Origin of the sequence: Parablautia muri, from assembly GCF_009917485.1 — a bacterium.
Taxonomy (GTDB): domain Bacteria; phylum Bacillota; class Clostridia; order Lachnospirales; family Lachnospiraceae; genus Suilimivivens; species Suilimivivens muri.
Genome location: NZ_QZDT01000016.1, coordinates 57,672 through 102,531, shown reverse-complemented (window position 1 = coordinate 102,531; position 44,860 = coordinate 57,672). Strand labels below are relative to the sequence as shown.

Below are 44,860 nucleotides of genomic sequence, written 5' to 3'. Positions count from 1 at the left end.
TGATAATTGAATCATTGCCAGATATTGAGTTTTCAAGGTGCATAGCTAAAATCTATGTGCGAAGTTTGAGTATGTAAAAAGAATACTATATTGTTACTTGTGTTATGTTTTTGAAGGAGGTGCTTATAATGTCCACATTACACAATCAGGTAGTTCAATCAATAGAAGGTTTGTCTGACGATAGCCTCGAATTTATACTTGATATGATACAGCGTTTTGTGAAACCGGCTGAAAACCAATTGATGGAGGCCACAGCACAAAGAAAAAAACGTAAATTGGGCATCCTAAAGGGGAAAAAACTTATTGCAGATGGATATGATTTGGATGAGTGTAATAATGAAATTGCTGAAATGTTTGGAGTAGATAAATGAAAGTTTTGATTGATACACATATTGCTATTTGGGCAATATAGGACGATCCTAAGCTACCAAAAGCAGCAAAGGACATTCTTGTTGATGAAAACAATGAAATATATTACAGCACTGCATCAATATGGGAAATTATTATTAAACATATGTCACATCCTGAAAAAGTAATTATTGATGGGTACACTCTGGCGCAAAGTTGTGAAAATACAGGATTTAAAGTTCTGCCAATTTTAAATCAACACACCTTTGCTTTAAAAGATTTGAAATATCCAGACAATGCCCCACGGCATAATGATCCATTTGACAGAATAATGATTGCTCAGGCGAAAGCAGAAGAAATGAAGTTCCTGACACATGACTCTCTAATTCCATATTATTATGAGTCGTTTATTCTCTCGGTATAGTCGTATAAGGGAACTTCTTTAAATTTTAAAAGTTTACAATGAGAAATATTCTTAATCACAAGGAATTAATTGCAACTTAGACGATATAGTCTTATTACAAGGGCTATACCGTCTTTTCTTGTTGATATGCACCTTACCGATTTAGTTACCTATCAGAAAGCAAATTGGTTACCGCAACAAAATAGAAAATAATATCATATCTGCTTTCTACATCCACTTTTCTATCTATCTTTTTCGGTACATGTACTATGGTTTCATACTCCCATCTCTGAAAATAGCATTCTAATGCATAACCTGATAGCCATATTTACTATTTATCTGTCATATTAGCCATTTTTAGGAATAGAGTTGACTAAAGCTTGTAGTTGTTCCGGGATAATAATACTTTGTTCTACTTCACGTAAAGTTTCACATATATACATAAATTCAGTATTAAAAATAGCATTTTGCTTAACAAAAAAATAATTCTTTTGCAAGTTGCGAAGTAATTCTTGTTGTTCTTGAATACATAATATATATTGATAGAATTTATTACCCAATAGAAGCCACATCTATCAAAGTAAATTTGTCGTGTGCATTCTCAAGACTGGTCACCAGAGCCCGGGCCGTATCCATTGCCGTAATGCAGTTAACGCCGGTCTCAATGGCAGTTCTCCGAATCAGAAAACCATCCCTTGACTTATCCCTTCCCTGGGTAGGGGTATCGATGACCAAATCAATCCTGTGCCCTAAAATAAGGTCCATGACCGTAGGCGACTCCTGGGAAATCTTATTGACCTTGCGGGCCTTTACCCCCGCCTCATTTAACGCCGCCGCCGTGCTCCTTGTGGCATAAATGATATAGCCAAGCTTTTCGAATCTACGCCCAATCTCCACCGCCTCGCCTTTGTCCGCGTCCTTTACGGTTATAATCATTTGTTTATGTCTGGGAAGGTCTACCCCTGCCCCGAGGAACGCTTTGTAGAGGGCTTCATGAAAGGTTTTCCCGATTCCAAGACACTCTCCCGTGGACTTCATCTCAGGACCCAGGCTAATTTCCGCGCCTCGTATTTTTTCAAAAGAAAACACCGGCATCTTGATGGCAAAATAATCCGCCTCCGGATAAAGCCCCGGCTCGTAGCCCAGCTCCCGGATGGTTTTGCCAATCATAACTTCCGTTGCAAGGTCAACAATGGGAATACCTGTCACCTTGCTGATATAAGGCACGGTGCGGGAGGAGCGGGGATTCACCTCTATGACATACACTTCTTCCCCAATGGCGATAAACTGAATATTGATAAGCCCCTTCACATGCAGCGCCCTTGCAAGCCTCCTTGTATATTCCGTAAGCTTTTCCTTTACTTTATCCGAAATGGTGAAGGCCGGGTAGACGGAAATGCTGTCGCCGGAATGGACTCCTGTCCTTTCAATATGCTCCATGATACCAGGTATCAGAATATCGATTCCGTCACAGACCGCGTCCACCTCGATTTCCTTACCCTCCAGATATTTGTCTATCAAAATCGGGTGGTCCTGGGCAATCCGGTTGATAATGTTCATAAATTCTTCTATTTCTTCATCGGAAATGGCAATCTGCATCCCCTGCCCCCCAAGCACATAGGAAGGCCTTACCAGCACAGGATATCCAAGCTTATTTGCAACCGCCTTGGCTTCTTTGGCTGTATAAACGGTTCCGCCTGCCGCCCTGGGAATTTCAGTCTGTTCCAGAATTTTGTCAAACAGTTCCCTGTCCTCGGCGGCATCCACATCCTCGGCCTTTGTCCCAAGGATGGAAACTCCCATTTTCATCAGGCTCTCCGTAAGCTTGATGGCTGTCTGACCTCCAAACTGCACCACAGCCCCGTCCGGCTTTTCTATATTTACGATGCTCTCCACATCCTCCGGTGTAAGGGGTTCAAAATAAAGCTTATCTGCAATATCAAAATCCGTGCTCACCGTCTCCGGGTTATTGTTGATGATAATCGTCTCGTATCCTGCCTTTGAAAAAGCCCAGGTAGCGTGGACGGAGCAGTAGTCAAACTCAATTCCCTGTCCGATTCGGATAGGCCCGGAACCAAGCACCAAGACCTTTTTAGGCGGGTTGGTCAAAGCGGCCTCATTTTCACTGCCGTAAACCGAATAATAATAGGGCGTGCTTGCCTCAAACTCGGCCGCACAGGTATCCACCATCTTATAAGCTGCCACAATACCATTGTCATAGCGCATCTTTTTGATTTCTCCTTCGGGAATCCCCGTAAGAGAGCTGATGACATTGTCGGGAAACGCTATGCGCTTTGCTTCTTTAAGAAGCTCCACCGTAAGAGGCCCTTCTTTAAGCGCTTTTTCCATCTCCACCAAAACAGCAATCTTGTCAATAAACCAGTGATCAATCATGGTAATATGGTGTATGGTGTCATAATCCATTCCCTTGCGAAGGGCCTCCCCTATCACATAAATCCGCTGGTCGTCCACAATTTTTAACCTGTCCTTTAACTCCTCTATGGAAAGCGCGCTGAAGTCATAGCTGAAAAGACAGTCCACATGCTGCTCCAGAGAGCGAATCGCCTTCATCAGGGCCCCCTCAAAGTTATCACAAATGCTCATAACTTCTCCGGTGGCTTTCATCTGTGTGGTCAGCGTTCTCTTGGCAGTGATAAATTTATCAAAAGGAAGTCTCGGGAGCTTCACCACGCAATAGTCTAAGGCAGGTTCAAAGCTTGCATAGGTTTTTCCTGTGACAGCGTTTTTGATTTCATCCAACGTATAGCCCAGCGCAATTTTGGCCGCCACCTTTGCAATCGGATACCCTGTGGCCTTACTGGCCAGCGCGGAGGAACGGCTCACACGGGGGTTTACTTCTATCACACAGTATTCAAAGCTGGCAGGGTGAAGGGCAAACTGCACATTACATCCTCCTGTAATCTCCAATTCATTGATGATATTTAAAGCAGAGCTGCGCAGCATCTGATATTCCTTGTCCCCCAAGGTCTGGGAAGGCGCCACCACAATACTGTCCCCTGTGTGCACCCCCACCGGGTCAATGTTTTCCATGTTACACACGGTGATACAATTCCCGGCTCCATCCCGCATTACCTCGTACTCAATCTCCTTCCACCCGGCAATGCACCGCTCCACCAAAACCTGCCCTACACGGGAAAGGCGCAGGCCGTTCTCCAAAATACTCTCAAGCTGTTCCTGGTTGTAGGCAATGCCGCCGCCGGAACCGCCCAGCGTATAGGCTGGCCGCAGCACCACCGGATATCCGATGAGTTTCGAGAAAGCCACTCCGTCCTCCACCGTCTCCACCACTTTGGATGCGGCACAGGGCTCACCGATTTTTTCCATGGTGTCCTTAAATTCCTGTCTGTCCTCCGCCTTTTTAATGGTAGCGGCCGTAGTCCCAAGAAGCTTGACCCCATGGGATGCAAGAAAGCCTGATTCCTCTAGCTCCATACCAAGGTTAAGCCCAGCCTGTCCCCCTAAAGTGGGCAAAATACTGTCCGGTTTCTCCTTTTCGATAATCTGCTCTAGCACCTTGGCATTTAGCGGTTCAATATATACTTTATCTGCAATATTCTTATCCGTCATAATGGTAGCAGGATTGGAGTTCACCAGTATAACTTCCACCCCTTCTTCTTTCAGGGAACGGCACGCCTGGGTACCTGCATAGTCGAACTCCGCTGCCTGTCCGATTACAATGGGACCGGAGCCAATCACCATGACTCTTTTTACATTTGGATTCTTAGGCATTTTTCCCCACCTCCATCATTTTGATAAATCTGTCAAACAAGTATCCTGAATCCTGCGGCCCCGGACAGGCCTCAGGATGAAACTGGACGGTAAAAATGTTTTTATCCCGATAGGCAAGTCCCTCATTGGTACCGTCATTTACATTGATAAAGGCCGGATAAGCAATCTTTTCATCCAGCTTGTCCATATCCACCACATAACCGTGGTTCTGAGAAGAAATATAAACCCGCCCTGTTTCCAAATCTTTCACCGGATGATTGCCGCCCCGGTGCCCATATTTCATCTTAAAGGTATCCGCTCCTGTAGCAAGGGCCATCAGCTGGTGCCCCAGACAGATGGCAAAAATCGGCACATCCGATTCATAAAGCTTTTTGATTTCTTTTATAATGCTCACACATTCCTTGGGGTCTCCCGGGCCGTTGCTTAACATAATGCCATCTGGCTTATTGGAAAGAAGATCCTCCGCTTTTGTAAGGGCCGGATATACCGTCACATCACATCCTCTCTGGGCAAGAGACCTCGCAATATTGTCCTTTGCGCCTAAATCAAGCAGCGACACCCTTTTCCCCAGGCCGTTTAATGCCTTTGTCATGCTGGGACGCATTTCCCGCACCCCGTTTTCGTAGTCCTCCCTCACAAATTTTGCCTGACCGGAGAGCGGCCCGTTTTCGGATAGTGCTTTGGCTCCTTTAATTTCATATTTCCGGGAACAAGTTACTTTTTCGACCACCTTGCCTGTGGTGTATGACTTTAGCCTGGGGAGAATTGAAGGAAGATCGTAGCTGCCATTGGTGGTAATCATACCGTTCATGGTGCCCTTTTCACGGAGAATTTTAGTAAGCGCGCGGGTGTCAATGCCTGCAATACCGGGAATCTCATAGTGTTCCAAAAATTCCTGGATACGAATATCTTTTCTGAAATTGCTGGCCATACGGGACAGCTCCCTTACGATAAAACCGTCCGGCCAGGGCTTACTCGATTCCATATCTTCCCTGCATACGCCATAGTTGCCAATCAGAGGATAGGTCATGCAGACCGCCTGTCCCGCGTAGGATGGGTCGGTGAGCACTTCTAAGTATCCAGCCATGGAGGTATTAAATACAATTTCACTGATTATTTCCCTGTGGGCGCCTATATGCGTCCCTGTAAAAACAGTTCCATCTTCCAGAATTAAATATGCTTTCATGTAGTCCCTGCTCCCTTTCTGTCATTTATTCCCGCCGGCAATCCGTCAAATGTGACCGGAACCGAAGGTTCCCTTAAGCCGGGCTGACAGTGTATATCTGCCCGGATGTAACCGTAATCGCTCTATTATAGCACAACAGATCTCCCGCTTCAATTGACAAATTAGATACCTGCGGCAGTTATTTATTGCTTTTCCCTATGCAAAATGCGGAAAGCCCCGGGCTCCCCGCATTTTTATTCTTCCTTACTTTTGCTCTGTCATCCAATCTTCCATATATTCCTCTATGATATAAAAGGGCGCCGGTCCTGTCCGCAGGACAAAATCATGGAACTGCTTTGCATCAAAGGCGTCCCCCAATTCTTCCTCAGCTCTCTCCCTTAAATCAAGAAATTCCAGATATCCGATAAAATAGCTGAGATAATTCCCCGGCTCCTCCACAATATAGTTAAAAATCTCATCTATTGCATCCTGGTCTGTGGTGCCAAAGCCCGCGATATACTCCGCCACATCTTCCCTGTCCCATCCATCATAATGAATCCCTATGTCTATATAAGCTGAAAGGGCAAGGAGCGTGGCCTCATTGCCTGCAAGCACATCCGCAAGGGTTTCATCCGCCCCCGCAAAATCATATCCATACTCAAACTCCACATAAGTCGCCCATCCTTCCGCATATCCTGTAAAAGAAAACAGGTTGCGGATCAAAGGAAGGTTCCCTGAAACCGTATAGGCATTTTGATACAGATGGCCCGGATATCCCTCATGGGCTAAGGTTGTGTATAGCTCCGTACCGCTCTCCGCATCCCCTCCGGTATGCTTTTGATTGATATAAATCAGATTGTTTTGAATATCGTCAACAGGGGTTGTCAGGTAAAAAGCCGGACTCATATTCTCCTGCATGGATGGATGAACATATTTAATAGTATACTCCACCTGGGGCGGATCCGGAAAATCTTCGCCTATTTTCCCCAATAAATCCTCCAAAATAGCCTCCGGTTCCATATCCGGGAACTGGTATTCCATGATTTCGTCATAAATATGCGGATTTTCGGACATTGCATCATATACGGTCTGAAAATAATCTCTTATATACTTTTCAATCCTTTTCTTTTGCTTATTCACAGAAACATCTGAACCCGTACCTGACCTTAGCAGATATTCATAATACTCTTTTCCATTTTCATAATAGCATAATCCCAACTCATTTTTTCCACTTCCCTTAAGATCCTTTAGGCCGTCAATCAATATCTGGTAAGCCTCCACCACATCACCTGTGATCAAATCATGGTTCCTTTTTTGATATTCTTCTTTCTCCTCCTGGGTAAGCCCCGCAAAGGCATCTATTTTATCATCGAAAACGTCTATCATGTAATTATCTTCCGGTTCCGAAATGAATTCCTCGCACTGGGCAATAATTGCATCCGCCGCATAATCAGACATAAAAAGCCCGGCCTGCGCCTTATCCTGCTCAAATTCTATGATTTGCCCGGCCATTTCCTTTACTTTTGAAAGCAAAGCCAGATAATCCTCTATATCCCGCTTTGTGCGGAAGGCATATTCCGCCAAAATTACAGGGAGCTGCGCCTGGTAACCGGTGGTAGGTCCTAGCACCTCACTATAAAGCGCCAGATCTTTCACAGAAAGCTCCGTATCCACATAATCCAATAAAATATCGTAAGTAAGCTGCTGCTCCTTAGACAGACTCTTTCTATTAAACTTAAGGAGCCTTGCTCTAATTTCCTCCAATTCTTTATAATTTTCCTCGAAATCTTTGGTGGTGAAAGAACCAAGGGAAATCTCGTAATCCGTAATCCCATAATTTTCAGGATGCGCAAGGGTGTAATGAAGATTGATGGTATTCTCCACAATATCTTCCTTAAACAGCGTATCCATATATCCATCAAAAGCAGAAGGACTATCGGCTTTAAGCAGCCACATTACCGTTCCCACTATTCCTATCAACAACACACCTGCAACTGCCGCGATTGCTGCAAGTAGCTTATACGAATGTTTTTTTGCTTCATTTTCCATTTGCACACATCTCCTTTTCAAACAGATTCCGGTTAAATGATTTTCTGTCTCTTATCCATTGTATCATTCTATTTCCCAAAGTCAAATATCCCATGAAAGTAACAAGTAACCAAGCATCCTCTGTCATTTTTATATCAGATATCAAGTTGCCAAAATCCGCCCGTTTTGCTATAATTGTCTTCACGCAAAACCTATCTATCATGCAGGTAGCTGCGGCGGGAGAGCCTTTGTCCGACCGATTTCTGCTTTACTGGGCTTGTTGGAATGCTTGGTGCAGCAGGATTTGAGTAGAATATATTGGCTAAATATTTTCACAGCTTATGGTTTCGCAACTACCTAATCTATAATGAAGCAAAAGGAGAGTCTTTAATGATGAATGAGTTAATCTGGAACGATCAGTTCAACATCGGTGTGGAGGTTATTGACAATGCCCATCAAAAATTATTTTCTATTGTGCGGCGCATCATGAGACTGGTGGATGAACATAAAAATAGCCAGCTGGCCTGCGCGGAAGGTATCAAATTTTTTAAAAATTATACCGCACAGCATTTTTCCGAGGAAGAAGCTTACATGCGTTCCATAAACTACCCAGGCTATGCCATGCACAAAAAGCTTCATGACAATTTACGGGAAAAAACTCTACCCATTCTTGCGCAAGACATGACAGACTCCAATTACTCTACCGAATCTGTCCAGCGTTTTCTGGGGATCTGCATAGGCTGGCTTACCGGACATATTATGGTGGAAGACAAAGCCATCACCGGCAAGGTTGTCAGCAAATGGGACATCACACAGGTGGAATCTGTAAATGCGGCCCTTAAAGATGGCTTTAAACAGGTAGTATGGGAAATTTTTGGTTTAAAGTCCAACATATTCAGCGAATATTACGATGGTGAAAGCTTTGGCCGCACCATTAACTATATTCTTTATTACATATCTCCTGAGGGAAAGCCCTTGTGGGTCATTTTGTCCTTGGAAGAAAAGATGATCCTCAAGACCATTGGCAAGGTACTTGGGTTTACGGTTGACAAAATAAACAATACCATCCTTTCCGCCACTAAATTAATGGACCAGCAGATGCTCCATCGCATTGGCGCTTACTTTCAATTTGAGGAAGGGGCCTATACGCTGAAAAAAGATCTTTTGATCGATGATGATGCCATGAAACAAATCTTTTTAAGGCACCACCCTCAGTACAGCCTTCTGCTCCATACCAATGTCGGCTGTATCGCCTTATGTGTCAGAGAACGATAACCATATCAAACGCCGCCATGCCTTGCAAGTAAACTTGCAAAACCTGGCGGCGTAAATCATTTAGCCAAAATTGAATCTTTCATGGCGTTTTTTATCTTATAATCTGATTCCAGCTTGTGATCCCTATAATATCCTTGGCAAAATCCGTATGTGCGGCATGCTCCGATGTATCAATATATTTAAATACATCGTATATTTGTTTATGTCTGCCTCCGGCATCTGACAGTCCAAAGGCCAGTCCCTGGGCCACTTCCTCTCCTGCGTCCGTCTGTCTGTTTAACAAAAATCCGTCAATTTCAGGATAAGCCGCCACTTTATAATAAGCGTATGCAAAGGCTGCCGCCTGCAAAGCCTCCCCCGCATGGGAGGTATAACCCTGCTCGCTGAGCAAAATACTGCGCACCTCTCCGTTTCTGTCCCGGAAATGCTCCTGCTTCATATAATTGATCAAAACCTCTATGTTGGCCATGGTAATCATGGAGGTGCCCGCACTGTGCTCCACATACCTGGATCCCTGCCAGGTTCTGGCCTCTGTCAGCGGAACATTGTAGGGATGCTGGGCCACACCCCAGTCAATATTTCCTTTTAAGGTTATATTTCTGTTAAATACATCCAAAATATCTCTGCCGTCATAATTGGTATTATTTTTAATATTCCTATCCCATTGCTGGTCGATAGAAATATAAACCCGAGCGCTGCTGCTCACACTCTTAATCGCCGTATAAAACACCCGAAACGCCTTGGCATACTCCTCCACATAGGTCTCGATATCCGTGTAGGCCATATGGTTCCACTCTTTCCGGGCATTGATTTCATTAGCAATGATCCAGTTGGATATCCTCCCGTGGGTATTATCCGAATACCGTTCCGCCAAAAAGGAGCCAACCGCCGCCATATACTCCACGCCGGATTCTTCCGCGCCGTTAAACATATAATAAGGAGCCGAACCCCCGCCTCTGGCCTGGGGATGAATCAGCTGGGAGTAGGCCGATGAATAATTGTTTAAAATAATGGCCGTAGTGCTAATCCCTTTGGCGGTCAATGTGCCAAACACAATGTCATATTCCGCCACCACCTGTCCGTTAAAAGAGTAAGTCTTTCCATTATAAGTATAATAAATCGTAGGATACGCTGCACTGGATGTGGGGCCAAGCAACCTTGCAACCGGTATATTATAAGCCGCCTGTTTTACACCCAAATCATCTAACTCACCGCCCCTTAATTTATTAGGGTCTACCAGAAGTCCCTTTTTAGATGCCGGCTGCTGGTACACGGAGCCAAACCTAGCTATGGCTTCAGGATTGGTAATATAGCTGGGCGTACTTACCGGCACATATTCTCCGTCCTTCTTAACCGCAATTACAAATTTTTTATATAAACGGCTGCCGGCAAGGTTATAATTAAGGCTGGTTTTCAGGTTGATAGAGCTGTTCTTATAATCCCTGTCCAGATAATCGGCTCCCTCTGCAATGCTGTTGTCATATGTATTCAGTGCAAAAAGGTAATAATATTTATCATCGCTTTTGGGAATGCCGTCTCCTTCTAAAGTTACGGAAATTCTTTTACTATCGTCAATCACACACTCTGTTATATCCGCAAAATCCGCCGCATTTTCCGGCAGTTCCATCATTGCCGGGCGCTTTTTAAAGGATTCCCATACGGCTCCTCCTGCCGTCACAATGTGGTCCGTCACATCGCTGCCTATTTCCTCCTCCACTTCCGGAACTTGGATTTCTTCCTTAATATCAGGCGCCTTTTGCACATTCTGCTGGGGTTCCTCCTTCCTGAAAAGAAACAGGTAAGATACTGCCGCTCCTCCGGCCAGCAATACCAGCCCCATCAATATTGTCATTCTTTTCACCAGCTTTTGTGTATCTTTCCGGTCTTTTTTGCCTGGTCTGCGTTTTTTTGCAAATAAGCCGGCCCCCGGGGCATGGCTGTCTTTGGTTTTCTTTTCCTCCACAGGTTTATCTTCCGCCGGCTTCTCATTTTTTCCGGTTCTAAAAATCATATCGTTTCGTTTCCTTCTTTTTTCCTGATTCGTTTCATGTGCTCTTTTATTTTTACCTCATACCCATTGCCTGAAGGGTGATAAAACTCCCTTCCTGTAAGTTCGTAAGGCAGATATTGCTGCTCCACATAATGATTGGGATAATCATGGGCATACAAATACCCTGCACCGTGGCCTAGCTTCGCCGCCCCTTTGTAGTGGGCGTCCTGTAAATGTGCCGGTATGGGCAGATTTCCTGTTTTTTCCACTGTTTCCATAGCCTCCCCGATTGCCTTGACACAAGCGTTGCTTTTGGGCGCGCTTGCCACATACAAAGCCGCCTGGGACAAAATAATCTGGGCCTCCGGCATTCCCACCCGCTCTGCGGCCAGCGATGCATTTACCGCTACCTGGATGGCCTGCGGGTCCGCATTTCCTACATCCTCCGATGCACAAATCATGATCCGCCTTGCCACAAAAGTTACACTTTCCCCTGCATAAAGCATCCTTGCCAGATAATAAACCGCCGCGTCCGGGTCGGATCCCCTCATGCTTTTGATAAAGGCTGAAATCGTGTCATAGTGGTTGTCCCCACTCTTGTCATAGCGCACCGCCCTTTTTTGGATGCATTCCTGGGCCACCTCCAATGTGATATGTATTTTCCCGTCCTCTGCCCGCTTTGTAGTCATAATGCCAAGCTCAATGGCATTTAAAGCATGTCTGGCGTCTCCTCCTGCCATGTCCGCCAAAAAATCCATAGCGTCCTCATGCAAAACCGCATCATAGGCACCCATGCCTTTTTCTTTGTCATAAACGGCTCTGCGAAGCAGCTCCTTTATATCCTCACATCCAAGGGGCTTTAGTTCAAAAATCACCGAGCGGGATAAGAGCGCCCCGTTCACTTCAAAATACGGATTCTCCGTGGTAGCCCCAATCAAGATGACCGTTCCATCCTCCACAAAGGGAAGCAAATAATCCTGCTGGCTTTTATTAAAGCGATGTATCTCGTCAATAAAAAGTATGGTCTTTTTGCCATACATACCCATGGTATCCTTGGCTGCCTTTACAACCTCCTCCATGTCCTTTTTCCCTGCAACGGTGGCATTGATCTGGGTAAACTCCGCGCTGGTGGTTTTGGCAATCACCTTGGCAAGGGTTGTCTTCCCCGTGCCCGGCGGCCCATAAAAAATAAGGGAGCTGAGCTTATCCGCCTTAATTGCCCGGTACAAAAGCCTGTCCCTGCCAATGATATGCTGCTGCCCCACCACTTCCTCTAAGGCCATCGGGCGCAACCGTGCGGCCAGCGGAGAATCCTTCTCCATGCTGGCCGTGCGCATATATTCAAATAAATCCATTTCCACTCCTGCCTATACTAATCCACATACTTTCAAATTTATTATACCGTAAATTCTCCCGCCCGCCAAGTTATTTTCATTCTTTTAAAACTAACGCACAGCATCCTTAAAATTGATTTCCGTGCGCAGTGCCAGGTTGTTTCTTTTATCCCAAAAACTGCTTATACAATCCTGAATGGTCATAAATACACCGCCACGGACTGTTTGCATTAACCGTCACACACACATATCCCTTTCCGTCCTTCCCCTGTGCATAGCTGGCCGCGCAGCTTCCCGACTGCTCCACATAACCGGTCTTTGCATAGACCACTTCTCCTCCGCTGTCCTTATCCTCAATCCTGCGCAAAAACCAGTTGGAAAGTTCAATCCCCTCCGGGTGCTGCTTCGTCTTTGAGGTGGTATAAATATGTGCTGACAAAAACTCCCTGCACAATTCATTATCCATTGCCGCCTCCAAAATCATAGCGATATCATAAACCGTGGAATAATGATCTTCATCAAAAACACCCACACAGTTTGTAAAATGGGAAGTCTCCGAGAGGCCAAGCTCCTTAAGCTTTTCATTCATCAACTCCACAAAAGCCTCCTGGCTTCCTGACACATAGGTTGCAAGCCCCACTGCTGCATCTGCCCCGGAAGGCAGTATCGTCCCATAAAACAAATCCCGCACTGTTACCGTTTCATCCCTGTCAAAGCCGGCGCTGCTGCACTTATGCCTGTATCCGTAATCCGTAATGTCAAGTGTAATCGTTAAAGTATCATCCAAATCCTCCACATGCTCCGCCGCCACTAAAACCGTCAGAATTTTAGTCATGGACGCCGGATTGATTCTTTCTTTATAATCCTTCTGGGCAAGAATACTTTTGCTGTCCAAATCAATCAGCACCGCATATGCGCTGAAAAATTCATCTCCCGATGCAAGCTTATCTTCCAATTCTAAGGTGTTTTCCGAAGGTTCCGCAGCGTAAGTCTTATGGCTGCCTATTTCCCTTAAAAGCTCCAGCGTATTATTTACCTCCGGCAGTGTTTTTGCCTTGATAAAGGCACTGGCCATATTTTCCGCCAACAAGGTATCTGCCTCTACTGCTTCTCCCCCTTCCATTTGTGCTTCAGACGGCTGTGAAGACATAGGCGTTTCATCGCCTTTTTCTTCCAGATCCGCCGTCTGGATCTGTCTGTGTATGTCCAATCTTTTTTCGCCATTTTCCACAGGTCTGCGGAAAATCCCTATCCCCCAAAATACCAAGAGAAACGCCGCAATCCCCCCGGTTACAGGCGGTCCGAATTTCCGAAAAAGCATTTGTCTGCGCTTACTGCGCCGCATTTGTTCAATCCGTTTTCTGTGCCGCTCCCTCGCCGTTTCTTCATTATTTAATTGCTCTATCACTTACATTTCCTCATCTTCCCACAAAAATATTTTTTTCTCTGCAATCCTCTCTTTTAGTCTGTCAACCAAAAACTGCTCCATCTCTTTCGTCAATTCCTTCGGATAATGATACACGCCCTTGTCATTGATAAAAGGGTACTGTACCACCATCGAACAAGGCTGTTGCCTGCGCATCTTTTTCAAATAATCCTGTGAAACCCGGAAGGTCCCTACGCTTACATCCTCAATTTTATCCATATCAATCTGTGAAAATACATCCTCCAGCATTTCACTATACCGTTGCTTCCACTCCTTACAATAAATCATAGGGTCAAAGCAAAGCCTCACCCTGTACCCCTCAGTCATTGCCTGTGTAGCCCAGGCAATTCTTTGCCTGAGGGCCGGAGTTTTATGTTCATAGGACTCAATCACTATCTGGGGTGACAAAGTCATCCCATAAATAACCCCGGGCACCGGAAAATGTCTCTCAAAAAAATGACTGTCCGCCGCCTTTGTGCGTATTTCAACAGTCAGTCTTTTCTTTCCTGAAAATAGATTTTCTTCTACAAATTGAAGCCATTCCTGCACATAGCCCATCAATCCCTCTAAGGCAGGCAAATCCGTATCATAGGAGATACAAAGGTAAAGCTCCTCTTTTAAAAGAAGCTTTTCTACCTCCTTAAAAATATCTTCCAGATTGACAAACACCACTAGATTGCCCGAAGGGTACATTCCTTTCAGATAACAATATTCACAGTCAAAAATACAATTCATCATACAGGAGGTGTAATAAAAATTTTGATTACCAAAGCTCTGACAGACCGGCGCCCCTTTATATAAAAGCGTTCCATGCTTTGCCCCAAGAATTAAATTCTGTGCCCTATGCTGCAAAACATAATCCTGCCCTTTCCGGCAGAATACATCTTTATAATGATCTATCTCAATGACATCCGCGTCTGGGAGCTTGGCTAAAATACGTTTCGTCCGTGGGTGCTCCCACACTTCTTTTTCCACATATACATGGGAAAAAGGGGAATTATAATACTCTCCTTTTAAATTCTTCAAAACAAAGCTTTCCCTCTCTTTTATCCTTACACGGCAGCTTCCCCTCGCGGTACATTTCTTTTCTCAGCTCTGCAATATCCACACCGGATAGAATACCATAACGAATACACTGACGCAGAGCCGCCGCCATTGTCTTGGAACAATGCATATCCCTGCAAAGCTTCTCCGTCTCACTTAGCAGCACATCTTCTAAAAAACTTATACCAGATTGCTCTTTGCGCCCTATCTCTTGTAGAAAGTTAACATATTCCGCAATCCTTTCCACATTGCCTTCCATCAGCTCCCTGACCTGCTCCGCTGTTACCTTTTCGGCATCCCCATAATCAGATACCACTTTCAAAAAACTCATCTGATGGGGACCAAAGTAATACAATCCCGCCTGATAAACCGCCGCGGCCTCCATATCATAAAGCCAAAAACCCTCTTTCTTTTTATCCTTTGTGTAGGCTGCTGCTCCCGTCAAAATCTGTGCTTCTTTCAATCCATGCGGATACAAAATATCCGGATAAAAAGTTCTGCCTGTAATCTGTTCTCTGATTTTATTGCATAAAAAAATTTCCCCTATCCTGCAAATTCTTTCATTTTCGCCTTGATTAGGTTCTCTACTTAGCAATGCCCCTTTTGCCAGACAGTCATTTCCCTTTTCTGATACCTTTTCCTCCTGTATACCGGCACAAATACCAACATTGACCAGAAAATCTCCTGCTTCCGCTGCCATGCAAGTATCTGCAATTGCCACCGCAGCCGAAATTGCACCTATCCCTGCCACAATCAGCCGAATGCCCACTTCCTGATTATCAAATACCTGAAAATGGATATGTGATATATCCTTTTTTAGATGAAAATGTGTAATGATAGCGCGTGCCTCAGCATACATCGCCGTCAAGATATAAATCATATTGATTACACCAATGTTTTCTTTCATACAACCTGTATTGATCTTTTGCTTATTGTAACACCAGCTTCGCCTTGCTAAAACTGTTACTCAATTATATACTCTCAAAAATAATTTTACAAGGCTTTCCAAAAGCCAAATTCTGTTGGTTGTGACAGTCCGGTTACTTTTCACGGGTCAGGAATACACATTCCTGACCCGTGAAAAGTAACGAACTGATACTATCTTATCAATCACAGAAATCTATTTAATTGACTTCACAACGCAGACTATGATAGTATAAATTATCAAAGCAAAAAAGGTTCTCACAAACATTTTTAATCAATAATCATATCTATATCCCTGCCACACTTTACACTTCTAAAGGTGGTCATCAGACACTTTCAAGCTTTGAGAGATAACTTACGTTCCAAAATACAAATTCATAATTTAAATGCTGCTATATCCTACCTTGATAATTGAATAGACTTTACACTTTTGCTATGCTAAAATCAAAATAATACATTTCATAATAATCCATTGACATAAAACAACAGTATTTTATACATATAGATTTGTGCTTTCCGCTTAAAATTAGCAGGCACGGAAAGGTAATAGGTATTCACATGACATTGACAGTTGATGATATTAAAGCAATAGGTGAACTATTAGATGAAAAGCTTATCGAAAATTTTGATAAAAGCTTTGATAAAAAATTTGCCGAAAATTTTGACAAAAGCTTTAAAAAAAGCTTTGCTGAAAGTTTCGATGAAAGCTTTGATAAAAAATTTGCCGAAAATTTTGACAAAAGTTTTAAAAAAAGCTTTGATAAAAGTTTCGATGAAAGCTTTGATAAAAAATTTACCGAAAGTTTTGACAAAAGTTTTAAAAAGAGTTTTGCTGAAAGTTTCGATAAAAGCTTCGATAAAAAATTTACCGAAAGTTTTGACAAAAGTTTTAAAAAGAGTTTTGCTGAAAGTTTCGATAAGAGCTTTGATAAAAAGTTTGACCCTAAAATCAAACCCATATATGGCCGCCTTGATATGATTGATATAAAGTTGGAGCGTGCTTCAAGAAAAATGGATGATTTGGAGCTTGATGTAAAAATTTCTGAAAGAAACATTCGAAAGGATATACACCTTCTCAAGGATCAGATGGAAACAGTTATTGAAGTATTAAAGCAGCATGAAATGCTTCCTCAATAAGCAAGGTCAGCCCCGCCTCAAAAGGCGGGGGTATTGTCTTTCACAGCATTCGCCAAATGTATATCATTTCATATAGCATTCTGAAATTTCTTATGCAAAAGTGTAAGGTCTATTGAGGAATTAAGATATTTACACTTTTCTACCAGCGTTCATACATACATCATCCTAGCGCCACATCTAAAATCATCATTATCAAAAAGCCTGCCATAACACCTATGGTACCAAGGTTTGAATGCTCACCCTGATTAGCTTCCGGTATCAGCTCCTCCACCACCACGTAAATCATTGCCCCCGCTGCAAAAGCCAAGAACCATGGCATATATGGCGTGATTTGTGCCGCAATCAGAGTAATTCCAATACCAAATATTAATTCCACCACCCCCGAAAGGCCACCAAACCAAAAAGCCTTCCACCTGCTCATACCTTCCTGACGCAGAGGAAGGGAGATTGCTGCGCCTTCAGGAAAATTTTGAATGCCTATACCGATAGCCAACGCGAAAGCTGCCGCATAAAGAGCCTGATCCTCCGGATGCTGTGCCGCCATAGCAAAGGCTAAACCTACTGCCATTCCCTCCGGAATGTTGTGCAGCGTTACTGCCAGCACCAGCAACGTTGTCCTGTGAAAGGAGGTTTTTATACCTTCCGGATTTTTCTCGCCCAAATGCAGGTGCGGCATCAAAAAATCCAGCAAATATAAAAATAAGCCCCCGAGCACAAAGCCTCCGGCTGCAGGAATCCACGCTATTTTTCCCATACTCTCTGTTTCCTCTATTGCAGGAATCAGCAAAGACCATACGGAGGCCGCCATCATTACTCCGGCCGCAAAGCCTAAAAATGCCCTTTGAATACTTTTCCCCATTTCCCTTTTAAAAATGAATACCACGCTGGCCCCAAGGGCGGTCATAAAAAATGTAAAACCGGTCCCCATAGCAGCCCAACCAATTGCCTGATTCATATTTACCTCTTTCCGCATCCAAAGAGCGGATGCTTATCTCTATTTTATTAGTATACACATGTTTCTCTCTTGTGCATGTCAATTCCAAATACCACATGACACAGTTGATGACATATAGCAGTTACATCTACCATCTAGGTAGTTACATTTTTCTCTTAAAAAGCCTGATGTAATGTCTAACAACACTAACATCAGGCCTAAAAGCAAATTCTTACAATAATACCTATCTATTCATCTTTCCAATTAAAAACCATAATCATACATACCAGCCATTTTTACAATTATTTACAAGCAAATCTAACATATTTGCTTATATATGACATTACTTTTCAAGCCATCCTTAACAGCAAAATGCGAAATACCGCCCCGAATGTTACTATGCTGGCCTCTTTTCTGCGAATAGCAGCTTTATTGCAAACTATATATCACTCAAAACTATTATAAACTATTATATACCTAAGAGGCCACTCAAAAGATGTTATAAGTAATAGTAACAAAATACAAATTATTTTTCAATCTATTTCACAGGAGGCATTATATGAAATCAATTCACCTCGAAAAGAAAAATTTCACCGCAGTACATACACTGATAGAAAATGCAATGTTTGAAGGCAAATCTATTTTGCGTATAATCAAAAAGGATAAAATGAATCTTTATGATGAAAATACTTATGCAAAACTAAATGATTTGCAATTCCATAACGGCATTATCGAAATAAAACTGTTAAGCCGTTTACTGCCCGATGCTCCTGAATTTGCAAGAGGATTTATTGGTATCGTATTCAGGGCTAATGCAGGTGATTCAAAATTTGAATCCTTTTACCTAAGGCCGACCAATGGCCGTACATGTACCGATGCTGTCAGAAAAGCTCATGGGTGCCAATATTTTTCCTATCCCGGCTATACATTCAGTTACTTCCGGGAATATGGCATTACCAAATATGAAGCCTGTGCTGATATAGATTTAAATGAATGGATTACCTTAAAGGCTGTCATTGAAAATGAACGTGCAGAATTCTATCTAAATCAATTCACAAATCCTATTTTAATTGTTGAACACCTGAAACATGGTACCGGTCAAAAAGATGCCATAGGCATTTTTGTGGATATTGGAACAGAGGCCTTTGTCTCAAAGCTGAAAATAACTAGTACAGACTAAGCAGTACATAAAAAAGAAGCCCCATTTAGGACTTCTTTCCGTGCAGGAAAAGAGACTTGAACTCTCATGGTATTGCTACCACACGGACCTGAACCGTGCGCGTCTGCCAATTCCGCCATTCCTGCGAACAAACAATATTGTATCTTTTTTTGTCGCTTCTGTCAACCGTTTTATCTATTTTTTTATAAAATCCTGTTTCCTGGCAATCCTGTTCCCGTTACTTATGGCAGTCACTTCATTTTACAAAAACAACTGCCATATTTTCACATTAAAACAGCTTTACTGACGGAATAATTCTACTTTCCAATATTATTTATGATACTTAGCATTCCGCTTATCATGAATCGGTCCCTTCCAGTTCATTCCAAATCCAAAATCGTAAACATTTCCATAACTGTCCTCATAAGGGCAATAATCCAAAGGGGTATCTTCCCCATGTTCTTCCACGGTATCCATATTAGTCGGAAGCTGAACTGGCAATAAGCCCACTGGTTCTGCCTTACCGCTTACCAAAGTAAGGATTGCCTTCTCCTGCACACCAAAATCTACCAAAATAGCATCCGCATAAGGCTCAAGCTCCTCCAAAACACAGGGATTGTGCATCCGTACCACTACAATCACAGGCTTATCCGGCATAGCCGCACGGGTATCCAATACTAAATCCAAATCTCCCTCGTTTGCTGCCTGATTACTTTTACCAAAGTAGCTGCGGTTTGAAAAATCTTCCCGAAAATCCCCGCCTGCTATGCTCTCTTTTCTTGCCTTCAACGCGGTGTATGGACGGTACTGGAGCATAATCGGTTTATAACCGGTTTCCTCGCTGTAACCATCGCTTAAAGGACTTTCTATAAAACACAACGCAAAGTCTGCCTCAGAAGGTGAATCCGTCCATTCAAAAAATTCCTCCACATTCCTGCGGTCTGCACCGGCAATGCATTGCTCCCCGATCAATCCGCGGAAGAAATTCTTTCTCTCACGGATCGTACGCCCGGGAATATATACTTTCTTACGGCCATTAACCGGCAGCGCTCCATTGTTTTTAACCATAACTACAGATTTCAACTGAGCCGCAAAGCCTGCCTCGCAAAACTCCTTACAACCTAATGTTTTAACGCTTTCTTCCGGGTCAAGATAAGGATTTTCAAACAACCCGCAGCGGAAGCTAGTAAGAAGCAGTCTGACCGCACTGCGCTCAAAGCGCTCTCTCATTGCCTTTTCGCCATATTTTTCGCATCCAAGCTTATATGCCTCCAGGATAGGCTTTATATCATTATTTCCACCGAACTGATCTACACCGTTTTCCAGAATGCGGAGATGGCGTTCCGCCTCTGTCATATTTTCGCATCCGTAGCATCTGCTTCCAAAGGAGTCAATCTTAGCATCCGGATCCTGGGTAATCCCCCAATCGGTACAGACAACGCCGTCATATTCATACTTTTCGCGAAGTAAATCATTTATAATATACTTGCTGTAACTGTTGCCCACATTCTGGCCGGAAGGATCCATTCTCCAGCTTACCGTATAATAAGGCATAACGGCTGCCGCCTTCCCAGTAGGACCATCCAACTGAAATGCGCCCTCGAGAAAAGGCTTTAAATGCTTGTCCAGATTTTGACCAGGGTATACCGCATATTTCCCGAAAGGATAATGGGCATCTCGCCCAGCCTCACAAGGGCCCCCTCCCGGCCAATGCTTCACCATTGCAGAAACACTGCTGCTACCCCATCCTTCGGCATTTTCAGGAGCAGAAGGATCTGTTTGCAAACCATCGCAATAAGCGCGCGCCATATCTGTCACCAGTTCTGGACAAGCTCCGTAAGTATCCTCTACCCGCATCCAACGTGGCTCTGTACCCACATCAATTTGAGGTCCTAAAGCGGTCGATATTCCCAGTGCACGGTACTCCTGCGCCACTACACGTCCAAAAGCCCTGCACAAATCCGGATCAAAGGTAGCAGCCATGGCCATGCCGTCCGGCCACTTGCTGGTATCTGCAGCTTCTGTTTTAAATTCAGCAGCCGTTTTAGCTGCGCCATGACGGGGGTCGCTGCTGATATTTACTGGTAACGCATGTGGAAGTGCCTCACAAAATGCCTGCATTTCATTGTTCCAGCGGGCTGCAATCTCACCATTTTGTATATACATAGCCAGCACATACCGTACATGGTCCTCAGAAAGAAACTTTCGCTGGGCATCCGTCATGTCCCAAGGTTTTGCGCCACTTTCCTCATAGCTTTTTCCATGATAGGTCGCAGAAAAAGGGCCGCCGGGAAGGCTGGGTACCATCTGATGCGCACTGTACATCATAAGACCTGCAATTTCTTCTACGCTAAGGCGTGAAGCCAAATCACGGGCCCGCTCCCTGGCAGGCAGCCGCCAATCCTCATATGGCAGTAAAGTACCTGTCCGTTCCATATCCTTAAAGTACAGCCCGTCTATTTTTAAGACAGGCACTTCTGCTACTCCCAGAGTAGGGCCTGACTGATTTTTGATAAATCTTGGTGTTACCATGCTGCAAAACTCCTTTCTATTTCAAATAATTGATATAATTGGTTCAATAAAAGGCCTTGTAAATGATGTTCCATCATTTGCAAGGCCTTATCCATCAGCAATTCACTATATAAAACTTAAATTATTAAATATTAAATTTGCCTACAAGGCTTTCCAAAGCCCCTGCCTGATTGTTCATTTCCTGGCTTGCAGCCGCACATTCCTGGGAAGTAGCAGCATTGGTCTGTACCACATCATTAATATTATCTACACCGGAATTAATCTGTGCAAAGGAATCTTCCTGTGCTTCCAGTGCATTTGCCACCTTGGAAACCTCTGCCGTGATAGTCTTTGAACCCGTCACTACATTTTCAAGCTGTTTTGCTGTTTCTTCAGCAATCACTACACCCTTCTTAACTGCACGCATAGAGGACTCAATCAGTACAGTTGACTCTTTAGCAGCATCGGAACTCTGGGATGCCAATGTGGAAACCTGATCTGCTACCACTGCAAAGCCTCTTCCTGCTTCACCTGCTCTTGCTGCTTCAATAGAAGCGTTCAGTGCAAGCAGATTTGTCTGGGATGCAATGTCATTAATTGTAGCAATGATTTTTCCAATTTCCTGAGAAGCGTTGCTGATTTCCTTCATGGACAGCACCATCTCCTGCATTTTCTCATTGCCTTGGAAGATTTCTTCTCCCATGTTTTCTACTTTCCTGCTGATTTCCTTAGCAGATTCCGCATTCTGAGATACCTGACCGGATACGCTTTCAATCGTAGCCGCCAATTCCTGAGCAATTCCGGCCTGCTCTGTTGCTGCCTGCGCCAAATCCGTAGAACTGTCGGAAACATTGTCAGATCCGCTCTTAACCTGCTCTGCAACTTCCTGTATGCCTCTGATGGTATCAGCCATTTTATCTTCGAACATCATAAAGGATTCATGGATTCCCTCAAAATCGCCCTTCCATTCCACTGCAGGCTGAACCACAAAATTTCCTTTAGAGAACTCACTCATGGTTCTTGATATATCATCCACATATGTACTCAATGTCTTAATAGAATCCCTGAGGTTATCAGCCAGACTTCCGATTTCATCCTCAGACTGATAGGTCAAATCATTATGAAGATTTCCCTGTGCAAGACCCTTAGCCACTGATTCGATTTCAACAAGGGGTGTTGTAACTGCAACAATGATTTTCCTTCCAATATAGAATGATAAAATGGTTGCTAGAATAATAAATGCAATCGTAACAGCTACTCCAATATAAAACGAATTCCTGCTGCTGATAAGTGCCTCATTTGTTATATCCCCTGCAATAACATCTATTTCCTGTGCTGCAGTAATCAGTTTATTCAGTAACGGTACACAATCATTAAAAATCAGTTGTGTAGCTTCTTCCCTGTTTCCTGCTTCAAGCTCACCAATGATCTCATAACCAACTTCAATCCACTCTTCTAATGAGTTGGAAAAGCTCTCCACAGTATCCGCATCAATCAGGCCCGTTGCCTTTAATGCTACAATTTCTTCTCTTGCTTTCTCTACCCGTTCTTCTATCTCCGCTTTATAAGTGCTGTAAGCGCTGGTATCGTCATTCAGGGCCATTTCTCGAATATCCCTCGCCGCCACATTGATATGAACCCGGCTCATCTGCGTAGCTGTTTCCACTACCTGAGCGCCATTTGTATAGCTGGTCAAATTCCCATACAATGTTCTCAATGAAATGATGCTAAAAAGACCGGATATAACCATCAGTACAATAACGATTATGTAACCAAAATTAAGCTTCTGCTGCATTTTCATTTTTTCCATTTTTTTTGTTAGCATTTCCTAGACCCTCTCTTACATATGTATATTTTTTATTCATATAACTTATAGTTACATAAACAATTTTATTTCTTTTCCCTTTGTCCGTCAATCCTTTTTTCAAATTTTATGATAATTGTCTTTTTTTGGCATAATAGAACCCTCATTTTTCAACCCAAAATCTGTAAAACAGAAACCTGGCATGAAAAAAGCGCCCTAGCACGCTCTGATCTGATGCGTAAATCTGTCCGCGAAAAAGAATTTTTCAGCCCATTCCTGCCAGCAACCCTCAAATTGGGGCACATGCACAAATTTATCTGTGAAAAATTTATTTATCACAGTACACTCTCCCTGAATTTTTTGATTTCTTCAAGATATTTCTGTCCAAGAGGGCTTAGGGCAACGCCTTTTCGTTTTAAGTAGCCAATGGTCATAATTTCCTCCGATTTTAGCTTAACGGCGCAAAAGTCCGAACCGTTCAGACTCTCACATATAATACCGGAGCAAAGTGTATAAGCGTTAAGGCCTACCATCAGATTAAGCAGGGTTGCTCTGTCATTGGCCTTGATGAGTCGCTTATAAGCATAGGTGCTGAGCACCTCCTCCGCGAAATAAAAAGAATTGTTATCTCCCTGTTCAAAAGAAAGGCAGGGATATTCATCCAACTCTTCTAAGCTAATTTCCTCCTTTTCAGCCAGCGGATGTCCTTTCCATATATATGCATAAATTCCACAATTTAGAAGTGCATGAAACTCTAATTCCGACTCCTGAAACAGCTTAGTAAGCACCGCCCGGTTAAAATCATTTAAATAAAGAATGCCTATTTCGCTTTTAAAATTTTTGACATTATCAATCACTTCATATGTCTTTGTCTCATGGACGGCAAACTCGTATTCATCCATGCCAAACTGTTTTACTAACTCCACAAAAGCTTTCACCGCAAAGGTATAATGCTGCATAGACACGCTAAATCGTTTTTTGCTGTTTTTCTTCTCAATATACCTGTCTTCAATCAAACGGTACTGCTCCGTTACCTGTCTGGCATAGCCTAAAAATTCCTCCCCTTCCGGCGTTACCTTAACGCCTCTGTTGCTTCTGTTAAAAAGGATAATTCCAATTTCATCCTCCAGCTCTTTTACTGCCTGTGAAAGACTGGGCTGGGCAATAAAGAGCATTCTGGCAGCTTCGTTCATGGAATTCGAGTCTGCAATTGCAATCACATACTTTAATTGTGTCAGCGTCATACCTGTACCTCCGCCTGTCATAAGTTTTCCGGCCAGCCGTATACTGTTTTAGCAGCCAACATCCATATTAGAATCTGCATATATGGAAAGCAACCTTGAAGGAATGAATTCAAGGCTGCCGGTTTAAAAACAAGATTCATTTTGATAAAATGGCTGATTATGCAAAAGGTATTACGGCTCCGTCATAGTTTTCTGTAATATAACCCTTGATTGCATCGGATTTCAGTACATCCACCAATGCCTTAATCTTCTCTGCGCCTTCATTGCCCTCCTTTACCGCAATGACATTCACATAGGTCTTGGCCGCTTCCGAATCTGAGCTCTCATAAGCCAGTGCATCCTTCGCCACAGAGTAACCTGCCTCCAAAGCGTAGTTACCATTTAATACCACGAAGGCAACCTCATCTACAACTCTCGGTACCTGCGCTGCCTCTAACTCAACGATTTCAAGTTGATATGTATTTTCCTCAATATCATTTACAGTTGCTTCAAGGCCAGCTCCATCCTTTAAGGTGATTAATCCATTGTCCTGCAAAAGCAGCAATGCTCTTGCTTCATTGGTCGTATCATTGGGAACCGCAATACTGTCACCCTCTGCTACATCACTAAGATTTCCTTTTGTGCCAGGATAAATGCCAAAAGGCTCATAATGAATACCGCCAGCATTCACAAGGTGCGTACCTTTTTCTGCATTGAAGCTGTCGAGATAAGGAATGTGCTGGAAATAGTTGGCATCAAAATCGCCGCTCTCCACCACTTCATTGGGCTGTACATAATCATCAAAAACTGTTACTTCCAACTGATAGCCTTTTTCTTCCAAAATAGGCTTTGCCTGCTCCAAAATCTCTGCGTGAGGTGTTGCCGATGCCGCCACCTTGATTACCTTGTCATCTGCACTGCCTTTTCCCCCGCAGCCTCCAAGCACACTCACTGCCACTGCACCGGTAAGCAATACTGCTAAAAACTTTTTCATAATATATTCCTCCTTGTGTTTTCTATAATTTATCACAGGGAGAAGTATAGCATCCCTTTCCCGATTTGTACAATATGGAAAAAATTTTGCTAGCTATAGGTTATTCCTATATCCAGCAAAATTTTCTACTTTGAAGCGCAAGAAATTTGAATATTTAATTTTTAACAGGAGCATCATGATATAAAAGAGAAACTGATGTTACACTCTCCACTGCAGACAATTCGTCAACCAGTGCACTGCTGTTTTTGCTCCTGATTTCTACAATGAGGTCCATTCCTGACTGCCTCAAATTTTTAGAATCAATTCTGTAATGGGGAGAATACCCTTTTATAATTGACAAAATTTCTGCCTCCGCCGTTTTGTCCTGCGCGTTTATCACCACCAGGTATGGGCTGGCACTAATAGGTATAATCTGAAAAAATAAAATACCCAAAGTTGTAACCAGCGCAACTGCCACCGCTGCCTCATATAGTCCTGCACCGCATATAATCCCAGTTCCTATCGACCAAAATAAAAACAGCAGGTCCATGGCTCCTTTATTGCAGTTCTGAAACGTACAATGGACAGCGCGCCCACCATTCCAAGGGAAATAATCAGGCTTGACTGCATGGCAATAATAATTCCCGTGACAATAACAGAAATAGACGCCATCGAAACATTAAAATTCCTATCATAAAAAGTTGTCCTTGTAACATACCTGTATACAAAGTAGATATATGCAGAAATCAATAAGCACATTCCCAGCGCTACAATCATCTTCACCGTTGAAATATCCCCGGAAGTAAATCCCTCCAGCACCGACCTTTTTATAACATCATTAAATCCCATCCGTTTCTCCTCCCATTATCCTAAGGCCTTTCTCGCCGTATAGTATTTTGAAAATGACTGCCTTCTTAAATTTCCTGTATCTACCGCCGCTAAAATATAATGGGGCAGCAGCTCGTCATATTTAATTTCCAATATATAATAGCCCCATGGCATGACCGGCATACCGTCAATCTGGGTATCATAAAATCTGTCGGTCCGCCTGCTTCCTAAAATATTCCGGTCAAAGGTTATCCGGACGTTTCCTTTACTTTCCACAAAAGCAAAACGTTCATACTCCACAATACATTTTGGAATTAATTTTTTTCGTATCATTTCATAATAAACCTCTTTAAGAAGGTAATTTCCCTTAAATGGAAATTGTTTCCTGCCATTTTTCCTGTTCTCCGTATAAAAGGAAATCGCTTTCTTCCCTGCTCAGCTTCTGCACTATTTTTTTGGTCATCCCGCGATATTTGATTTTCTTTTCCAGACGGATAAAATCCAAAGCCCCATTATAGAACCGGATCCGGTACTTTTTCCTATAGTCCGTTCCTGCTTCATTCTCTGCCAGATAGGAATCATAAATATCATCAAAATAAACGCTTCTCACAATATATCCACGTTCGCCCTGGTGTTCATCCCAGCTCATAAACGGCAAAAGCCTGTACCGGATTCTTTCCATATCCATATCAGATATCATAAATTTTAATTCTTTTCCAATGTATAGTATTCTTTCAGCAAATTTGGCATGAAACTCATTGTTTAAGAATAAGGAATAAAATACTGAATCTCTTACAAGAATGCTGGAAAGCGTATCCGCCTCAGCCCGTTCAACGAATTGTCCTCCGTAATTCACATCAAACATCATCCATCTCCACCTGCAGTCGCCATAAGCAGAACCATCATTCTCACGAGTCCGCCACGCGGCATAATTACTGCCGGGCCAGTCATTATCTCTTGCTCTATATATCTGCGCCGCATAATAATCTATAAAGCTGTCTATATCTATCAGACTGTATGCCTGTTCATAATTTTCTTCCACAGACATATCATGAGAAGAAATAAATCCCATTGCTTCGTTAAAAAGTCCTGTATCTTCCTCATATCCTTCTGTCAGTTCATCATTTTTATACATAATCACATTATCTTCTTTTACACGATAATGATCACTGATATAATCACTGTTATAATTTTCCGTTATATAATAAAATCCCCAATACTCTCCATCCAGGAAGACAGCGCAAGGTATAAAATCCATGGTTGCAAAAGAAAGCTCCTGTTCCATTGTGCCAGCCATATAATCCTTTAGCCTGAATATATTATCATCACCGCCGGAAAAAAGACAAATTTATGGGGATATTGATTTATCCGGAACAAATCAGTTTGAAACTCACCGTTTCCGCCATATGTTACCCTTGCAAAGCATCCAATGCTTTTAGGCAGCTTCCCCCGGCTGCCGCCGCCCTGTATCCGGATGCCATAGTTTTCTGACAGTATTATTTTTCTGTTTTCATCAAAAATAGTTACATCTGCTTCTCTTTCCCAATCAATCCCCCTGTTACTGTAATTTGAAGTCCACCACCATCAATAAGGCATGTTATTTTCATCCTCTGATTCAGGTATTCTTTCTTTCATATTATCAAAAGCAATTCCCGTTGTGTAAATTCCGGTTTCATAATCAAACAAATTATACGGATCCGTCACAATTGATGCAATATATATCCCCTCATAAGCCGGTTTATTCTTAAACCCAATAAAATATACTCCCGTTATTGTATCAAGACATTTTCCATTTTTATCCAGCACCGAAGCTCTTACAATATTACACTTATCAACCTTATGGTCAGGAACTGTATATCCCGGATAATTCATAGAATATTTATTAACCAAATCATATTGAAAACCTGTTGAAGTGTCTGTCCGCATGGAATAAACATTTTCGTTTGAAGTAGCATCTGTAAGGACAATCGGCATGTTGACATCATATAACGCGCTGTCCATATTTGGCTCACTCCCGTCTAATGTATAGTATATTCTGTTTCCTGCATGTCCACCTCCATATATTTCCAGTTCCAGCACATCATCATAATATCCTGGTTCTATCGAAAAAGTTATATGCGCGCCGCTCCTAAAATCAATAATCATCAATATTAGAATCATAGCAGAAGGAATACCGATAAATCCCAATGAAAGTTTTTTTGCTGGCTGATGATGAACTCACCTCCGTCTTTAGCATTGTTACGAAAAATCAATCTGACACATTTTCATAGTAAGCAGCGCCGCTTCATGGCTTTCCTTCGTCACACCGGCACAGCAGTCAGGATCCACCTTAACCGGCACCTGTGGCAGCTTTGCCTTTATCAGCAGCCCATTGGATATCACGCAGATATCCGTGCAAAGCCCAACCAGTTCGATTTCGCTTTCCTCCGATCCAGCCGCTTCATATAACTGATCTGCAAGAGCATTCGAGCCAAAGGTCCCTTTATCAATCACCTCTGCCCCCACTTCCAAAAGGGCATCTGCAACCTCTTGCTGAATCTCCCAGCCTTTTGTCCCCTTGATGCAGTGGGAAACCGGCAAATGCTTCCCTTCTAAAGTTTCCAAATAATCGCTGCCATGGGTATCTCTGGTTGCAAACACCTTACATCCCTGATAGCTTCTAATTTTTTCTACCACATTTTTCACAATCCCCTGGGCTTCAACCGTTCCAAGAGAACCGTTGATAAAATCATTTTGCATATCAATTACAACTAATATTTTCTGCATAATCCCCTCCTAGCCGGACTTTTTAATTCAGTTCGCTCAGTCCTGTGTACAGTTCATAATAACGTCCCTTTTGTGAAAGCAGGTCGTCATGGTCGCCGCGCTCAATAATCTCTCCATTTTCCAAAACCATAATTGCATTTGCATTGCGCACGGTGGACAGTCTATGCGCAATCACCAGCGTGGTTCTTGTAGCCATCAAGCGGTCCATCCCTTTTTCAATATGTTTCTCCGTTCTGGTATCTACGGAGCTGGTAGCTTCATCCAGAATCAACACGGGCGCTTTGGAGATTGCCGCTCTTGCTATGTTAATGAGCTGTCTCTGCCCCTGGCTTAAGTTGGCCCCATCTCCCTCTAGCATGGTATCATACCCATGCTCTAACCGCATAATAAAGGAATGGGCGCTGGCTGTCCTTGCCGCCTGCTCCACCTCCTCATCCGTTGCATCCAGTCTGCCATACCTGATGTTTTCCCTGACAGTTCCCGTAAACAAATGGGTATCCTGCAAAACCATAGCGATATTTTTCCGAAGGGAATCCCGCTCAATCTCCGATATAGGTATATTATCCACAGTAATGCTGCCCTCGTCAATATCATAAAATCTGTTAATCAGATTTGTAATGGTGGTTTTCCCTGCACCGGTAGATCCTACGAAGGCAATCTTCTGCCCCGGTTTCGCATACAGAGAAACATTTTTCAGGATGGTTTTATCCGGATTATAGCCAAATGTTACATTCTTTAAAGTAACTGCTCCTTTTACCTCTTTGTAATAGAAGCTTTCATCCTGCTGCAGCACATCTTCCATAAATCCTTCCATCTTATGAAGATGACTTGCCTTTGGAATGGCATATAAGCTCTTTTCCCGCTCTTTATCTTCCACAATGCGAATCGCATGCTCTGCATCTTCTTTTTCCGCCTCCGCATCCATCACTGCAAAAACCCGTTCCGCCCCGGCTAATGCGGAAAAGATTGTGTTTACCTGCATGGCAACCTCGTTGATCGGGCGGGAGAACTGTCTGGAATAATTGACAAATACCGTCAGACCACCCAGGTCAAAACCGCGAAGCACGCATAAAATTCCGCCAATGCAGGCAGTCAGGGAATAGCTTACCTGGCTTAAATTTCCCATAACAGGACCCATGATGCCTCCAAAAAACTGGGCTTTTATCTGCTTGCCCCGAAGGTCCCGGTTTAAGTATTCAAACTCCTCCTTTGCATCCTCCTCGTGAGTAAAGACCTTGACCACCTTCTGTCCGGTTACCGTTTCCTCAATATATCCGTTCAGGGTACCGATAGCCGCCTGCTGTGCCCGGTAATATTTACGGCTTCTGCCTCCCACAATCTGTACGGCCTTTAACATAACCGGTATCATCAAAACGGTAATCAGCGTCAGCCACACATTGGTATACAGCATAAGAGCAAAAGTGCCTACGATATTGATTGTCCCTGAAATCAGCTGCACTACCGTATTGTTCAGCATCTCCCCTACGGCATCCACATCATTGGTAAAACGGCTCATCACATCCCCGTGATTATTGGTATCATAATAGCGCACCGGCAGTTTTTGAAGTTTACAAAACAAGTCATTCCTCAGCTTCATGATTGCATTTTGAGACACGTCTATCATAATTCTCTGTTGAAAATATTGCGCCGCCACCCCTGCCAGATAAATTGCTGCCATTGTCAGGATTCCTTTGAGCAAAGTTGTTACAGTTCCATCCTCAGATGTAAGCCCATTGATAATAGGGCGCAGCATGTAAGAACCCGCCAGATTCGCAATGGTTCCACCAATTACACAAATAAATACGATTCCCAATTTCCATTTTTCGTGGGCAATATAGGCAAACAGTCTTCCAACTGTCATGCGCACATTCTTAGGTTTTCCGCCGGGCATGTTTCCTCTGCCGCCCCGCCTTCCTGGTCCGGGCCCCTTCGGCATACCGCCGCCTGCTGCCTGCCCTTGTGCAGTCTCCTTTAGCGGGTTAAGCTTACTTTCATATTTTTTTTGTAAATATTCTAATTTTTCCTGCTTCATGATGCACACACCTCCTTATCCATCTGGGAATAATAAATTTCCTGATAAGGTCCGCACTCCTTAAGGAGCTGCTCATGACTGCCTATTCCCACTATTTTTCCTTCATCCAGCACCAGAATCTGGTCTGCATCCATCACAGAGGTAATCCTCTGAGCAATGATAATCTTTGTGGTGTCCTTCAAAGTACTGGTAAAACTTTCCCTTATTTTTGCCTCGGTAGCCGTATCGACTGCACTGGTCGAATCATCCAGTATCAAAATTTTAGGCTTTTTCAAAAGCGCCCTGGCAATACATAGTCTCTGTTTTTGCCCACCGGATACATTCACGCCCCCCTGACCTAATTCTGTCTCATACCCTTCTGTAAAAGAGGTGACAAAGGAATCCGCCTGTGCTGCCCTGGCTGCATCCATGGTCTCCTGCATGGATGCGGAGGCATCTCCCCACATCAAATTCTCCGTAATCGTACCTGAAAAAAGTACGTTTTTCTGCAAAACCATACCCACACCGTCCCGCAGATGCTTTAAGGAATAATCCTTTACGTTAACGCCATCTACTAAAACCTCTCCCTGGTCCACATCATAGAGCCTTGGGATCATCTGCACAAGAGTAGTCTTGCCGCTGCCCGTACCTCCGATAATACCAAGAATCTGTCCGCTTTCCACTTTAAAATTGATCTGCGAGAGCACCGTTTCCTTATTTTCCTTATAATATCTGAAGGTCACATCCTTAAATTCCACTTTGCCGCTGCCAACAATCTTTTCAGGAAGGCGGCATCCTTCATCCGTCAGATTCACCTGGGTGTCTAAAACCTCTGTGATACGATGGAGAGATGCAAGTGCCCTTGAACTCTGCAATAAGACCATAGCCAGCATCATAAGTGACATCAGAATCTGTACGATGTAAGTAGTAAAAGCCGTCAAATCCCCTACCGGCATTGTTCCCACCAGTATCTGCTTTCCACCAAACCACACAACTCCTAACGTGGTGGCATTCATCATACACATCATAATTGGCATATTCAAAATAACCACCTTAAAAGCGCTAAGACTTGACTCCTTCAGTTCTTCATTTGCTTTTGCAAACCGTTCCTCCTCATAATCACCCCTTACAAAGGATTTGATTACACGCACATTGGTGAGCACCTCCTGGATTGTGGAATTTAACGCATCCAGTTTTTTCTGCATAACATGAAACCGCGGAAAGGCTGTTTTAATTACCAGGGCAATCAATAGCACCAGAATCGGTATCACCACCAGCACCACCAGCGCAAGCTGGGTGTTCATCACAAAGGCCATAATAAGCGCCCCAATCAGCATCCCCGGCGCCCGGAGCATCATACGCAGGGCCATATTGATCAAATTCTGCACTTGGGTAATATCGTTGGTTAATCTGGTCACAAGAGAGCCTGTACTGAACTGGTCAAGATTTGAAAAGGAAAACTTCTGTACCTTATCAAACACATCGCTTCTTAAATCCGATGCAAAGCTGATTGCCGCTTTTGCTCCAAAATAGGCGCCGCCCACACCTCCTGCCATCATGAAAAGCGCCGTAAGAATCATGGCGATTCCCATTCCGATTATATAGGTGACATTTCTGTCGGCAGCTCCCACATTGATAATATTAGCCATCAGTTTAGGCAGCACCACCTCGCCGACCACCTCAACAATCATAAAAAGCGGTCCTAAAATAAATGCTCGCAGATAAGGCTTTACATACTTCCAATATCTTTTCATCCTTAATACCTCCTATCATAACGCAGGCTATACCTGCAATATTCTCACAGACTACGCCGGTCAAAGATTCTGATAATAAATTTCACCGTTTTTAATAATTCTTAAAAAGAATCCCTCTAAAAGCTCCATCTCCTCTTTTGAAAACCCCATTAACAGAGCGTTTTCAATTTCTTTAAAGTAAACGAGGCTTATATCAATTGCCTTTTTTCCCTTCTCTGTCATAATCACATGATTGATACGGTTATCTTCCACATTACATTGCCTGCTGATATATCCGGCCTTTTCCAGCTTCTTAAGCGTAACTGCCACTGCAGCCGGAGAAATATCCAGCATTTCGGCAAGCTCAGTCTGGGAACAGTCCGGATGTTTGCCCAAAATCATCAACATTCTGTGCTGGCTCCTGTATAGTCCCGTATCCGTCACCCTCTTGTCAGCCACTCTCTTAAAAGACTGATCAACTTGCCTGAAAAGATTTATAATTTGATGCTGCATATCCCTTTCCATTGTCGTCTCCTCTACTACACACTAATCCCCATGTTTCCCAAAATTTGCAAATTGGGGCGCAAGCACAAATTTGTCAATTGAAAAATCTTCGATTTTTCAATTGAACCCCATGACGCTGCCCTTAATTATTAATTAGTTAATATTTAACTAGTTAACATTTTGCTATTATAAAATTCCCATCGCCCTATGTCAACATAAATTCTATATATTTCATAAAAATTTTTTTATATTTTCATGAATGTTTTTTCTATCTTCTCAATATTTTTACATTCTGACTTATATCCCAAAAATTTTGCATATATAAAACCGTATAATATAGTATTAAAAACTACTATTTCCGATTATTGATTCTATTTTTTCTTGACTTTGACATACGAATGCGCTATAGTATAGAAAGTTTGATTATCAAATAGTTTGAATATCAAAATAGTGCCCGCAAAGCTTGGCCCATCATAGGCTTGAAGATTATGGTCAAATTTGCAGGTCACTGATAAGAATGGAGGATACATATGGAACCACTTGTAATTGGAAATAAATCTGCCAGACTCCCGATTATCCAGGGCGGAATGGGTGTGGGGGTCAGCCTTTCCCATCTGGCAGGGGCAGTAGCCGCGTCCGGAGGCATTGGGATCATTTCTGCAGCGCAAATTGGATTTGATGAGCCAGATTTTTATACCAACTGCTCTGCCAGTAATATTCGCGCACTGAAAAAGCATATTTCTCTGGCGAAAGAGCATTCTCATGGAAAAGGGGGACTCATTGGTGTCAATATCATGACTGCCACCAGCGAATATAAAAACCATGTCCTTGCGGCCTGCCAGGCCGGGGCGGATTTGATTATCAGCGGGGCGGGCCTTCCCGCTGATTTGCCCGGCCTGGTGAAAGGCTATGAGCAGGAAACAAAAATTGCTCCAATTATTTCCACTGCCAAAGCCGCAAGAGTCATTTTGAAGCTCTGGGAGAAAAAATTTCAACGGACAGCAGATCTGGTTGTCATAGAAGGCCCTTTGGCCGGAGGGCATCTGGGCTTTCCACAAACAGAATTAAATACACTAACGCCTGATGCTTATGAAAAAGAAATAGGTGAAATTATGACTGTGGTAAAATCTTATGAGGAAAAATTGGGATGCCAGATTCCCGTGGTAATCGCAGGCGGCATTTTTGATAAAAAAGATATTGACCACGCCCTGTCTTTGGGCGCTAAAGGCGTACAGATCGCCACGCGGTTTGTGGTGACGGAAGAATGCGATGCCGCCCCTTCTTTTAAAGAAGCCTACTTAAGAGCATCGTCCTCCGATATTGAAATTATAAAAAGTCCTGTTGGAATGCCCGGCCGTGCAATCCACAATGCTTTTCTGGAAGAAGTCAGTTCTGGCAGCTGCACTGTAACCCACTGCCTGGGCTGCCTGTCGGCCTGCAATCCGGCCCAGACTCCCTATTGCATCACGCAAGCGCTCATTCGCGCTGTGAAGGGTGATGTGGAGCATGGTCTTGTCTTTTGCGGGTCAAATGTCTCACGGCTTCATCAGATGACAACCGTGTCGGCGCTTATGGCAGAGCTGACAGCGTAAAAAGACTGGTTAAGTCAAGCCATCCGTCCCTCCATTTGTCCAAACCCATAACAGTTCAGCCCAAATTAACCCTTTCGTTTTCTAGTTTTCCGGCTATGGATGAAAGAGCATTTCCATCAAAATATACAATAGCATCAAATGCACCGGATAAAAAACATAAAAAATAAATTTCAGCTTCACCCCTCTTTGTCCGTTGTACAACGCAACAAAAATAAATGCGGCAGGAGCTGTCACCTCATATAAAAAGGCCGCGCAGCCTGCCAATATCTGCCCTGTTTTGTTTCTTCTTAAAAGAAACAGCAGGGCAATTGCCACAATCCCATTTGCCCCGTAATCGCAACAGATTTTTTCCGCCACATACGCCCCTGCCAGAAAGCAGGCACCCATACCGACCCATTTCATCCAAAGACTGTCCGGAAGTTCTTCCATTTTCTTCATCCCCCACATCATCAAAAAGCCCAGAAAAAGCGTAAAAAAAACATTTTGACCCGTATAGTCACCTATCTTCCCGTAAAAAGCCAGGTCAAAAGGAATCTCTGAAATCAGGGCAAATAAAAAAAGGCGCCCTGCGTATTTTATTCTATTGTGCGTCTTTTCAAAACCCTCTACCAAAAGAAAACAATAAATCGGAAAGGCCAATCTGCCAATCACATTCCGCATCAGCAAATAGAGCACATAAACCTTTCCCGTAAAACCTGATTGCAGCATCTGACTTATGTAAGTAAAAGAAAAATCCACCCTGTAGTCCAGTCCTTCCGGGTTATCTACCAATAACTGCCTAAGCACAACTGCGGCCGTATGGTCAATCAACATAGAGAGTACAGCTATCATTTTTAATGTACTTCCGCTTATTCCCTTCATTTTCTGCATTTTTTATTCCCATTTCTTTCATGAGTCTATCACTTTTATTGTAACCATTTTTATAGCTAGCCCCCCTATCATACATGATTTCTATTCTTCTTTCAACTATTCTCTTCCCTGCTGGTATGGTTAAAAAGTTTTAATTTGGCACTTTTAGCAATACCACTTATGCATATAATAAAATACAACCATTCATTTGAGGAGGAATCAACTTATGAAAAATCAAAAAGTACAGAAAATTGCAATAACTGGCCTGATGGCAGCTTTATCTTACGTGGTGTTTACTTTTTTGCAGATTAAAATTCCACTGCCTGGCGGCGATGCAACATCCATCCACTTAGGGAATGCGGTCTGCGTACTTGGCGCTTTGATTCTTGGAGGCTTTTATGGTGGTCTTGGCGGCGCTATTGGAATGACCATCGGTGATCTGCTGGATCCGGTTTATGTTGTATATGCCCCCAAAACTTTTCTTCTTAAACTCTGCATTGGTCTAATCACAGGACTGATTGCACATAAAATCGGTAAGATCACATCGGAGACAGAACATAAAAAGATTGTATTTTGGACAGTTCTTGCCTCTGCGGGAGGACTTTTGTTCAATGTAATTTTCGACCCTTTCATTGGCTATTTATACAAACTTGCTATTTTAGGGAAACCTGCGGCAGAAGTTACCCTTGCCTGGAATGTGGCTTCTACCTCCATCAATGCGGTTACATCCACGATTGTAGCTTCCCTTGTTTACTTAGCTTTGCGGCCAGCGCTGAAAAAAGCAGGACTTTTCTTTGTCATTGGTAAAGAAAGTGCAAAGCTGGCCCCCTAAAAGGGCCAGCTTTGTTATGTCTTTGCTTAAAACCAAAACAACAATGCGCTCTCTTTAAATCATACACGGCTTAAATGGATGCAGCAAAAATCCGGCCAGCTTAAAACACATCAGTCCTGCTGGAATCAACAGCAGGGTACAGCAGAATATAATCCCCACCACTGCGCACAAAACAGCGCAGGGAAGGCAGATCAGCAGCTTAAATACCAGCTTTAATATACTGCCCGCCAGATGAAAGCAAAGTCCTGCTATCAATAACGTAATGAATAGTATCAATAATAAAATCAATGTAACCATTCCCATTCCTCCATTTCCTTAAGTCAACAACTTTACGGCAGACGCCAAATGTTCCTGCAGCCATGCCCACTTGGCTCATTGCCCGCAGGAATCAATTCTCAGGCGCTCTTTATACCTGCATTTGAACTATTTATCAAAGCGTATCGAAATATTCCCCACACTACATACAAGCTCAAATGTCCTTGCAGCGCCGTTTTGAATGCTCTTTTTTGATGCAAGGCCCGTAACAACAGAGCCATCTATATCTATATTCCCCGCAGAACATTCCAATTCATAATTATAATCGCTTTCTTTTCCATCCAGCGTAAGTGACATATTTCCCATATTGCATTCGGCTTCCAGTTCATTTTCAATCGTTCCTTCATAAATGCAATCCCCCACACCAACCATCAAAGAGACATCCTTAGCATACATATCGCTGACATCAAGCCTTCCTGCTCCTACCTCTGCCGATAGCTCCTTTGCCTCCATCTGGTTCATGATAAACTCACCGGCTCCTACCACTACCTTTATCTCCTCCGCTTTTAAAGACACCATCTCCATTGTGCCTGCTCCGGCTTCTACATCTATCTCGCTAAAATCGGTTCTCGCCGGAAAAGTCAGGATAAGATTATTTTGATAGCCGCTCAATCCGCTCATATTCAGCGTCCTTATTCCGGTAAATCCTTCTACATACAAGGTCTTATCCTTTACCTGATAATCACAGCCGCCAACGCCTGCTATGGTCACATCCACCATACCATCCGCCGCATTCTTTTCCCTTATATAAAATTCCCCTGCACCTAACTCTAAACTCAAATTTTTGATATTCTCTACCGGTATCTGTGTTTCCCAAACTTCCGTATTTACTTTTTCGCCGTTTATCGTAAGGTAAGTTGGATTTGACCCCCAATTATGATACCATTTTCTGCCGAATATCCTCTCCGGTAAACCTTCAAGCGTTCCCTCAATGATATCCAGCTCTCCATCCTGACGTACATTATCTTTTATAAAATGAAACATATTCCTACCTCCTGCGGCTGCGCCGATAAAAGAAAATACCAGTCCTGACGCCATCAAAATTCCTGCCGTTATGAAACAAACTTTTACAAATTTATTCATCTTTATTCCATGCTCCTTTCTCAACGTGGGAATTTGTGCACTCAAACACAAATTTGCAGTTAAAAGAATGCAATTCTTTCAACCTTTCCATCCTCCTATTTTATCCTTTATTTTATAATAAACAAATACGATTCCATAGAAAATGCCAGGAATTACTTTCTTTATCAAAAAATACGTAAGAAGCATACACAAAATCCCCAGCGCTCCGCAAATGAAACCGCCTCCCAAAAGGCCTATCCCTTTAACTGGCGCTACGAAAATGCATCCGACTCCTGCCACAATCAGCAAAACCGCCGCGATATAAAGGATAAGGGACGTTAAGCCTATCCCTAAAACCAAAGCCGCTATAGCAGCCACTATACCAAACAGACTGCCTATGATACCTCCTATGCCGCCCAAAATAGCCGGCGCTAAAAGAATGCCGCCGATTATAATAAGCACAATCGCCCAGGTTGGCAGCCCCTCTTTCTTTTCCTGGGAACTGTTTTTCATTTCTTTGGCATAAGCGCCGTCTCCTGACGTCTCTGCCTTCCGGCCGCTTCCTGTCTGCGCATCATCAAACGCTGTGGAGCCTTCTTCCCTGTAACTGTCCTTTTGCGTATTTTCATAATTTTTAGAGGAATTTATATTGTCTCTGCCGTTTTCATCTGTTTTCTCATCCTGCTCCGTAAAGATATCCTTTTTATTTAAACTGTCCTCTCTTTTCATAATAGGATTTTGCTGAGAGGATGCCGCACTTTTAAATCCGCTTTCCGTAAATTCACCGGAGCTTACATTTTCACTCAATCCATCTCTTACAATTCCCGCAACCTGGGCTGGTGAGCCAAGCGCCATTATAACCTCCTGTTCATTTTCACGTCCTGCATCATTAAAGTAATCATTATAATATTGAAGTGCTTCCTCCCTTTCGCTAGGCGAAATATCAAAGAGCAATTCTTCCAATTGCCGCATAAATTCCCATCTGCTCATTCTTTCATTCCTCCCTCAAATATACTGTTAATTTTAGCAGAATATTTCCTCCACTCACTTTCATATAAATTAAGCTGCAGACGCCCTTTTTCCGTCACCTTGTAATATCTCCTGTTCCTGCCCGCACATTCCATATCGTAAACCTCAAGACATTCATCCTTTTGCAGTCTTCTAAGTACCGGATACAAAGTGGATTCCGAAAGTTCAATCGCTTGTCTTACATCCTGTGTAATCTTGTATCCATATGCCCCCTCCGGCTCTCTGGATACAACTGCCAGCACAATGGCGTCCAAGAGCGCTGCTCCTGTATTAAAGACCATAGCTCCCTCCTTTATTTCTTTTATAATATTATATGACATATAGTATTGTAGTTGATATATATACTATATGGTATATAATATTATTTTGTCAATAGTCTTTCTACATATTTAAAAAATAATTGGAGCAACTAAAAAATAATTTACATATAAAAGGCAGTTATCCCATACCATTCATAGAATAACCGCCTTACCTTTCAAAGCTCATTATAGATATTATTTATAAAGTATATTTTTCCTTACCAGGGCCAAGCCTATCCACTACTCGTTTGCCATTGCTTTCACCTTGGCCAATCCTTTCTCAACTGGCGGAAGCATGATAATCATTACTGTGATAACAGCCTCCGGCCCCAAATAAGCTCCATTATAAACAAGGGAATAAACAGGCGCTGACATATTGTAATATGCTCCATTGCTTCCAAAGAAAATCATGCCGGACAGAAAGGTAAAGAAATATCTCCCCAAAACGCCTAAAAGATACCCCCACAAAAGTCCCCGCTTTTTATTTGCAAACACACCGGAAAGTCCCAGCGCCCCAAAGCCAAAGATATAATCTGTAAAAAGCTGTGGAATACCGATTATGTAAGGGTCTACCACCAACTGCAGCACTCCATAGGCGATGGCCGATGTAAGTCCTGTCCGAAGTCCGAATATATATCCTATCAGACAAATAAACAACATGCTGCATGGGGTGACAGATCCACCCATAGGCATATCAGCCAGCTTAATCATACTCGTCACCATGCCAAGGGCCATAGCCACCGCAGAAAATACCAGCTGCTTTGTGCTGAATTTTTTCTTTTCATCACTTCCCACAAAACAGCCAACCATCAGAATCGCAAGCATAAGAACAATCAATGCCCCGTACCCTGCACCCGTTAGGTCAAAATAATTTCCCCATTCTTCATCCACAATTTCCTTCACAAAAATAGACATAAAAAAACCTCCTTTATTATGATTCGATTACATCACAGGAGGAGTTGCGCTTCACAAACGTCATTCCTATTTCACTCCTGCATGCTCAAATGATTCCCTGACAACAATCTCATGTCAGCAGCTTATCACTTCAGCCTATAAAAGCGAAATATAGTAATATAACATTTATGAAAATCAGCTTCCCTACGCCGGTATTGTCCGGTTCAGGTGATGAGGGTCTGCATGTGGCTCATCTTCGTCCGCACGCACTCTCAGCTTACGCTCCCCTAGCGATATGAAATTATTATTAAAATATATCTATCCTACCTATTTGTCAAGGCATTTTATACAAACGGATTATAAAATCTACTCCCATCCGCAAATGTAAACACCAACGCCACAATCGCAAATATCACTGTAAATCCAATGGTAAGATAATCATTCCTTTTCAGCTTTTTCGCCATATACCAAGTTCTTTTTTTATGTTTTCCAAATCCCCGAAGCTCCATGGCATTGCTCACAGTATCAATCCGGTCCATACTGGAAAAAATCAAAGGAAATATAATAGATGCGGTACTTTTTATCCTGTTCAGAAAAGAAGCCTTGCCCGACATTTCAATCCCTCTTGCCTCTTGGGCATGTTTAATTTTCGTAAATTCTCCCTGCACATCCGGTATATACCGCAGTGCAATGGAAATCGCATATCCCACATTGTAGCTAATTCCAACTTTATTCATGGAAGCTGCAAACTCGCTGGGGTTGGTCGTCACAAGAAACATAAACACCGTAGGGATAATGGTAAAGTACTTAATCACCACATTCAACTCATAAAAAAGCTGCTCCAATGTCATATCATAACGCCCTGCAATATGGAAAAGTACCGTTCTCGTGCCATAAATATGGGAGCCCTGATCCGGCGAAAAAAAGAAAATAGCAACTACATTAAAGATAAGAAAAACCATGACCACCTTGAACACAGAGCCAACCTGTTTCCACTGTGTTTTTGAAATTTTAAACACAAACAGGCTGAACACTACCATAAGAATTAAAATCCTGGTATCATAGGTCATCATACTCACCACACACCACAGCAGGAAAAAAATAAGCTTGGTGACGCCGCTTAACTGATGAATCCAGGTATCTTTTTCTTCATAGGATAATATCTTTGACATGTGCCGGATTCTCCTTTACTTTTTCTATACGTAGTTTGCGCTGCTGCCTCTCATATGCAATAAACCGCTCCACAAACTCGGACGGATTGTCAATCTGGCAGTTCACTGCCAAATCATATAAAGAGGTCTTCTTTAGGTATGCCTTGTCAGCAATCTGTTCATTGGTTAGTATCCTTGCAGGAGTATCGTCTGCTATCAAGTGCCCATCTGCTATCACAATGGCGCGGTCCGTATACTCCAGCATCAAGTGCATGTCATGCGTTATCATAATGATTGTTATCCCAAAATTTTCATTGATATCTTTCAGAAATTCCATGATTTCCGTATAATGTCTGTAATCCTGTCCTGCCGTGGGCTCATCCAAGATAAGCACTTCCGGATTCATAACCAATATGGAGGCTATGGACACTCTTTTTTTCTGCCCGAAACTTAAAGCTGATACAGGCCAGTTCCTGAAGGGGTAAAGACCGCAAATCTTTAAGGTCTCATAAACCCGTTCCTTCATCTCCTTCTCGGGCACACCCCGAACCGCCAGCCCTAAGGCTACCTCCTCATAAATCATAGGCTTGGATATCATCTGGTTAGGACTTTGCATCACCAGTCCGATTTTTTCTCCACGTTCTTTGATGGAAAGAGGCGCCACATCCTCTCCGTTTAAAAGAATACGCCCTTTGACAGGCTTATAAAAGCCGCAGATTAAATTGGAGAGCGTTGATTTGCCCGCACCATTCTTCCCTACAATACTGACCATCTCTCCCTTTTTGATATCAAAGTGAATGTGCTGGAGAATCGGCTTTCCTTCCACATAAGAAAAATACAAATCCTCCACTTTAAGAGCCGAGACAGATTCGTCCTTTTCCTTTTTCCTATCCGCCTGGTTAAACCATTCTCTCAAAGGGGCTTTATAGTTATTCAGCTTCATGGTTTCAATATGACCTGGCAAATCAGAAGCCGAAATGCTGCAGCCTGCATGCTTTAATGCTGTTATGTAAAGAGGTTCCCTGATCCCCTGTTTTCAAGAATATCTGTTATCAGCAATTCGTCCGGCACAGTGTCCGCCACAATCCGTCCCTCTCCAACCACAATAATCCTGTCCACATCCCGGTAGAGGGCATCCTCCAAACGGTGCTCAATTATTACAATCGTAGATTTCCTGTTTTTCTGGATCTGGTCGATTAGGGCAATCGCACGCTTTCCGGTTGCCGGATCCAGATTGGCTAAGGGTTCGTCAAAAAGCAGGATTTCCACATCGTCCACCATCACACCGCCCATAGACACTCGCTGCTTTTGTCCTCCTGAAAGCTCTCTTGGCGCATTGTCAAGCAGCTTTTTCACATCCACCAGCTCTGCTACTTCGTCTACCTTGACGAACATTTCCTCCTGAGGCACCAGATTGTTTTCCAGGGAAAATGCCAAATCCTCCGCCACAGTAAGTCCGATAAACTGTCCGTCCGTATCCTGCAGCACTGTTCCCACTATCTGGGAAATACCAAACAAGCCTAAATCCGCCGGATTTTTCCCGCCTACCCGCAAGGTTCCTGTTATATCCCCCGGATAAGAAAAAGGCACCAGACCGTTGATGCAATGAGCCAGAGTTGATTTTCCTGAACCAGAAGGCCCTACGATCAAAACTTTCTCTCCGGGCATAATAGAGAGATTTATGTCCCGGAGAGTCGGCTGTGTCTGGGCCCGATATTTAAATGAAAAATATTTAAACTCAATAACAGGCTCCATGTATTAGTCCTCTTTGCTAAGGCTTGATGATTTTGCTCCGATTTTGGAATAACCTACACAAAGCAAAGTACCTAAAATACCAATAATCAGAATATTTCCTATAAATGCAAATACGCCCTGAATGAATACTTTATTTGCAGGCTCTGCATAAACTACTATATCCAGAACAGGCGCCACCAAAATCCATGCGGCTGCATTGGCAATGACCTGCATTACATTAAACAGAACAATTGTCTTTGTATTCCCAAAATCGCCTTCCTTTACTGCATACTTTGCAGCAAAAAGACCGATTACAACGCCAACAACGCCCTCCGGTACCACCCAGCTCCACCATACGCTGCCATAAAACATCGCGTCTCCAAGCGCATGCCCTAACAGACCAACCAAACCACCTACAATCGGACCAAACACAGCTGCAAGAAAGGCCATGATTGCCATACGGGGCTGTAAATAAGTATTGGGAATCGGCGTAGGAATCTGAATCTCTGTCAGCGCCACAAACAGGGCCGTGCCAATACCAATTGCAACAACTTCTTTGATGCCAAATTTAGACTTCATTTTTCCCTCATTTCTGCGCGGCATTTGTATTTCATGGAGCCTGCCCATGCCACGCGGTGGCAGTTCTCCATTTTTCGTTTGCACTATTTTGCGGAACCGGCCTTATCCTTCTCACCCGATACGAAAAAATGCCAGAACCTACCGTTCGCATCATTGGCACATGTTCCAAAAAGAAGCATACTCCACTCCACAGTTACAAAAATCAGTATAACACAACTTCCCTTCCAAGTGCAAAAGAATATATGATTTTTTGTGTCACTTCTTTATCGGTAAGACGCACAAGCGCCTCCTCGTAATAATTGAGCTGTATCTGATATCTGGAAACCAATTCTTCAGGTCTTGTAACGGCGTCCGTTTTATAATCAACTACCACTATTTTCCCTTCCTCCTCAAAAAAAACATCAATGATTCCCTGTATCAGCACCTGCTCCCCTTCCGGAAGTTCCTCCTTAAGCCTGCTTGCCGGAAGCCCTAACACAAAAGGCTGTTCCCGCCAGAGCTTTCCCGCTCCCTCAGCCTTTGCCATCCGCTTAGCAAGCCCGGTTTCAAAAAATCCGGAAAGCTTTACATCTGAAATGCCGTCTCTCCATGTCCGGTCTAATAATCCCTGACACACAAATTCTTCAAGCTGGCGGTTCAATTCTGCTTTTATCCCCTCCTGGGACCCGCCTGCTTTCAATACTGCCTCAAAGTCAAGCAGCTCCATCACTTTATGGTAAGCGCTTCCTCTGTCTGAGCCTGACATTCCTTCCTTGGCTTTCATAAAGGAAGGAATGTAAGGTACGATCTCCGGCTCCTCAAACAACTCCTTTGTAAATGCCTGATGAAAGCGTTTTCCTTGTCCTATTTCGCCCTCCAAATTGTCCATTGACTGCTCTGATAAATCATGCATCCCTTTCTTTTTCAGTTCTGACACTGTCGTCTTTACAAAAAGTCCGGAAAGATACTGGTAAGGATAAACCCTGTCAAACTGTTCTGACAACTGCGCCATAAGTTCATTGTCCGTCTCGGTCATCTCCACTCTTTCCCGGCGGTGCATCTGTAGCACAGCGTCCTCTATGTCCTGTACCAGTCTTTCTTTCGGATCCAGCAGCCGCACATCCTCCAAACAAGGGAAAATAAAATCCAGGTAGCACCCGGCCCCCAGCAGCACGGAAAAGGGAACCTTCCCATCCGCACTTCTTGTCTGTGCCCCAAATTCCTTTTCCTGTTCCAGTTTTTCTTGAAATTTTTCCACATCATCCGTCAGAGCTG

The 44,860-nt window shown here is 43.2% G+C and carries 38 protein-coding genes, 1 tRNA gene, 2 pseudogenes and 1 riboswitch (1 of these 42 running past the window's edge); of the genes and pseudogenes, 7 read left to right on the top strand and 34 right to left on the bottom strand.

Features of this window, described 5'->3' with window-relative positions:
* Positions 1–128: 128 nt before the first annotated feature.
* Positions 129–371 (top strand): hypothetical protein, encoded by a 243-nt coding sequence (locus D5281_RS11375; protein WP_160560306.1) that lies wholly within the window; start codon positions 129–131, stop codon positions 369–371.
* Between the two features lie 56 nt (positions 372–427).
* Positions 428–772: pseudogene (locus tag D5281_RS11370) on the top strand (type II toxin-antitoxin system VapC family toxin); the annotation flags it as partial.
* A 531-nt stretch (positions 773–1,303) separates the two neighbouring features.
* Here D5281_RS11370 and carB read toward each other — a convergent pair.
* The 4 genes from carB to D5281_RS11350 all read right to left on the bottom strand — a co-directional run bounded on the left by carB (position 1,304) and on the right by D5281_RS11350 (position 7,917).
* On the bottom strand, positions 1,304–4,501 hold the full coding sequence (carB, locus tag D5281_RS11365; protein ID WP_160560304.1) for a carbamoyl-phosphate synthase large subunit: 3,198 nt from the start codon (positions 4,499–4,501) through the stop codon (positions 1,304–1,306).
* Positions 4,494–5,687 carry a carbamoyl phosphate synthase small subunit gene (locus tag D5281_RS11360; protein ID WP_160560303.1) on the bottom strand — a complete coding sequence of 398 codons (1,194 nt, stop codon included), beginning with the start codon at positions 5,685–5,687 and terminating at the stop codon, positions 4,494–4,496. The genes carB and D5281_RS11360 overlap by 8 nt, the downstream gene beginning before the upstream one ends.
* 243 nt (positions 5,688–5,930) lie before the next feature.
* Complete coding sequence (locus D5281_RS11355) at positions 5,931–7,715, bottom strand: DUF885 domain-containing protein (RefSeq protein WP_160560302.1); 1,785 nt, start codon at positions 7,713–7,715, stop codon at positions 5,931–5,933.
* Positions 7,705–7,917 carry a hypothetical protein gene (locus D5281_RS11350; RefSeq protein WP_160560300.1) on the bottom strand — a complete coding sequence of 71 codons (213 nt, stop codon included), beginning with the start codon at positions 7,915–7,917 and terminating at the stop codon, positions 7,705–7,707. Before D5281_RS11350 ends, D5281_RS11355 begins: the two co-directional genes overlap by 11 nt.
* Before the next feature lie 167 nt (positions 7,918–8,084).
* On the opposite strand from D5281_RS11350, the gene D5281_RS11345 reads away from it, so the two are divergent.
* Complete coding sequence (locus D5281_RS11345; protein ID WP_160560299.1) at positions 8,085–8,969, top strand: bacteriohemerythrin; 885 nt, start codon at positions 8,085–8,087, stop codon at positions 8,967–8,969.
* A gap of 91 nt (positions 8,970–9,060) precedes the next feature.
* Here the strand turns inward: D5281_RS11345 and D5281_RS11340 are convergent, their stop codons facing one another.
* From D5281_RS11340 to D5281_RS11320, 5 genes are all read right to left on the bottom strand, one after another.
* Positions 9,061–10,980, bottom strand: a complete 1,920-nt coding sequence (locus tag D5281_RS11340; protein ID WP_160560297.1) for a DUF5722 domain-containing protein — start codon at positions 10,978–10,980, stop codon at positions 9,061–9,063.
* Positions 10,977–12,314 (bottom strand): replication-associated recombination protein A, encoded by a 1,338-nt coding sequence (locus D5281_RS11335; RefSeq protein ID WP_160560296.1) that lies wholly within the window; start codon positions 12,312–12,314, stop codon positions 10,977–10,979. The genes D5281_RS11340 and D5281_RS11335 overlap by 4 nt, the downstream gene beginning before the upstream one ends.
* A 145-nt stretch (positions 12,315–12,459) precedes the next feature.
* Positions 12,460–13,701, bottom strand: coding sequence for a D-alanyl-D-alanine carboxypeptidase family protein (locus D5281_RS11330; RefSeq protein WP_160560294.1), 1,242 nt, complete (start codon positions 13,699–13,701; stop codon positions 12,460–12,462).
* The gene (locus D5281_RS11325; RefSeq protein WP_160560292.1) at positions 13,702–14,745 is read right to left on the bottom strand and encodes an SPL family radical SAM protein; all 1,044 of its coding nucleotides are present in this window, start codon (positions 14,743–14,745) and stop codon (positions 13,702–13,704) included.
* Positions 14,717–15,670 (bottom strand): hypothetical protein, encoded by a 954-nt coding sequence (locus tag D5281_RS11320; RefSeq protein ID WP_160560290.1) that lies wholly within the window; start codon positions 15,668–15,670, stop codon positions 14,717–14,719. Before D5281_RS11320 ends, D5281_RS11325 begins: the two co-directional genes overlap by 29 nt.
* 575 nt (positions 15,671–16,245) lie before the next feature.
* Between D5281_RS11320 and D5281_RS11315 the strand changes: the two genes are divergently transcribed.
* Positions 16,246–16,824, top strand: a complete 579-nt coding sequence (locus tag D5281_RS11315) for a hypothetical protein (RefSeq protein WP_160560287.1) — start codon at positions 16,246–16,248, stop codon at positions 16,822–16,824.
* A gap of 160 nt (positions 16,825–16,984) precedes the next feature.
* Here the strand turns inward: D5281_RS11315 and D5281_RS11310 are convergent, their stop codons facing one another.
* Positions 16,985–17,779 carry a ZIP family metal transporter gene (locus D5281_RS11310; RefSeq protein ID WP_160560285.1) on the bottom strand — a complete coding sequence of 265 codons (795 nt, stop codon included), beginning with the start codon at positions 17,777–17,779 and terminating at the stop codon, positions 16,985–16,987.
* Between the two features lie 538 nt (positions 17,780–18,317).
* Here D5281_RS11310 and D5281_RS11305 point away from each other — a divergent pair.
* Complete coding sequence (locus D5281_RS11305; RefSeq protein ID WP_277935310.1) at positions 18,318–18,938, top strand: hypothetical protein; 621 nt, start codon at positions 18,318–18,320, stop codon at positions 18,936–18,938.
* 41 nt (positions 18,939–18,979) lie between these two features.
* Here D5281_RS11305 and D5281_RS11300 read toward each other — a convergent pair.
* The 14 genes from D5281_RS11300 to D5281_RS11235 all read right to left on the bottom strand — a co-directional run bounded on the left by D5281_RS11300 (position 18,980) and on the right by D5281_RS11235 (position 33,291).
* Positions 18,980–19,063: transfer RNA gene (locus tag D5281_RS11300), tRNA-Leu, on the bottom strand.
* Positions 19,064–19,247: 184 nt separating this feature from the next.
* Positions 19,248–21,449, bottom strand: a complete 2,202-nt coding sequence (locus tag D5281_RS11295; RefSeq protein ID WP_160560283.1) for a glycoside hydrolase family 3 protein — start codon at positions 21,447–21,449, stop codon at positions 19,248–19,250.
* 124 nt (positions 21,450–21,573) lie between these two features.
* Positions 21,574–23,253, bottom strand: coding sequence for a methyl-accepting chemotaxis protein (locus D5281_RS11290; protein WP_160560280.1), 1,680 nt, complete (start codon positions 23,251–23,253; stop codon positions 21,574–21,576).
* Positions 23,254–23,567: 314 nt separating this feature from the next.
* Entirely contained in the window at positions 23,568–24,476 is a 909-nt protein-coding gene (locus tag D5281_RS11285) for a LysR family transcriptional regulator (protein WP_160560278.1), read from the bottom strand.
* A gap of 157 nt (positions 24,477–24,633) precedes the next feature.
* On the bottom strand, positions 24,634–25,449 hold the full coding sequence (locus D5281_RS11280; protein WP_160560276.1) for a MetQ/NlpA family ABC transporter substrate-binding protein: 816 nt from the start codon (positions 25,447–25,449) through the stop codon (positions 24,634–24,636).
* A 154-nt stretch (positions 25,450–25,603) separates the two neighbouring features.
* On the bottom strand, positions 25,604–25,978 hold the full coding sequence (locus D5281_RS11275) for a hypothetical protein (RefSeq protein ID WP_160560274.1): 375 nt from the start codon (positions 25,976–25,978) through the stop codon (positions 25,604–25,606).
* Complete coding sequence (locus D5281_RS11270; protein WP_160560272.1) at positions 25,948–26,277, bottom strand: hypothetical protein; 330 nt, start codon at positions 26,275–26,277, stop codon at positions 25,948–25,950. The genes D5281_RS11275 and D5281_RS11270 overlap by 31 nt, the downstream gene beginning before the upstream one ends.
* Positions 26,278–26,292: 15 nt before the next feature.
* Positions 26,293–26,676 carry a VTC domain-containing protein gene (locus D5281_RS11265; protein ID WP_330584970.1) on the bottom strand — a complete coding sequence of 128 codons (384 nt, stop codon included), beginning with the start codon at positions 26,674–26,676 and terminating at the stop codon, positions 26,293–26,295.
* On the bottom strand, positions 26,624–27,574 hold the full coding sequence (locus D5281_RS11260; RefSeq protein WP_330584969.1) for a CotH kinase family protein: 951 nt from the start codon (positions 27,572–27,574) through the stop codon (positions 26,624–26,626). Before D5281_RS11260 ends, D5281_RS11265 begins: the two co-directional genes overlap by 53 nt.
* A 266-nt stretch (positions 27,575–27,840) precedes the next feature.
* Positions 27,841–28,443 (bottom strand): FN3 associated domain-containing protein, encoded by a 603-nt coding sequence (locus tag D5281_RS11255; RefSeq protein WP_160560266.1) that lies wholly within the window; start codon positions 28,441–28,443, stop codon positions 27,841–27,843.
* Between the two features lie 51 nt (positions 28,444–28,494).
* A complete protein-coding gene (locus D5281_RS11250; RefSeq protein ID WP_160560264.1) occupies positions 28,495–29,022 on the bottom strand; it encodes a cysteine hydrolase family protein in 528 nt (175 codons plus the stop codon).
* 22 nt (positions 29,023–29,044) lie between these two features.
* Entirely contained in the window at positions 29,045–31,057 is a 2,013-nt protein-coding gene (locus D5281_RS11245) for an ABC transporter ATP-binding protein (protein ID WP_408637270.1), read from the bottom strand.
* Complete coding sequence (locus D5281_RS11240; protein ID WP_160560260.1) at positions 31,051–32,787, bottom strand: ABC transporter ATP-binding protein; 1,737 nt, start codon at positions 32,785–32,787, stop codon at positions 31,051–31,053. Before D5281_RS11240 ends, D5281_RS11245 begins: the two co-directional genes overlap by 7 nt.
* A 60-nt stretch (positions 32,788–32,847) precedes the next feature.
* Positions 32,848–33,291, bottom strand: coding sequence for a MarR family winged helix-turn-helix transcriptional regulator (locus D5281_RS11235; protein WP_160560258.1), 444 nt, complete (start codon positions 33,289–33,291; stop codon positions 32,848–32,850).
* 509 nt (positions 33,292–33,800) lie between these two features.
* Between D5281_RS11235 and D5281_RS11230 the strand changes: the two genes are divergently transcribed.
* Positions 33,801–34,862 carry an NAD(P)H-dependent flavin oxidoreductase gene (locus D5281_RS11230; RefSeq protein WP_160560256.1) on the top strand — a complete coding sequence of 354 codons (1,062 nt, stop codon included), beginning with the start codon at positions 33,801–33,803 and terminating at the stop codon, positions 34,860–34,862.
* A gap of 93 nt (positions 34,863–34,955) precedes the next feature.
* Here the strand turns inward: D5281_RS11230 and D5281_RS11225 are convergent, their stop codons facing one another.
* The gene (locus tag D5281_RS11225) at positions 34,956–35,732 is read right to left on the bottom strand and encodes a TraX family protein (RefSeq protein WP_160560254.1); all 777 of its coding nucleotides are present in this window, start codon (positions 35,730–35,732) and stop codon (positions 34,956–34,958) included.
* Positions 35,733–35,937: 205 nt separating this feature from the next.
* Here D5281_RS11225 and D5281_RS11220 point away from each other — a divergent pair, with 205 nt between their 5' ends.
* Positions 35,938–36,543 carry an ECF transporter S component gene (locus D5281_RS11220; protein ID WP_160560252.1) on the top strand — a complete coding sequence of 202 codons (606 nt, stop codon included), beginning with the start codon at positions 35,938–35,940 and terminating at the stop codon, positions 36,541–36,543.
* Between the two features lie 54 nt (positions 36,544–36,597).
* On the opposite strand, the gene D5281_RS11215 is transcribed toward D5281_RS11220, so the two are convergent.
* From D5281_RS11215 to addA, 9 genes and pseudogenes are all read right to left on the bottom strand, one after another.
* Positions 36,598–36,840: a YccF domain-containing protein gene (locus D5281_RS11215; protein ID WP_160560250.1), complete on the bottom strand. Its 243-nt coding sequence runs from the start codon at positions 36,838–36,840 to the stop codon at positions 36,598–36,600.
* Positions 36,841–36,966: 126 nt separating this feature from the next.
* The gene (locus D5281_RS11210; protein ID WP_160560248.1) at positions 36,967–37,941 is read right to left on the bottom strand and encodes a DUF4097 family beta strand repeat-containing protein; all 975 of its coding nucleotides are present in this window, start codon (positions 37,939–37,941) and stop codon (positions 36,967–36,969) included.
* Between the two features lie 78 nt (positions 37,942–38,019).
* Positions 38,020–38,910: an HAAS signaling domain-containing protein gene (locus D5281_RS11205; RefSeq protein WP_160560247.1), complete on the bottom strand. Its 891-nt coding sequence runs from the start codon at positions 38,908–38,910 to the stop codon at positions 38,020–38,022.
* Positions 38,907–39,230, bottom strand: a complete 324-nt coding sequence (locus tag D5281_RS11200; protein WP_160560246.1) for a PadR family transcriptional regulator — start codon at positions 39,228–39,230, stop codon at positions 38,907–38,909. Before D5281_RS11200 ends, D5281_RS11205 begins: the two co-directional genes overlap by 4 nt.
* Before the next feature lie 258 nt (positions 39,231–39,488).
* Positions 39,489–40,163 (bottom strand): energy-coupled thiamine transporter ThiT, encoded by a 675-nt coding sequence (locus D5281_RS11195; protein ID WP_160560245.1) that lies wholly within the window; start codon positions 40,161–40,163, stop codon positions 39,489–39,491.
* Positions 40,164–40,326: 163 nt separating this feature from the next.
* A riboswitch (TPP riboswitch) is annotated at positions 40,327–40,441 on the bottom strand.
* Positions 40,442–40,486: 45 nt separating this feature from the next.
* A complete protein-coding gene (locus D5281_RS11190) occupies positions 40,487–41,314 on the bottom strand; it encodes an energy-coupling factor transporter transmembrane component T family protein (protein WP_160560244.1) in 828 nt (275 codons plus the stop codon).
* A pseudogene (locus D5281_RS27180) lies at positions 41,292–43,048 on the bottom strand (ABC transporter ATP-binding protein). The gene D5281_RS11190 and the pseudogene D5281_RS27180 overlap by 23 nt, the downstream one beginning before the upstream one ends.
* Before the next feature lie 3 nt (positions 43,049–43,051).
* Positions 43,052–43,606, bottom strand: a complete 555-nt coding sequence (locus D5281_RS11180) for an ECF-type riboflavin transporter substrate-binding protein (protein ID WP_160560243.1) — start codon at positions 43,604–43,606, stop codon at positions 43,052–43,054.
* 202 nt (positions 43,607–43,808) lie between these two features.
* A protein-coding gene (gene addA / locus D5281_RS11175; RefSeq protein ID WP_160560242.1) for a helicase-exonuclease AddAB subunit AddA crosses the window boundary here: on the bottom strand, positions 43,809–44,860 show its 3' end. 2,626 nt of this gene lie beyond the right edge of the window; the window shows 1,052 of its 3,678 coding nt (coding positions 2,627–3,678); its start codon lies off the right edge, out of view — the gene reads right to left on this strand; the stop codon is at positions 43,809–43,811.

Bases quoted from the DNA above. Each gene is read 5' to 3' on its own strand.
- D5281_RS11375 (WP_160560306.1), top strand. From the start codon at position 129: ATGTCCACATTACACAATCAGGTAGTTCAATCAATAGAAGGTTTGTCT.
- carB (WP_160560304.1), bottom strand. From the start codon at position 4,501: ATGCCTAAGAATCCAAATGTAAAAAGAGTCATGGTGATTGGCTCCGGT.
- D5281_RS11360 (WP_160560303.1), bottom strand. From the start codon at position 5,687: ATGAAAGCATATTTAATTCTGGAAGATGGAACTGTTTTTACAGGGACG.
- D5281_RS11355 (WP_160560302.1), bottom strand. From the start codon at position 7,715: ATGGAAAATGAAGCAAAAAAACATTCGTATAAGCTACTTGCAGCAATC.
- D5281_RS11350 (WP_160560300.1), bottom strand. From the start codon at position 7,917: ATGATAGATAGGTTTTGCGTGAAGACAATTATAGCAAAACGGGCGGAT.
- D5281_RS11345 (WP_160560299.1), top strand. From the start codon at position 8,085: ATGATGAATGAGTTAATCTGGAACGATCAGTTCAACATCGGTGTGGAG.
- D5281_RS11340 (WP_160560297.1), bottom strand. From the start codon at position 10,980: ATGATTTTTAGAACCGGAAAAAATGAGAAGCCGGCGGAAGATAAACCT.
- D5281_RS11335 (WP_160560296.1), bottom strand. From the start codon at position 12,314: ATGGATTTATTTGAATATATGCGCACGGCCAGCATGGAGAAGGATTCT.
- D5281_RS11320 (WP_160560290.1), bottom strand. From the start codon at position 15,670: ATGAAAGAAAACATTGGTGTAATCAATATGATTTATATCTTGACGGCG.
- D5281_RS11315 (WP_160560287.1), top strand. From the start codon at position 16,246: ATGACATTGACAGTTGATGATATTAAAGCAATAGGTGAACTATTAGAT.
- D5281_RS11310 (WP_160560285.1), bottom strand. From the start codon at position 17,779: ATGAATCAGGCAATTGGTTGGGCTGCTATGGGGACCGGTTTTACATTT.
- D5281_RS11305 (WP_277935310.1), top strand. From the start codon at position 18,318: ATGAAATCAATTCACCTCGAAAAGAAAAATTTCACCGCAGTACATACA.
- D5281_RS11295 (WP_160560283.1), bottom strand. From the start codon at position 21,449: ATGGTAACACCAAGATTTATCAAAAATCAGTCAGGCCCTACTCTGGGA.
- D5281_RS11290 (WP_160560280.1), bottom strand. From the start codon at position 23,253: ATGCTAACAAAAAAAATGGAAAAAATGAAAATGCAGCAGAAGCTTAAT.
- D5281_RS11285 (WP_160560278.1), bottom strand. From the start codon at position 24,476: ATGACGCTGACACAATTAAAGTATGTGATTGCAATTGCAGACTCGAAT.
- D5281_RS11280 (WP_160560276.1), bottom strand. From the start codon at position 25,449: ATGAAAAAGTTTTTAGCAGTATTGCTTACCGGTGCAGTGGCAGTGAGT.
- D5281_RS11275 (WP_160560274.1), bottom strand. From the start codon at position 25,978: ATGGACCTGCTGTTTTTATTTTGGTCGATAGGAACTGGGATTATATGC.
- D5281_RS11270 (WP_160560272.1), bottom strand. From the start codon at position 26,277: ATGGGATTTAATGATGTTATAAAAAGGTCGGTGCTGGAGGGATTTACT.
- D5281_RS11250 (WP_160560264.1), bottom strand. From the start codon at position 29,022: ATGCAGAAAATATTAGTTGTAATTGATATGCAAAATGATTTTATCAAC.
- D5281_RS11240 (WP_160560260.1), bottom strand. From the start codon at position 32,787: ATGAAAAGATATTGGAAGTATGTAAAGCCTTATCTGCGAGCATTTATT.
- D5281_RS11235 (WP_160560258.1), bottom strand. From the start codon at position 33,291: ATGGAAAGGGATATGCAGCATCAAATTATAAATCTTTTCAGGCAAGTT.
- D5281_RS11230 (WP_160560256.1), top strand. From the start codon at position 33,801: ATGGAACCACTTGTAATTGGAAATAAATCTGCCAGACTCCCGATTATC.
- D5281_RS11225 (WP_160560254.1), bottom strand. From the start codon at position 35,732: ATGCAGAAAATGAAGGGAATAAGCGGAAGTACATTAAAAATGATAGCT.
- D5281_RS11220 (WP_160560252.1), top strand. From the start codon at position 35,938: ATGAAAAATCAAAAAGTACAGAAAATTGCAATAACTGGCCTGATGGCA.
- D5281_RS11215 (WP_160560250.1), bottom strand. From the start codon at position 36,840: ATGGTTACATTGATTTTATTATTGATACTATTCATTACGTTATTGATA.
- D5281_RS11210 (WP_160560248.1), bottom strand. From the start codon at position 37,941: ATGAATAAATTTGTAAAAGTTTGTTTCATAACGGCAGGAATTTTGATG.
- D5281_RS11205 (WP_160560247.1), bottom strand. From the start codon at position 38,910: ATGAGCAGATGGGAATTTATGCGGCAATTGGAAGAATTGCTCTTTGAT.
- D5281_RS11200 (WP_160560246.1), bottom strand. From the start codon at position 39,230: ATGGTCTTTAATACAGGAGCAGCGCTCTTGGACGCCATTGTGCTGGCA.
- D5281_RS11195 (WP_160560245.1), bottom strand. From the start codon at position 40,163: ATGTCTATTTTTGTGAAGGAAATTGTGGATGAAGAATGGGGAAATTAT.
- D5281_RS11190 (WP_160560244.1), bottom strand. From the start codon at position 41,314: ATGTCAAAGATATTATCCTATGAAGAAAAAGATACCTGGATTCATCAG.
- D5281_RS11180 (WP_160560243.1), bottom strand. From the start codon at position 43,606: ATGAAGTCTAAATTTGGCATCAAAGAAGTTGTTGCAATTGGTATTGGC.